At 71.5% G+C, this 56289-nt stretch carries 54 protein-coding genes and 1 tRNA gene; 35 read left to right on the top strand and 20 right to left on the bottom strand.

The window, feature by feature from the left end:
* Nucleotides 1-245: 245 nt before the first annotated feature.
* Both Psi01_RS05920 and Psi01_RS05915 read left to right on the top strand, forming a co-directional pair.
* On the top strand, nucleotides 246-599 hold the full coding sequence (locus Psi01_RS05920) for a YciI family protein (protein ID WP_239127238.1): 354 nt from the start codon (nucleotides 246-248) through the stop codon (nucleotides 597-599).
* Nucleotides 596-1840, top strand: a complete 1245-nt coding sequence (locus tag Psi01_RS05915) for an RNA polymerase sigma factor (RefSeq protein ID WP_204062912.1) — start codon at nucleotides 596-598, stop codon at nucleotides 1838-1840. The genes Psi01_RS05920 and Psi01_RS05915 overlap by 4 nt, the downstream gene beginning before the upstream one ends.
* Nucleotides 1841-1859: 19 nt before the next feature.
* Here the strand turns inward: Psi01_RS05915 and Psi01_RS05910 are convergent, their stop codons facing one another.
* Entirely contained in the window at nucleotides 1860-2987 is a 1128-nt protein-coding gene (locus Psi01_RS05910) for an XdhC family protein (protein WP_204063138.1), read from the bottom strand.
* 196 nt (nucleotides 2988-3183) lie between these two features.
* Between Psi01_RS05910 and Psi01_RS05905 the strand changes: the two genes are divergently transcribed.
* Together Psi01_RS05905 and Psi01_RS05900 are read left to right on the top strand one after the other, a co-directional pair.
* Entirely contained in the window at nucleotides 3184-4833 is a 1650-nt protein-coding gene (locus Psi01_RS05905; RefSeq protein WP_204062911.1) for an alpha/beta hydrolase, read from the top strand.
* Nucleotides 4834-4936: 103 nt separating this feature from the next.
* Entirely contained in the window at nucleotides 4937-5986 is a 1050-nt protein-coding gene (locus tag Psi01_RS05900) for a hypothetical protein (protein ID WP_204062910.1), read from the top strand.
* A 102-nt stretch (nucleotides 5987-6088) separates the two neighbouring features.
* Here Psi01_RS05900 and Psi01_RS05895 read toward each other — a convergent pair whose 3' ends face one another.
* Together Psi01_RS05895 and Psi01_RS05890 are read right to left on the bottom strand one after the other, a co-directional pair.
* On the bottom strand, nucleotides 6089-6451 hold the full coding sequence (locus Psi01_RS05895; protein ID WP_204062909.1) for an MmcQ/YjbR family DNA-binding protein: 363 nt from the start codon (nucleotides 6449-6451) through the stop codon (nucleotides 6089-6091).
* Between the two features lie 3 nt (nucleotides 6452-6454).
* A complete protein-coding gene (locus Psi01_RS05890; RefSeq protein WP_204062908.1) occupies nucleotides 6455-7399 on the bottom strand; it encodes an AraC family transcriptional regulator in 945 nt (314 codons plus the stop codon).
* Nucleotides 7400-7516: 117 nt separating this feature from the next.
* Here Psi01_RS05890 and Psi01_RS44385 point away from each other — a divergent pair, with 117 nt between their 5' ends.
* The 3 genes from Psi01_RS44385 to Psi01_RS05870 all read left to right on the top strand — a co-directional run bounded on the left by Psi01_RS44385 (nucleotide 7517) and on the right by Psi01_RS05870 (nucleotide 13495).
* Entirely contained in the window at nucleotides 7517-9421 is a 1905-nt protein-coding gene (locus Psi01_RS44385) for a zinc-binding dehydrogenase (RefSeq protein WP_307819223.1), read from the top strand.
* Nucleotides 9422-9650: 229 nt separating this feature from the next.
* Nucleotides 9651-11438, top strand: coding sequence for an N-acetylglutaminylglutamine amidotransferase (locus Psi01_RS05875; protein WP_204062907.1), 1788 nt, complete (start codon nucleotides 9651-9653; stop codon nucleotides 11436-11438).
* Complete coding sequence (locus tag Psi01_RS05870) at nucleotides 11438-13495, top strand: S9 family peptidase (RefSeq protein WP_204062906.1); 2058 nt, start codon at nucleotides 11438-11440, stop codon at nucleotides 13493-13495. The genes Psi01_RS05875 and Psi01_RS05870 overlap by 1 nt, the downstream gene beginning before the upstream one ends.
* A 105-nt stretch (nucleotides 13496-13600) precedes the next feature.
* Here the strand turns inward: Psi01_RS05870 and Psi01_RS05865 are convergent, their stop codons facing one another.
* On the bottom strand, nucleotides 13601-13756 hold the full coding sequence (locus tag Psi01_RS05865) for a hypothetical protein (RefSeq protein WP_204062905.1): 156 nt from the start codon (nucleotides 13754-13756) through the stop codon (nucleotides 13601-13603).
* A gap of 255 nt (nucleotides 13757-14011) precedes the next feature.
* On the opposite strand from Psi01_RS05865, the gene Psi01_RS05860 reads away from it, so the two are divergent.
* The 3 genes from Psi01_RS05860 to Psi01_RS05850 all read left to right on the top strand — a co-directional run bounded on the left by Psi01_RS05860 (nucleotide 14012) and on the right by Psi01_RS05850 (nucleotide 17049).
* Nucleotides 14012-15820, top strand: coding sequence for a glycoside hydrolase family 43 protein (locus tag Psi01_RS05860; RefSeq protein ID WP_204062904.1), 1809 nt, complete (start codon nucleotides 14012-14014; stop codon nucleotides 15818-15820).
* A gap of 126 nt (nucleotides 15821-15946) precedes the next feature.
* Complete coding sequence (locus Psi01_RS05855; RefSeq protein WP_204062903.1) at nucleotides 15947-16429, top strand: metallophosphoesterase family protein; 483 nt, start codon at nucleotides 15947-15949, stop codon at nucleotides 16427-16429.
* 128 nt (nucleotides 16430-16557) lie between these two features.
* The gene (locus Psi01_RS05850; protein WP_204062902.1) at nucleotides 16558-17049 is read left to right on the top strand and encodes a GNAT family N-acetyltransferase; all 492 of its coding nucleotides are present in this window, start codon (nucleotides 16558-16560) and stop codon (nucleotides 17047-17049) included.
* 41 nt (nucleotides 17050-17090) lie between these two features.
* Here Psi01_RS05850 and Psi01_RS05845 read toward each other — a convergent pair whose 3' ends face one another.
* The 4 genes from Psi01_RS05845 to Psi01_RS05830 form a co-directional block, all read right to left on the bottom strand.
* Entirely contained in the window at nucleotides 17091-17468 is a 378-nt protein-coding gene (locus Psi01_RS05845) for a hypothetical protein (RefSeq protein ID WP_204062901.1), read from the bottom strand.
* 174 nt (nucleotides 17469-17642) lie between these two features.
* The gene (locus Psi01_RS05840) at nucleotides 17643-18590 is read right to left on the bottom strand and encodes a helix-turn-helix transcriptional regulator (protein ID WP_204062900.1); all 948 of its coding nucleotides are present in this window, start codon (nucleotides 18588-18590) and stop codon (nucleotides 17643-17645) included.
* 147 nt (nucleotides 18591-18737) lie between these two features.
* Nucleotides 18738-19967: an RNA polymerase sigma factor gene (locus tag Psi01_RS05835; protein WP_204062899.1), complete on the bottom strand. Its 1230-nt coding sequence runs from the start codon at nucleotides 19965-19967 to the stop codon at nucleotides 18738-18740.
* Nucleotides 19964-20293 (bottom strand): YciI family protein, encoded by a 330-nt coding sequence (locus Psi01_RS05830; RefSeq protein ID WP_204062898.1) that lies wholly within the window; start codon nucleotides 20291-20293, stop codon nucleotides 19964-19966. The genes Psi01_RS05835 and Psi01_RS05830 overlap by 4 nt, the downstream gene beginning before the upstream one ends.
* A 448-nt stretch (nucleotides 20294-20741) precedes the next feature.
* Between Psi01_RS05830 and Psi01_RS05825 the strand changes: the two genes are divergently transcribed.
* The gene (locus tag Psi01_RS05825; RefSeq protein WP_204062897.1) at nucleotides 20742-21491 is read left to right on the top strand and encodes a hypothetical protein; all 750 of its coding nucleotides are present in this window, start codon (nucleotides 20742-20744) and stop codon (nucleotides 21489-21491) included.
* Between the two features lie 203 nt (nucleotides 21492-21694).
* Nucleotides 21695-22165: a hypothetical protein gene (locus Psi01_RS05820; protein WP_204062896.1), complete on the top strand. Its 471-nt coding sequence runs from the start codon at nucleotides 21695-21697 to the stop codon at nucleotides 22163-22165.
* Between the two features lie 591 nt (nucleotides 22166-22756).
* On the opposite strand, the gene Psi01_RS05815 is transcribed toward Psi01_RS05820, so the two are convergent.
* Nucleotides 22757-23554, bottom strand: a complete 798-nt coding sequence (locus Psi01_RS05815; RefSeq protein ID WP_204062895.1) for an SDR family NAD(P)-dependent oxidoreductase — start codon at nucleotides 23552-23554, stop codon at nucleotides 22757-22759.
* A 55-nt stretch (nucleotides 23555-23609) separates the two neighbouring features.
* Here Psi01_RS05815 and Psi01_RS05810 point away from each other — a divergent pair, with 55 nt between their 5' ends.
* The 5 genes from Psi01_RS05810 (at nucleotide 23610) to Psi01_RS05790 (ending at nucleotide 27962) form a co-directional block, all read left to right on the top strand.
* Entirely contained in the window at nucleotides 23610-24206 is a 597-nt protein-coding gene (locus tag Psi01_RS05810; protein WP_204062894.1) for a TetR/AcrR family transcriptional regulator, read from the top strand.
* A 186-nt stretch (nucleotides 24207-24392) separates the two neighbouring features.
* The gene (locus Psi01_RS05805) at nucleotides 24393-24953 is read left to right on the top strand and encodes an SMI1/KNR4 family protein (protein ID WP_204062893.1); all 561 of its coding nucleotides are present in this window, start codon (nucleotides 24393-24395) and stop codon (nucleotides 24951-24953) included.
* A gap of 13 nt (nucleotides 24954-24966) precedes the next feature.
* Nucleotides 24967-25161, top strand: a complete 195-nt coding sequence (locus tag Psi01_RS05800; protein WP_204062892.1) for a hypothetical protein — start codon at nucleotides 24967-24969, stop codon at nucleotides 25159-25161.
* A 324-nt stretch (nucleotides 25162-25485) separates the two neighbouring features.
* Nucleotides 25486-26100, top strand: a complete 615-nt coding sequence (locus Psi01_RS05795) for a DUF6461 domain-containing protein (protein WP_204062891.1) — start codon at nucleotides 25486-25488, stop codon at nucleotides 26098-26100.
* 602 nt (nucleotides 26101-26702) lie between these two features.
* On the top strand, nucleotides 26703-27962 hold the full coding sequence (locus Psi01_RS05790; RefSeq protein ID WP_204062890.1) for an ATP-binding protein: 1260 nt from the start codon (nucleotides 26703-26705) through the stop codon (nucleotides 27960-27962).
* Nucleotides 27963-28166: 204 nt separating this feature from the next.
* Here Psi01_RS05790 and Psi01_RS05785 read toward each other — a convergent pair.
* The 7 genes from Psi01_RS05785 to Psi01_RS05755 form a co-directional block, all read right to left on the bottom strand.
* A tRNA-Val gene (locus Psi01_RS05785) sits at nucleotides 28167-28241 on the bottom strand.
* A gap of 34 nt (nucleotides 28242-28275) precedes the next feature.
* A complete protein-coding gene (locus Psi01_RS05780; protein ID WP_204062889.1) occupies nucleotides 28276-29241 on the bottom strand; it encodes an ROK family protein in 966 nt (321 codons plus the stop codon).
* 456 nt (nucleotides 29242-29697) lie between these two features.
* On the bottom strand, nucleotides 29698-30015 hold the full coding sequence (locus Psi01_RS05775) for a hypothetical protein (protein ID WP_204062888.1): 318 nt from the start codon (nucleotides 30013-30015) through the stop codon (nucleotides 29698-29700).
* Nucleotides 30016-30075: 60 nt separating this feature from the next.
* Entirely contained in the window at nucleotides 30076-30537 is a 462-nt protein-coding gene (locus Psi01_RS05770; protein WP_204062887.1) for a peroxiredoxin, read from the bottom strand.
* A 97-nt stretch (nucleotides 30538-30634) separates the two neighbouring features.
* Complete coding sequence (locus Psi01_RS05765; RefSeq protein WP_203874949.1) at nucleotides 30635-31063, bottom strand: DUF3052 domain-containing protein; 429 nt, start codon at nucleotides 31061-31063, stop codon at nucleotides 30635-30637.
* A 123-nt stretch (nucleotides 31064-31186) separates the two neighbouring features.
* Nucleotides 31187-31594 carry a secondary thiamine-phosphate synthase enzyme YjbQ gene (locus Psi01_RS05760; RefSeq protein ID WP_204062886.1) on the bottom strand — a complete coding sequence of 136 codons (408 nt, stop codon included), beginning with the start codon at nucleotides 31592-31594 and terminating at the stop codon, nucleotides 31187-31189.
* Nucleotides 31595-31604: 10 nt separating this feature from the next.
* On the bottom strand, nucleotides 31605-31799 hold the full coding sequence (locus Psi01_RS05755; RefSeq protein ID WP_204062885.1) for a DUF1918 domain-containing protein: 195 nt from the start codon (nucleotides 31797-31799) through the stop codon (nucleotides 31605-31607).
* A 227-nt stretch (nucleotides 31800-32026) separates the two neighbouring features.
* Between Psi01_RS05755 and aceE the strand changes: the two genes are divergently transcribed.
* Both aceE and Psi01_RS05745 read left to right on the top strand, forming a co-directional pair.
* Nucleotides 32027-34822, top strand: coding sequence for a pyruvate dehydrogenase (acetyl-transferring), homodimeric type (aceE, locus tag Psi01_RS05750; protein ID WP_507763453.1), 2796 nt, complete (start codon nucleotides 32027-32029; stop codon nucleotides 34820-34822).
* 117 nt (nucleotides 34823-34939) lie between these two features.
* Entirely contained in the window at nucleotides 34940-36475 is a 1536-nt protein-coding gene (locus Psi01_RS05745) for an alpha/beta hydrolase (RefSeq protein ID WP_204062884.1), read from the top strand.
* A gap of 211 nt (nucleotides 36476-36686) precedes the next feature.
* Here Psi01_RS05745 and Psi01_RS05740 read toward each other — a convergent pair whose 3' ends face one another.
* Nucleotides 36687-38492 carry a serine/threonine-protein kinase gene (locus tag Psi01_RS05740; protein WP_204062883.1) on the bottom strand — a complete coding sequence of 602 codons (1806 nt, stop codon included), beginning with the start codon at nucleotides 38490-38492 and terminating at the stop codon, nucleotides 36687-36689.
* Nucleotides 38493-38654: 162 nt separating this feature from the next.
* On the opposite strand from Psi01_RS05740, the gene Psi01_RS05735 reads away from it, so the two are divergent.
* Genes Psi01_RS05735 through Psi01_RS05710 form a run of 6 tightly spaced genes read left to right on the top strand, consistent with a single transcriptional unit; the run spans nucleotide 38655 to nucleotide 44218 of the window.
* Complete coding sequence (locus Psi01_RS05735) at nucleotides 38655-39161, top strand: hypothetical protein (RefSeq protein WP_204062882.1); 507 nt, start codon at nucleotides 38655-38657, stop codon at nucleotides 39159-39161.
* Nucleotides 39158-40207: a peptidoglycan-binding protein gene (locus Psi01_RS05730; protein ID WP_239127144.1), complete on the top strand. Its 1050-nt coding sequence runs from the start codon at nucleotides 39158-39160 to the stop codon at nucleotides 40205-40207. Before Psi01_RS05735 ends, Psi01_RS05730 begins: the two co-directional genes overlap by 4 nt.
* The gene (locus Psi01_RS05725) at nucleotides 40204-40980 is read left to right on the top strand and encodes an ABC transporter ATP-binding protein (RefSeq protein ID WP_204062881.1); all 777 of its coding nucleotides are present in this window, start codon (nucleotides 40204-40206) and stop codon (nucleotides 40978-40980) included. The genes Psi01_RS05730 and Psi01_RS05725 overlap by 4 nt, the downstream gene beginning before the upstream one ends.
* Nucleotides 40977-42269, top strand: coding sequence for an ABC transporter permease (locus tag Psi01_RS05720; protein WP_204062880.1), 1293 nt, complete (start codon nucleotides 40977-40979; stop codon nucleotides 42267-42269). The genes Psi01_RS05725 and Psi01_RS05720 overlap by 4 nt, the downstream gene beginning before the upstream one ends.
* Nucleotides 42270-42317: 48 nt before the next feature.
* Nucleotides 42318-42971 (top strand): response regulator transcription factor, encoded by a 654-nt coding sequence (locus Psi01_RS05715; RefSeq protein WP_204062879.1) that lies wholly within the window; start codon nucleotides 42318-42320, stop codon nucleotides 42969-42971.
* Entirely contained in the window at nucleotides 42968-44218 is a 1251-nt protein-coding gene (locus tag Psi01_RS05710; RefSeq protein WP_204062878.1) for an ATP-binding protein, read from the top strand. The genes Psi01_RS05715 and Psi01_RS05710 overlap by 4 nt, the downstream gene beginning before the upstream one ends.
* A 74-nt stretch (nucleotides 44219-44292) precedes the next feature.
* Here Psi01_RS05710 and Psi01_RS05705 read toward each other — a convergent pair whose 3' ends face one another.
* The gene (locus tag Psi01_RS05705; protein ID WP_204062877.1) at nucleotides 44293-45612 is read right to left on the bottom strand and encodes an amidohydrolase family protein; all 1320 of its coding nucleotides are present in this window, start codon (nucleotides 45610-45612) and stop codon (nucleotides 44293-44295) included.
* Nucleotides 45613-45686: 74 nt separating this feature from the next.
* Between Psi01_RS05705 and Psi01_RS05700 the strand changes: the two genes are divergently transcribed.
* Entirely contained in the window at nucleotides 45687-46211 is a 525-nt protein-coding gene (locus Psi01_RS05700; protein WP_204062876.1) for a MarR family winged helix-turn-helix transcriptional regulator, read from the top strand.
* 105 nt (nucleotides 46212-46316) lie between these two features.
* Here Psi01_RS05700 and Psi01_RS05695 read toward each other — a convergent pair whose 3' ends face one another.
* Together Psi01_RS05695 and Psi01_RS05690 are read right to left on the bottom strand one after the other, a co-directional pair.
* The gene (locus Psi01_RS05695) at nucleotides 46317-46703 is read right to left on the bottom strand and encodes a VOC family protein (RefSeq protein ID WP_204062875.1); all 387 of its coding nucleotides are present in this window, start codon (nucleotides 46701-46703) and stop codon (nucleotides 46317-46319) included.
* 76 nt (nucleotides 46704-46779) lie between these two features.
* Nucleotides 46780-47481 (bottom strand): helix-turn-helix transcriptional regulator, encoded by a 702-nt coding sequence (locus Psi01_RS05690; protein ID WP_204062874.1) that lies wholly within the window; start codon nucleotides 47479-47481, stop codon nucleotides 46780-46782.
* A 144-nt stretch (nucleotides 47482-47625) separates the two neighbouring features.
* Between Psi01_RS05690 and Psi01_RS05685 the strand changes: the two genes are divergently transcribed.
* From Psi01_RS05685 to Psi01_RS05645, 9 genes are all read left to right on the top strand, one after another.
* Nucleotides 47626-48057 carry a hypothetical protein gene (locus Psi01_RS05685; RefSeq protein ID WP_204062873.1) on the top strand — a complete coding sequence of 144 codons (432 nt, stop codon included), beginning with the start codon at nucleotides 47626-47628 and terminating at the stop codon, nucleotides 48055-48057.
* A gap of 10 nt (nucleotides 48058-48067) precedes the next feature.
* Nucleotides 48068-49228, top strand: coding sequence for a glutathionylspermidine synthase family protein (locus Psi01_RS05680; RefSeq protein WP_204062872.1), 1161 nt, complete (start codon nucleotides 48068-48070; stop codon nucleotides 49226-49228).
* 79 nt (nucleotides 49229-49307) lie between these two features.
* The gene (locus Psi01_RS05675; protein ID WP_204062871.1) at nucleotides 49308-49787 is read left to right on the top strand and encodes a DUF350 domain-containing protein; all 480 of its coding nucleotides are present in this window, start codon (nucleotides 49308-49310) and stop codon (nucleotides 49785-49787) included.
* Nucleotides 49788-49895: 108 nt separating this feature from the next.
* Nucleotides 49896-51005, top strand: coding sequence for a PucR family transcriptional regulator (locus tag Psi01_RS05670; protein WP_204063134.1), 1110 nt, complete (start codon nucleotides 49896-49898; stop codon nucleotides 51003-51005).
* Between the two features lie 117 nt (nucleotides 51006-51122).
* Complete coding sequence (locus Psi01_RS05665; RefSeq protein WP_204062870.1) at nucleotides 51123-52049, top strand: ACP S-malonyltransferase; 927 nt, start codon at nucleotides 51123-51125, stop codon at nucleotides 52047-52049.
* Nucleotides 52050-52103: 54 nt separating this feature from the next.
* Complete coding sequence (locus Psi01_RS05660; RefSeq protein WP_204062869.1) at nucleotides 52104-53060, top strand: beta-ketoacyl-ACP synthase III; 957 nt, start codon at nucleotides 52104-52106, stop codon at nucleotides 53058-53060.
* A 61-nt stretch (nucleotides 53061-53121) separates the two neighbouring features.
* The gene (locus Psi01_RS05655; protein ID WP_203874932.1) at nucleotides 53122-53361 is read left to right on the top strand and encodes an acyl carrier protein; all 240 of its coding nucleotides are present in this window, start codon (nucleotides 53122-53124) and stop codon (nucleotides 53359-53361) included.
* A 96-nt stretch (nucleotides 53362-53457) separates the two neighbouring features.
* On the top strand, nucleotides 53458-54690 hold the full coding sequence (gene fabF, locus Psi01_RS05650) for a beta-ketoacyl-ACP synthase II (RefSeq protein ID WP_204062868.1): 1233 nt from the start codon (nucleotides 53458-53460) through the stop codon (nucleotides 54688-54690).
* Between the two features lie 13 nt (nucleotides 54691-54703).
* Nucleotides 54704-56125: an acyl-CoA carboxylase subunit beta gene (locus tag Psi01_RS05645; RefSeq protein WP_204062867.1), complete on the top strand. Its 1422-nt coding sequence runs from the start codon at nucleotides 54704-54706 to the stop codon at nucleotides 56123-56125.
* The last annotated feature ends 164 nt before the right edge of the window (nucleotides 56126-56289 follow it).

Raw genomic sequence — 56289 nt, 5'->3', positions numbered from 1 at the left:
GGCGCGGTGTTGCCGCACCCGCCGGGACCGCTTTTCCGGCCGGCGCGCCCGCCCGTCGGCGATGACGCACCGGAATATCCGATTTCGAGTATTCACCAAGACGCGATACATCTCAATGCCTCAGAGCGCATCACTCCGGAACGCGGGATGTGGTTTCCTCTCACCGGATGTCGAGACCGGGGCGCCCGCTCCGACCCATGCGTGACAGACGCCCGCAGCTCCGAGGAGTGAGAGCCGTGAAGTACATGCTGCTGATCTACAACAACCCCGCGACCCTGGCGGCCCTGTCCGAGCAGGAGCGCGAGGAGGTCATGACCTCGGTCGACTCGATCCTCGAGGAGCTCACCGCCTCCGGCGAGCTGGTCGGCGGGGACGCGCTGGCCGGGCCGGAGCTGACCCGGACGGTCCGGGTGCGCGACGGCGTCCCGGTGACCACGGACGGGCCGTTCGCCGAGGCCAAGGAGCAGCTGGCCGGTTACGTCATGGTCGACTGCGCCACCCCCGAGCGGGCGGCCGAGATCGCCGCGCGGTGGCCGGACGCCCGTTACGGGGCGATGGAGGTGCGGGCGGTCGTCGGCTCGGTCGAAGGGGACAGGTGACGGCCTCCACCGGAGTCGAGGACCTGCTGCGCGAGCTCGCACCGCGGGTCCTCGGCGCGCTTGTGCGTCGCTACGGGAACTTCGACGCCTGCGAGGACGCGGTGCAGGAGGCGCTGCTGGCCGCCGCCGTCCAGTGGCCCGGGGAGGGGCTGCCGGACAGCCCGCAGGGCTGGCTGGTCACGGTCGCCTCGCGGCGGATGGTCGACCACGTGCGCAGCGAGGAGGCGCGGCGGCGCAGGGAGGTCGCCGTGGCGGCGCAGGCCCCGGCCGACGAGCTGCTGGCGCCCGCCGCCGACGCCGAGGTCCCGCCCGGGCAGGACGACACGTTGACCCTGCTGTTCCTGTGCTGCCACCCCGCGCTGACGCCGGCCTCCCAGGTCACGCTCACCCTGCGCGCCGTCGGCGGCCTGACCACCGCGCAGATCGCCCGCGCCTTCCTGGTCCCCGAGGCGACGATGGCCCAGCGCGTCAGCCGGGCCAAGCAGCGCGTCAAGGCCGCCGGGGCGCGCTTCCGCATGCCGCCCGAGGAGGAACGCGCCGACCGGCTGGGCGCGGTGCTGCACGTGCTGTACCTGATCTTCAACGAGGGCCACACCACCACCTCGGGCCCCGACCTGCACCGCGCCGAGCTCACCGGCGAGGCGATCCGGCTGACCCGCGCCGTCCACCGGCTGCTGCCCGGCGACGGCGAGGTGACCGGGCTGCTGGCCCTCATGCTGCTCACCGACGCGCGCCGGGCGGCGCGCACCCGTCCCGACAGCGCGCTGGTCCCGCTCGCCGAGCAGGACCGGAGCCGGTGGGACCGCGAGCAGATCCGGGAGGGCGTCGAGCTCATCACCGGCGCGCTGGCCGGCGCGCCGCTGGGGCCCTACCAGCTCCAGGCGGCCATCGCCGCCGTCCACGCCGAGGCCGGGGACACCGACTGGCCGCAGATCCTCGCGCTGTACCGGCTGCTCGAACGCCTCTCGCCCAACCCCGTGGTCACGCTCAACCACGCCGTCGCGCTCGCCATGGTGCGGGGACCGCAGGCCGGGCTGGAGCTGCTCGCGACGCTGGACGGCGACGACCGGCTGACCGGGCACCACCGCCTCGACGCGGTCCGCGCCCACCTGCTGGAGATGGCCGGCGACCATGAGGCGGCCCGGGACGCCTACCGGACCGCGGCCCGCCGTACGACCAGCCTGCCCGAACAGCGCTATCTGGAGACCCGGGCCGTCCGCCTGCGCCCGGCCGCCCCCTGAGGGGCTTCCGCGAAACTCCCTACGGGGTGCCGTGGATGCGGCCCTCGGTCCGCCGCAGCGGCATGCCCGTGCCGCCCCAGCGGTGCTGGGTGAGCTCGGCCGCGATCGACACGGCCGTCTCCTCCGGGGTGCGGGCGCCGATGTCGAGGCCGATCGGGGAGTGCAGACGGCCCAGCTCCTCCTCCGTCAGGCCCGCCTCGCGCAGCCGCTTCATCCGGTCGTCGTGGGTACGGCGGCTGCCCATGGCGCCGATGTAGCCCGCGGGGGTGCGCAGGGCCACCTCCAGCAGGGGGACGTCGAACTTGGGGTCGTGGGTGAGCACGCAGATCGCCGTGCGCCCGTCGACCTCCGTCCGGCCCAGATACCGGTGCGGCCACTCCACCACGACCTCGTCGGCGTCGGGGAAGCGCTTGCGGGTGGCGAACACGGCGCGGGCGTCGCAGACGGTGACGTGATAGCCGAGGAAGGTCCCGATGCGCGCCACCGCCGCGGCGAAGTCGATCGCCCCGAAGACGAGCATCCGGGGCGGCGGCGCGAAGGAGCGCACGAACACCGCGACCTCGTCCATGCGCCGCTCGCCGCGCCGCCCGTAGTGCCGCTCGCCGGTCAGCCCCTGGGCGAGCATGCCGCGCGCGTCGTCGTCCACAGCCACGTCCAGCCCCTCGGACCCGAGGGACCCCGAGACGCGGTCCGGCCAGATCACCCGCCGCGCCCCGAGCACGGCGCCCGCCCCGGACCCCACGCCCGCCCCGGGAGCGGCGACGGTCGTGGCGACGGCGACCGGGCGGCGGCCGGCCATCGCCGCGGCCACCTCGGCCAGGTCGGGGAAGGTCTCCCGGTTCACCGGCTCGACGAAGACGTGCAGGACGCCCCCGCAGGTGAGCCCGACGGCGAAGGCGTCGTCGTCGCTGACGCCGTACCGCTCCAGCACCGGCCGCCCCGTCTCCATTACCTGCCGGGCCACCTCGTACACCGCGCCCTCGACGCAGCCGCCGGAGACGCTGCCGGCGACCTCGCCGTCGGCGGAGACCGCCATCACCGCGCCCGGCTCGCGGGGCGCGCTCTTGAAGGTGCTCACCACCGTGGCCAGGGCGAACGTCTGCCCCGCCGAGTACCACCCCAGGATCGTGTCCAGGACGTCCCGCATCGCCGATCCCTCCGCACTTCGCACACCACTCCTTCCTGGACACTTCCCCCGAGCGGTGCGCGTCGTCAAGACGGACTACCGGCCCCGGTTATCCTCCGCCCCGCCCGGACGCGTTAACGTGAGCGCATCTCGCGCGCCTCCGGCGGGAGCCGGGGACGCCGGCGGCCGGGGACATCTCATGAGAGGGGGACATCTCATGGGAGACGGTATCCGCGGGCGGTTGTCCCCCCGGCTGGACACCACCGGGAGCGTGCTCGCCACACTCTTCTTCTGCCTGTCCCTCACCCCGTCGCTGCTGCCCAGGTCCTGGCTGCTGCAGGGGGTCATCGCGGGCGTCCTGGCCGCGACGGGTTACCTGGTGGGAGTGGTCGCCGCCGCTCTGGTCCGCAGGCTCTTCCACCGGAGCCGGAGCCCGGTGCGGCGGCGCCTGCTGCGGCGGGTGGCCGTCGCCCTCGGCGTCGTCCTGTGCCTGGTCTCCGTCCACTTCGGCGCCCAGGCGCAGCGCGAGATCTACGCGCTGATGGGGATGACGCCGCCGGAACGGCTGGGCTACCTCAACGTCCCGCTGGTGGCCGCCGCGGTGTTCGCGGTGCTGCTGGTCCTGGCCCGCCTGCTCAGGCGGGTCTCGCTGGCCCTGGCCCGTCTGCTCAGCCTGTGGATCTCCCCGGCGATCGCCCGGCTCGCCGCGGCGGCCGGGGTCGCGGTGCTGTCGGTCTCCCTGCTGAACGGGATCCTCACCGAGACCCTGCTGGAGGGGGCCGACGCCAGCTTCAAGACGCTCAACGGCGAGACCAGCCCGGGGACCTCGTCCCCGCGGGCGGCGACGCTGTCGGGCAGCCCCTCCTCCCTGGTCTCCTGGGCGTCGCTGGGCCTGGAGGGCCGTGACTTCGTCGCGGGCGGGCCCACCGAGGCGGAACTGCTCGGCTTCAGCGGGCTGCCTCCCGAACGGCCGATCCGGGTCTACGTGGGCCTGGACGCCGCCTCCTCGGTGCGCGAGCGGGCGGCGCTGGCCGTACGGGAGCTCGAACGCACCGGGGCCTTCGACCGCCGGGTGCTCTGCGTCATCACCACCACCGGGACGGGCTGGGTGGACCCGCGCCCGGCCGACGCCCTGGAGTTCATGTACAACGGCGACACGGCGCTGGTCTCCATCCAGTACTCCTATCTGCCCAGCTGGCTGTCGTTCCTGGTGGACCGCGAGCGGGCGCGGGTCGCCGGGCGGGAGCTGTTCAACCAGGTCCACGACCACTGGTCCCGGCTCCCGGCGGGCGCGCGGCCCGCGCTGCTGGTCTTCGGCGAGAGCCTCGGGGTCTTCGGCGGCGAGGCGGCCTTCAGCGGGGACGACGACCTGCGCAACCGCACCGACGGCGCGCTGTTCGTGGGGCCGCCCAACTCCAGCGCGCTGTGGGGGGAGTTCGTCCGCGGCCGCGACCCCGGGACCCCGGAGGTGCTGCCCGTCTACCGCAGGGGCGAGACCGTGCGCTTCGCCAACCGCACCGAGGACATGGCCGCCCCCTCGTGGCCGTGGCCCTTCCCCCGGGTGGTCTATCTCCAGCACCCCTCCGACCCGATCGTGTGGTGGTCGCCGGATCTGGTGCTCGGCCGGCCGGACTGGCTGAGGGAGCCGCGCGGCGAGGACGTGCTGCCCGACATCGACTGGTATCCGTTCGTGACCTTCTGGCAGCTCACCGCCGACATGGTCTTCTCCCTGGACGCCCCGGCCGGCCACGGCCACGACTACGGCGGCGAGGTCGCCGCCGCCTGGGCCCGCATCGCCCCGCCCAGCGGCTGGGACGACTCCCGGACCCGGGCCCTGGTCCCCATCGTCGAAAGCCGCACCGGCTGAGGTCTCCTTCCCGGTGACACCGCCCTGCCCGTCCGGCATAGGGGGAACTTCGCGCTTTCTCCGCCCGTCATCTGAAACGACGGGGTTTCGCCGTACGGAGGCGGTGAGAGCGCTGAACCATGGGCCGGATCATTCTCCCGGGCACCGGCACCGCGAGCGCGCGGCGCACGATCCTCCGGGGCCCGATCCGGCGCCCGCCCACCTGCGCCCGACGGGCGGCGCGGCCGGGGGCACGCCCTGCCCGGCGACCGTGCTCTCCTGGGACGGGGACACGCTGGTGGCGGCCGACCCCCTGTCCGGGAGATCGGTACGGCTCACGCCCGCGGCCCTCTATCACTATCGATGCGCGCAGAAGGCCGTCGGTCGGAAAAAGCAGGAGCCGCACACCGTCGAAGGGCTCGCGGCGCTCGACGCCGACGGCCTGGTCCTGCTCGACCTGCCCGGCCGGTGGGAGCCCCGGGAGGTGAGCGCCTTCGCGGCCGGACGGGGAACGCCGGTCGTGGACGCCCTGGCCGCTCCGTCGGAGCGCGTGCGCGCGGTCGTGGCCGGGCGCGCCCCCGGCTGGGGGCGGCTGAGCGGGCTGCCCGCCTCCCGCCTGTCCAGGGGGTGGAAGCTGGCGATCGTCGGGACGGGGGTCGCGGGCCTGCTGGCCATGGCCTACGTCACCACGATGGCGGGCTGGCTGGCGTGGCGGGGGCTGGCCTGGCTGGGAGCGACCATGCTGGATCTCCTGGACGGCAGACTCGCGGTGATCTTCTTCAGCCCCCCGCTGCTCCTCCTGAGCCCGGTCCGCCAGGCGGTGCACACCGTACGGCTCAGGCGCGGGACGGGCATCGGGACGCCGGGCGGGGCCCGGGTCTTCATGCGGGGCGAGAAACTGCGCATCACGGCGGGCCCGCGGGCCGTCCCCGACACCCTGTCCGTGTGGGGGCCGGAGGCCGTGATGAGCCTGATGGTCTATCGGCACGAGGACCTGCGCGGGCTCTTCATGATCGGCAGGACCGGCCGGGCCCTGCGCCACCTGCCGGGGCTCTGGCATCCCGAGCACGTGAACCGCTTCGCCGTACGGCACGGCCTGCGCTGCGAGGTGCGCACACTGGACCGGCGGGAGTATCTCGACCTCGTCACCCACGCGGGCGACGCCGTCCCCTGACCCGCGCGCCGGCCGCGTGCGCAGAGGGTCGCGTGCTCAGAGGGTCGCGGGTTCAGAGGGTCGCGGGTTCGAGGGGTCCGCGGGTTCCGAAGGGATCCCGGCTCAGGAGGGCGTCGTCAGGCCGATCGCGGCCTCGTGCGCCTCGACCAGATGCCTGGGCGCCGTCAGGCACCAGGCCTCGGTGACCAGCTCCAGCAGCTCATCGGCGTCGATCTTGTCGAGGTGCACCACGACCCAGCCGAACCGGCCCGCGGTGAACTGGATCTCGAAGACCTCCGGGCGCTCGGCCACCAGCGCCATCTGCTCCTCGATGGTCGCTTTGAGCCCGACGGTCTCGGTCCTCTCCCACAGATAGCCGAAACCCTTGTCGTGCACCTTCAGCGAGATCCAGTCGCCGCCCTGACCCTGCCGGGTCTCGGGCAGCGTGTCCACCATCGCCAGGAATTCGTCAACGGTCACACCCATGATTCACCTCATACCAGAGGACGCCGACATTTCCCCGCGACGGTATCGCCCCGGCGCGACGCCGTACCGGCGCTTGAAGGCGTTGGCGAAGGCGAACTCGGAGGTGTAACCGGCCCTGGCGGCCACCTCGCCGAGCACGGCGTCGGACTCGCGCAGCAGGCGGGCCGCGACGGTCATGCGCCACCAGGTCAGGTAGGTCAGGGGCGGCCGGCCGACCAGGGCGGTGAAGCGGCGCGAGAAGGCCGCCCGGGACAGCCCGGCCCGGTCGGCGAGCGTCTGGACGGTCCAGGCCCGGGCGGGGTCGCGGTGCACGGCGTCCAGCGCGGCCCCGACAGCGGGGTCGGCCAGCGCCGCGGCCCAGCCGGTGACCGGCGCCCCGACGGGCCGCTCCTCGAACCAGGCGCGCAGGATGTACAGCAGCAGCACGTCGAGCAGGGCGGGCACGACCGTGTCGGCGCCGGGGCGGGGATCGCCGACCTCGCTGCCGAGCAGGTCGAGGGCCGCGCGCAGCTCCGGATGCCGGCCGAGCCTGGCGGGCAGGTGGATCATCTCGGGCAGGGTGCCCAGCAGCGGGTGGGCGTGGCGGGGGTCGAGCCGGTAGCCCCCGCACAGGGTCACGGTGACGGGCCCGCCGTGCCCCACGGAGTCGGAGACGAACGGCTCGGCCTCCTCCAGCGGATCGCAGGCGGGCCCGGCCAGGGGGGTCGACGGATCGTCGGCCAGGCCGTACCCGTGGCCGTGGGGGAAGAAGACCACGTCGCCGACGTTCAGCGCCACGGGATCCCCGGAGGGCGGGACGAGCCAGCACGCCCCCTGCAGGATCACCTGGAAACCCGCCGAGCCGGGCACCGAGGGGAAGCGCTGCCCCCAGGGGGCGTGCCAGGCGACGCGCGCCGAACGGGGCCGCCCGGTGCGCATGACGGCGACCACGTCGCTGAGCATGTCCACAGCAGGAGGCTAGCGCGAGACGACCGCGTATGAATCATAGATTTCCACGCATTGGACGTGCTCGCGCCTCCTTCTAGGGTCGACGACCAGTGGACCCGAGAAAGAGGGGGCGGCGTGATGCCACGAAGGATCCTGGTCACCGGGGCGGCCGGCACGGTGGGCCGGCAGGTGACGGCGCAGTTGCTGGAGGCCGGAGCGGAGGTCCGCGCGCTGGTCCGCCGGCCGGCCGATCTCCCGGCCGGCGCGCAGGGCGTGCACGGTGACCTGGCGGTGCCCGGCTCCCTGCGGGCCGCCGCCGAGGGCGTCGACGGTGTGTTCCTGGTCTGGCCGTTCGCCTCGGCCGACGGACTGGGGGAGGTGCTGGAGACGCTGTCGGAGGCGGGGGCCGGGCGGGTGGTCTACCTGTCGTCGGCTGCCGTGCGCGAGCACGAGCGGCGGGCCGAGCGGCTCATCGAAGGTTCGGCGCCGGAGTGGACGATCCTGCGCCCGCACGCCTTCGCGGCCAACGCCCTGCGCTGGGCCGAGCAGATCCGCACCGCGGGGGCGGTGCATGAGCCGTACGGCGGGGCCGCCATGTCCCCGGTGCACGAACGCGACATCGCCGCCGTCGCGGTGCGGGCGCTGACCGGGGACGGGCACTCCGGCGCCGTCTACGAGCTGACCGGGCCGCACTCGCTGACCCAGGCCGAGCAGGTGCGGATCATCGGCGAGGCGACCGGCCGCCCGGTGCGCTGGGAGGAGTCCTCCCCGCACGAGGCCCGGCGGCGGATGCTGGCCCGCGGCTGGCCCGCCGAGGTCGTGGAGGACGTCCTTCGCGCCCAGGCCGGGATGACGGCCGGCCCGTCACCGGTCACCACCGCGGTGCGGGAGGTCACCGGGGTCCCGGCCCGGACGTTCCGTTCCTGGGCGGCCGAACACGCGCAAGCCTTCTCCCCGGCCACGCAGAGCGAACATACGCAAGCCTTCTCCCCGGCCACGCAGGCCGAGCACGCGCACGCCGCCCCCGCCGAGCACCCGCACGCCCTTCCCCCGGTCATGCGGGCCGCGCGCATCCACGCCTACGGCGGGCCCGAGGTCATCCGCCACGAGGAGGCGCCGATCCCGGAACCCGGTCCCGGCGAGGTGCTCGTCCGCGTCGTCGCGACCTCGTTCAACCCCTCGGAGGCGGCGCTGCGGTCGGGACTGCTGCGGCAGGTGCTGCCGGTGGCGTTGCCGTACACCCTGGGCTGGGACGTCTCCGGCACGGTCGCTGCCGTCGGGCCCGGGGTGACCCGGTGGGCTCCGGGCGACCGGGTGATCGGCCGGCTGGACCGGGGCGGGGCCGCCGCCCAGTACGTCGCCGCCCCGGCCGATGTCCTGGTCGCCGCGCCGGTGTCGGTCCCGGCGGCCGACGCCGCGGCGATCCCGGTCGCCGCCCTGACCGCCTGGCAGGCCGTCTTCGAGCACGCGAAGGCGCGGACGGGCCACCGCGTGCTGGTCAACGGCGCCGGAGGCGGGGTCGGGGGCTTCACCGTCCAGCTGGCCAGGCACGCCGGCGCGACCGTGATCGCCACGGCGAGCGCCCGCAGCGCCGCCGCGGTCCGCTCCCTCGGCGCCGACCAGGTCGTCGACTACACGGCCGAGCCCCTGCCGGACGACGTCGACGCGGTGATCAACCTCGCCGCCGTCGGGCCGGAGGACGCCGCCCGGCTGGTCGCGCTCGTCCGGCCGGGCGGCGTCGCGGTGTCGGCCGCCACCCCCCTGCCCGCCACTCCCCCAGCCGCCGCTTCCCCGCCTTCTGGTCCCCCGCCTTCTGGTCCCCCGCCTTCTGGTCCCCCGTCCTCCGGTCCCCCGCCCTCCGTGACCGTCCTGCACTTCGTGGCCCGCAACGATCCCGGGCAGCTGGCGCGGATCGTCTCCCTTCTCGACGCCGGTGAGCTGACCGTCGACGTCTCCGAGTCCCGCCCGCTGGCGGAGCTGGCCGACGTCCACCGCCGGAGCGAGGCCCGACGGACCCGCGGGAAGATCGTCCTCATTCCTTAAGGAAACGTCCCGAACACCTTTTTTCGGTCATCCACCGGCATTTCGGCGTTCCCACGCCAGGTTTCGACCGGTCCCCGTGAAGTGAAAAAGTCCGTTTTCTGGGAAGAGGGGAGAAATCCATCTGACCGAGACACCGCTGACCGGGGCTGACGGCGATCGCGACCAGGACGGTACGGCTTTCCTCTCGGAACGGAGGGTGCAAGGGACACGTACGGCGTGAGGACGAGCGATGTGCGGACTGAGCGGTGAGTTCCGATTCGACGGGGAGGCGGCGGACATCGGCGCGGTGGGCCGGATGACCGACGCGATGCACGAGCGCGGCCCCGACGGCTCGGGGTTGTGGTCGCTGGGGCCGGTCGCCCTCGGACACCGTCGCCTGAAGATCATCGACTTGTCGGAGAAGGCCGCCCAGCCCATGGTGGACAGCGCGCTCGGCCTGGCCGGGGTGTTCAACGGCTGCCTGTACAACTACCGGGAGCTGCGACGGGAACTGCAGGACGAGGGCTATCACTTCTTCTCCACCTCCGACACCGAGGTGCTGATGAAGTCCTTCCACCGCTGGGGGCCGTCCTGCGTCGACCGCTTCAAGGGGATGTTCGCCTTCGCCGTGTTCGACTGGGAGTCCGGCCGGCTGACGCTCGCCCGCGACCGGCTGGGCATCAAGCCGATGTACCTGTCACACGACTCCGGGCGGCTGCGCTTCGCCTCCTCCCTGCCCGCGCTGCTGGCCGGTCGAGGGATCAGCGGTGACATCGACCGGGTGGCCCTGCACCACTACATGACCTTCCACTCGCTGGTGCCGGGCGAGCGCACGATCCTGGCCGGTGTGCGCAAGCTGCCCGCGGCCACCGTACGCACCGTCGAGAGAGACGGCGCGATCACCGACCACCGCTACTGGCAGCCGCCCTACACCCGTTCCGCCCTGTCCGGACACGCCGGGATGGACGCCGACGACTGGCGCGAGGCCGTCCTGGAGGGGCTGCGCACGGCCGTACGCCGCCGGATGGTGGCGGACGTGCCGGTGGGCGTGCTGCTCTCGGGCGGCCTGGACTCCAGCCTGATCGTCGCGCTGCTGGCCGAGGAGGGGCAGGCGGGCCTGTCGACCTTCAGCATCGGCTTCCACCCGGCCGGCGGCGTCAAGGGGGACGAGTTCACCTACTCCGACCTGGTCGCGGAGGAGTTCGGCACCGGCCACCACCGCATCCTCATCGACGACTCGCGGCTGCTGCCGGGCCTGGAGCGGGCGGTGCGGGCGATGAGCGAGCCGATGGTCAGCCATGACTGCGTCGCCTTCTATCTCCTGTCGGAGGAGGTCTCCAAGCACGTCACGGTCGTGCAGTCCGGTCAGGGCGCCGACGAGGTCTTCGCCGGTTACGACTGGTTCCCGCCGCTGGCCGGGGTGCCGCGCGAGCAGGCGGCCGAGGTCTACGCCCGGGAGTTCTTCGACCGACCGCACAGGGAGCTGGCCCGGGTCGTCTCGCCCGAGTATCTCCTGGACGAGGACGCCAGCGGCGAGCTCGTCCGGCGCCACCTCGCCGCGCCGGGCGCCGACACCGCGCTCGACGCGGTCCTGCGCCTGGAGACCGGCGTCATGCTCGTCGACGACCCGGTCAAGCGGGTGGACAACATGACGATGGCCTTCGGGCTGGAGGCCCGGACCCCCTTCCTGGACCACGACCTGGTCGAGCTGGCCGCCGCCTGTCCTCCCGAGCTCAAGCTCGCCTCCGGCGGCAAGGGCGTCCTGAAGGACATCGCCCGCAAGCTGCTGCCCGACCAGATCATCGACCGGCCCAAGGGCTACTTCCCGGTCCCCGCCGTCCGACACCTGGAGGGGCCGTTCCTGGAGCTCGTCCGTGACGCGCTGACCGCACCGGCCGCGCGCTCACGCGGACTGTTCGACCGCGACTATGTCAACACGTTGCTCGCCACGCCCAACGAGCACAGGACTCCGGTGGGCGTCAACGTGTTGTGGCAGCTTGGACTCCTGGAGATGTGGCTGCAAGCCCAAGGAGTCTGATGGCGGAAATCCTCGGCGTCCGCCCGCGCCTCTCCGCGGACGCGAGTCTCACCACCTGGCACTGCCGGACGCCCGCCCTGGCGCCCGACGCGGACGCCGTCGCCTTCGTCAGCGACAGGGACGGCTCGCCGCGTGTGTGGATCCAGGACCTTCAGGACAGAACGCGGGAGGGCCGGCCGGTCGACACCGGACCGGAGCCCGTGGCCGACGTGCGCTGGTCCCCCGACGGCGGGCGGCTGGCGGTCCTCGTCGTCCCGGGCGGCGGGGAGCACACGCAGGTCTGGACGGTCCGGCCGGACGGCTCGGACCTGCGTCCGCTGGCCGCCCCCGCGGGCGGGTCGGCCTCGTTCGTGCGCTGGACCGGACGGGGCGAGATCCTCCTCGTGGCCGAGACCTCCGCCGCGGGCGTCACCGAGGTGGTGCTGGCCGACGCCGCCTCGGGCGGCCGGGAGGTCGTCGCGGCCGGGCCGCTGCTCCATCCCGCGGCGATCAGCCGCGACCACGGGCGGATGCTGCTGCGGCACGGCCCGCGCGGTGTCCGGCGGATGTACCTGACGGATCTTCCGGCCGGGTTCGCGCCCGGCGGCCTGAGAGAGTTCGCGCCCGGTCACGCGGCGGGGCCCACCGGTGGCTCGGGAAGGCTCATCACGGGCCGTACGGCAGGCTTCGCGGGCGGCCCGGAGGGATCCGGTTCGGGGGGATTCGGTTCGGGGGGATCGGGCCCGAGAGGATTCGCAACCAACGGCCACGGAAGAGCTGCGGCCGGCCGTACGGCGGGCCCGAACGGTTCAGCGCCCGATCACCCGGCGGGACCGGCGGGCGGCGGGGAGCGGGCGCTGCTGGAGGGGCTGCCCGGCTCCACCGACTACGGCATCCTCTCCCCCGACGGCACGACCGCCTATCTGCTGTCGGACGCGGGACGCGACCGGGCCGCGCTGCTCCGGGTGCGGGGGGACGGCGAGACGGAGGTGCTGGCCGAGCGCCCCGACGCCGAGCTGGACCAGTTCGCGCTGAGCGCCGACGGCTGCCGCGCCGTACTGGTGTGGAACGTCTCCGGCAGGTCGGAGCTGGCCCTGATGGAGACCGACACCTGCGCGGTGCGCCCGCTGCCGCCGCCGCCCGCCGAGGTGGTGTCCTCGATCAGGGTGTCGCTGGACGGGAGTGCGGCCGTGCTCGCGGCCGAGGGGCCCGGCCACCCCTCCCACGTGGTGCTGTGCGACCTGGAGTCGGGCGCCTACCGCGAGGTGGCGGGGGCCGGCCCGATCGCCGGGGCGGTCGGGGCCGAGCCGGTGCGCCTGCGGGCGCGCGACGGCATGGAACTGACCGGCTGGCTCTACCGGCCCCCGGGCGCCTACGGTCCGGCGCCCTTCCTCATCTATCTGCACGGCGGCCCGGAGGATCAGGAACGGCCGTGCTTCAACCCCCTGTACCAGAACCTGCTGGCCGCCGGGATCGGGGTGTTCGCGCCGAACGTCCGAGGTTCGTCAGGCTTCGGGCGGGCCTTCCGCGACGCCGACAACCACTCCCTGCGCTTCCGCGCGATCGACGACGTCGCCGACTGCGCCCTCGAACTGGCCCGGCTCGGCCTCGCCGATCCGACGCGGATCGCCTGCATGGGGTGGTCCTACGGCGGCTATCTGACGCTGGCCGCCCTCGTGACCCATCCCGGCCTGTTCCGGGCCGGGGTGGACTTCTGCGGGATGGCCGACTTCGAGACCTTCTACGCGCGGACCGAGCCGTGGATCGCCGCGGCCGCGGTCAGCGAGTACGGCCATCCCGTCACCGACCGCGACCTGCTGCGCGCCCTGTCGCCGTTGCACTCGTTCGGCCGGCTGACCGCCCCGCTGCTGGTGGTGCACGGCGCCCAGGACACCAACGTCCCGTTGTACGAGGCCGAGCAGGTGATCCGGGCGACCCGGGGGCTCGGGCTGCCCTGCGACCATCTGATCTTCGAGGACGAGGGCCACACGATCAGGAAGCCGGCCAACCGGGCGATCTTCGTACGGAACGTCACCGGATGGCTCGACCGGCAGCTGACCGGACCGGCCCGCGGGTGAGGACGCGATCGGCCGCCCTCGGCGCGGGCCGGGGCGGGCCGATCGCCGCCGTGGAGAGAAGCTGTCGTCGAGGCCCGGGATCAGTCGTCTCGCCGGGGCCCGGGGTCAGTCGTCCTGGTCGTTCTCGGTGTCCGTCGTCTCGACCACGTCCGGGCTGTCGTCGTCGCCCTCGCCGCCGCCTCCGCATCCACCGGCCAGTACGGCGAGCATCGCCGTCCCCGCGGCGGCCAGGGCCGCCCTTCGCCTGGTCCGAGCCAGCATCCACGACCTCCAGTGATGTCCGGCCGGGCGTGCGGACGCCCGGTCAGTTTCGGATCTTCCTGTCAGCCGACGTGCCCCCGCTCCCTCACCTCTAACGTCCGGGCGCGGTGAAGTCCGTGCCGGGATGATGGCGGCCGACTATGTACAACGTTGAATACAACGTTGTAGAAAGATCTGGACACGGGGGCGTTCGGTCGGGGACACGTGTGGGACGCAGCGGAAGAGGTCTTCATGGGTGCCAGAGTCGTTCAACGCATGATCGCCACATTGGCGGGTCTGACCTGCCTGTTAGCGGCGGCGCCGGCCGCGGAGGCGGCTGATCCGAGACCGGGACCGGCCTCGGACGCCGTTCCGGCCGGATCGTCCGCGTCCCCGTCGTCCCCGTCGGCCGCGTCCCCCGGCGGGCCCCGTACCTACACCAACCCGGTCAGCCGCTCCTTCTCCGACACCTTCGCCGACCCGGCGATCGTCCGGGGCGAGGACGGCTGGTGGTACGCCTTCGGGACCAGCGACCCCCTGCGCGAGGGCGAGGGGACCCGTCACTACCTGCCCGTCTCCCGCTCGCGGAATCTGGTCGACTGGACCTACGTCGGTGACGCCTTCACCGAGCGGAACCTGCCGGCCTGGGCCGACACCGCGGCGGGCGCGAGCCTGTGGGCGCCGGACATCCGGCGCGTGGACGGCGAGTACCGCCTGTACTACGTGGTCACCCAGACCACCGTCACGCCGGAGCCGAACGACAACGCGATCGGGATGGCCACCGCTCCGACGCCGGCCGGCCCGTGGACCGACTCGGGCGCCCCGGTCGTGGAGCCGCGCAGGGGCGCCGGCGCCTCCGGCGACTTCAAGTGGACCTTCGACCCCAGCCACGCCGTCGACACCGACGGGACCGAGTATCTCGTCTACGGCTCCTACTACGGCGGGATCTTCATCACGCGCCTCGACCCCACCGGCAGGAAGGCCGTGGGCGAGCCCACGATGATCGCCATCGACAACAAGTTCGAGGGCGGCTACCTGGTGCGCCGCGGCGGCTACTGGTACCTGTTCGCCTCCTCGGCCGACTGCTGCGCCGGGCCGACCACGGGCTACAGCGTCTACGCCGGGCGCTCGCGCTCCATCACCGGCCCCTACACCGACCGGGAGGGAGTGTCGCTGACCACCTCGCGGGCCGGCGGCACGATCGTCATCGCGCCGAACGGCAACCGCTGGGTGGGCACCGGGCACAACGCCGTCGTGACCGACCCCGCCGGGCAGGACTGGCTGGTCTACCACGCCATCGACCGTGACGACCCCTACCTCGACGAGCCGTTCGGGGTCAACGAGCGGCCCATGCTGATCGACCGGCTCGACTGGATCGGCGGCTGGCCGACCGTCCGGGGCGGCGCGTGGGCCTCGGAGGACCCGCAGCCGGCGCCGGGCCGTACCGGTCCCGTGAAGGTCGCGCCGACCCCCCGCCCCGGCCCGGTCGACCGCCGCCGCAGCGACGAGTTCGACGGCACGCAGCTGGGCTCCGGCTGGAGCTGGGTGCGCGCGCCGCAGGGAGAGGTCACCGGCGGGGCGCTGCGCTGGCCGACCCAGGACGCCGAGCTCAACAGGGAGAACAACACCGCCTCCGTCCTGCTGCGCGAGGCCCCGAAGGGCGACTGGACCGCCGAGACCAGGCTCCGCATCGACCTGGGAACCGACACCGTCCGCAACTACCAGCAGGCGGGCCTCGTCGCCTACGCCGGTGACGACCTCTACACCAAGCTCGTCCACGTGGCGATCTGGAACACCCGCCAGACCGAGTTCGGCAAGGAGATGCCGTACGAGGGCCGGATCGCCTACGGCGGCACGATCGTCGGGCCGCCCGCCGAGGAGACCTGGCTGCGCCTGGTCCACCGGGTCGACCGGCGCAACGGCGAGCACGAACTGCGCGCGGCCACCAGCCGCGACGGCCGCAACTGGATCTACGGCGGCGTGTGGACCCTGCCGGCCGACGCCGACCTGCGCGTGGGGCTGATCTCGCTGGGCGGCGCGGGCGCCACGGCCGAGTTCGACTACTTCCGCCTGCACCACCGCTGACACGCGGCGCGGGGGCCGGGCGGTGCCGTACGACGGTGTCGTACGGCGGCGCGGAAGGTGAGGTCGGCGGTGCCGTACGGCGGCGCGGACGGGTGAGCCCGGCGCCGGGGCGGGCAGGACGGCATCGTGAACGTCGTCGTCCTGTCCGACACCCACGCGCCGCGGCGGTGGAAGTCCTGTCCCGACCGCGTCGCCGAGCACCTGACCGGCGCCGACCTCATCCTGCACGCCGGGGACGTCTGCACCCCGGACGTGCTGGACGAGCTGGCCGCCTACGCGCCCGTCCACGTGGTCAAGGGCAACAACGACGGGCCCGACGTGGTCGCGCCCGAGACCCTCGAACTCGAACTGGACGGACTCCGGGTGGCCATGATCCACGACAGCGGCGCGGCACGGGGACGGCTGCCCCGGCTGCGCCGCCGGTTCCCCCGGGCCGACCTGGTCGTCTTCGGGCACTCGCACATCCCGCTCGACGAGAGCGAGGACGGCTTCCGCATCTTCAACCCCGGCTCCCCCACCGACCGCCGCCGCCAGCCGCACGGCACTGTGGGCCTGCTGCGCATCGAGGACGGCGTCCTGGCCGAGGCGAGGATCGTGCCGGTCACCTGACCGGAGGCCGGTCGCCGGCTCGCCGGTCCGCGGCCGGCAGGCGACGGCTGGAGGGCGGGGATCGGCTGGCGGGCGAGCGGCCGGAAAACGGATGGAGCCGGCGGCGGGGCATGACCCACCATTCCCTCATGGCCCCATCCTCCTCCCCCATCGAGATCCGCCCCGCCTCCCGCGAGGACGCCGGCCTCCTGGCCCGGCTGAACGGCTTCGTGCACACCGTTCACGCCCGGAACCGGCCGGACGTCTTCCACCCCGGCCCCGCCCCCGAGGACCTGGTCCCGGTCTTCGAGGCCCATCTGGCCCGCGAGGACGCCCTCATCTTCATCGCCTGCTCGCAGGGGCGGCCGGTCGGATACGCCTTCGCGGTCATCATCGACCGCCCCAGTGATGCCCTCATGCAGGCGAGGAACTTCATCGTCCTGGAGCACCTGGCCGTGGACCCCGACGCCGCCCGCACCGGCGTCGGCACCGCCCTGCTCGACGCGGTACGCGCCGCGGGCCGGCAGAGGGGGTGCTCCCGCCTTCTCACCGACGTGTGGGACTTCAACACCGAGGCGCAGGCCTTCTACGAGAAGGCGGGATTCACTCCGATGCGGCACATCCTCGAGCAGCCCCTGTGACGGGCCCGCCGGAGACCGCCCGGAACCCGCTCTCCGCCGCCTCATGACCGGGTGATCCAGGAGGGCCACCAGGGCGGGACGCACTCGCCCGGCGTCGTGTCGGCGGTGACGTCGTGAACGAGCATCGCCGCCGGACCGGCCGCGGCGATGAGGACGGCGCAAGCCATCAGGGCCGCCTTCAGCAAACCGTGCTTCGCGAACCAGGGGAGGCAGGCGACCAAATTGATCGGCAGGGAGACGAGAGCCGATCCGCCCGCGACGATCGGAAATACGACCAGACGGCTCGCCGCCCAGACGAAACCCGCCATCGCCTCCCCGGTGCCCAGGTCACCGAGGCAGTGCTGTTGTCTCCGGGCCACCAGGACGATGTCCAGGAACGTCCCGAGCGTCGCACAGGTCAATGCGACGGCGAACAGCATTCCGCAACCCATGACCCAGAAGACATCATCTGTTTCTGGAGTGCTCCCGCCGGTCACCCGCCAATCAAAACAAACTCCCATGACGGCCGGGCGCAGAGAATGTGAGAGTACGGTGCAGGATCGCCCTCGGCTTCCGTGACGTCGGCGGTTTCCGCACCGTTGGAGCTGGCAGGCCTACATGCGCAGGGTGTCACTCGGCTGATAGCCGTAGGCGTCCCTGTAGGCGGCGGCGAAACGGCCGAGGTGGAAGAAGCCCCAGCGCGCGGCGACGGCCGCGACGGTGGTGTGCCCGGGATCGGCCGCCAGGAGGTCGGCATGGGCGGCGGCCAGCCGGACGCGGCGCAGATATCCCATCGGGGTGGTGCCCAGGTGCTCACGGAACGCGTACTGCAGGGTGCGGCCGGAGACGCGTGCGGCGGCGGCGATGTCGGTGAGCGTGATGTCGGCGTCGGCGTGGTCGTCGATGAAGGCGACCGCCCGGCGGACCGTCTCGAACCGGGCGCTGCGCAGCTCCGGGCCGGTGGGCTCGTGGGTCCGGTTGGGGAAGGCGGCCAGGACACTGGCCGCCAGGAGTTGCGCGGAGGCGGAGACCACCAGGGGCGAGCCGGTGAGCTCGGGATAGGGCAGGACCTCGTCGCGCAGATAGGCGATGGTGTGCGCGAGATGCCGGGCCGCGTCTTCGCTGACGGCACGGTATCCCCCCAGCCGGATCGGTCCGGAGGAGTGGCCGGGGTCGACGGCCGCGGCCTTGGCCAGCAGCACGGGGTCGAACATGACGATGTTGTAGCGGGACCGGCGGATCTCACCGGTGTAGGGCTTCTCCGGCGGCGCGAACAGCACCGTGTCCCCCGGCCCGAAGACGTCCTCGTCCTGACCCGCGACGTGGTTGAGGATCGTCCCCGACTCGACCGCGCACAGGCACACCTTGCCCAGCGGGTTCACGTCGTAGCCCATGGCGTAGGCCAGATCCAGCCGGTCGATGCTGACCGGCCCCACCATGTCCCGCCTGATCCGCGTACTGGGGTTCTCGACGTCACCCCGGATCCGCATCTTGGCGTACGCCTCACTCAAGAACGCTTCGGTCTCGTCAAGATCTCTGCTCTTGAAAACCAGCGGTTCCATCGCTCACCAGCTCTCCGGCCCGGGGAAGACCACGCCACCACGTGCAAGGAGGGCTGCGGCGGCGCCTACCGAGGCAACCGCCATCATGCCCGCGCCGACACGGACGAACCGCCACGCCCTGCCGGGTCCTCATCGGTGGCCGGGGCGCTATCCCAGTTGGTCGCGGCGGCGTGTCAGGTAGGCGGTCTCGGCGGTGTTGCCCGCAAGCTCGATGGCTTCGTCGTACGCCGCGCGTGACTCGTGACTGCGACCCAGCCGGCGCAGCAGGTCGGCGCGGGTCGCGTGGTAGGCGTGATAGCCGGCCAGCTTGCCCCCAAGACGGTCGACGACCGCCAGCGCCACCTCCGGACCGTCGAGTTCGGCGACCGCAATGGCCCGGTTGAGGGCGACGATCGGCGAGGGGTCGAGGCGGAGGAGCTGGTCGTAGAGGGCGACGACCTGCGACCAGTCGGTGCAGCGCACGTCGCGGGCGGAGGTGTGCACGGCGTTGATCGCAGCGAGGATCTGATAGCGGCCCGGGGCCTGCCCGCTGGCCAGGCGCTCGCGTACCAGCCGGTGGCCCTCGGCGATCAGCGCCGCGTCCCAGGCCCCACGGTCCTGCTCGCCGAGGGGGACCAGCTCGCCGCCCGACACCCGGGCGGTACGGCGGGCCTCGGTCAGGAGCATCAGCGCCAGCAGCCCGGCCACCTCACCGTCTTCCGGCATGAGGGCGCGGATCAGGCGAGTGAGCCGGATCGCCTCGGCGGTCAGATCGTGACGTACGGGATCGGTGCCGGGGCCGGTCGCCAGGTAGCCCTCGTTGAAGACGAGGAAGAGGACGGCCAGGACGCCGGAGACGCGGCCCGGGAGCTCCTCCGCGGGCGGCACCCGATAGGGGATGCGAGCCGTCTTGATCTTGTCCTTCGCACGGGTGATCCGCCGCCCCATCGCGCTCTCCTGGACCAGGAAGGCACGGGCGATCTCGGGCACGGTCAGCCCGGCGACCATGCGCAGCGTCAGCGCCACGCGGGTCTCCATCGCCAGCGCCGGATGACAGCAGGTGAAGATCAGCCGGAGCCGCTCGTCGTCGATGGCGTCGGCAGGCCCGGGCGGGTCGTCGTCGTACGACAACTGAGCCTCCTTGTGCTTGTCCCCGCGTTTGCTCTCGCGCCGGAGCCGGTCGATCGCCTTGCGGTTGGCGGTGGTGGTCAGCCAGGCGCCGGGGTTGGGCGGGACGCCGTCGACCGGCCACCGCTCGACGGCGGTCGCGAACGCCTCGGCCGCCGCCTCCTCGGCGATGTCGAGATCACCCAGACGCCTGGTCAGGAAGGCGACCAGCCGCGCCCACTCCTCACGGTGCGCCCGGGTGATCGCCTCCCTGACGTCGGCGCTGTTCACAGGAACGGCCGCACCTCGACCCTGCGGTTGCAGGCCTTCGACCCCTCGGCGGCCAGCTTGAGCGCCACGTCGAGGTCCACGGCTTCGATGATCCAGAAGCCGGCGATGAACTCCTTCGACTCCAGGAAGGGCCCGTCGGTGAACATCGCCTCCCCACCCCGGTTGTCGATCACCGTGGCCGAGCCGGGCATCCCGAGGCCGCCGGCGAAGACCCAGTGGCCCTCGGCCATGAGCCGGTCGTTGAACACGTCGATCGCGGCCGCTTCCTCCGGAGTGGCCAAGCCGTCCTTGTCCTTGTCGAAGATCACGGAAACCAGGTACTGCATCTCGGATCATCTCCTGTGTCCCGGGGCGCCCCTCGCGGGCGGCCTCTCACCCCTACTACGAACGCCTCCGTCCCGATCGGACACCGCCTCCCGGACTTCTTCCGGGAACTTTCGATCGCAGTGGAATGACGAGGAGGTTCTGCGTGCCGGACTGGAACGCACCTTTCCACAGTGCCACTGCGGCAGACTGCAACCACCCCCCGTCGCGACCCGTTCGACTGTCGGATTGCGAGTCGTCAGGCCCTCGAGAATGTGGTGATGATCGGGAACACCGACCTCCTCCAGTCCTCCGACACGCCCGATGCGGCAGGGGACCACTACGTCGTGGTCAAGTCCGCGCCCGGCACCGCCTCGGTGCTCACCGGGCGGCTGAACGGCGGCAGGCCGGTGCGGCTGTCGGACAACGACGGCTGGAACTCCGGTCCCCGCCACCGAGGGCGGGCGCGGTGTGTGGGCGGCGTTCGACCCGGAGAGCGGCCCGCAGATCCGCGCGCGTCCGCCCGACGGGGGTACGCCGTCCACGCTCGTCCGCCAGGCGGCCGGGCGCGCGTCGGGGACGTCGATCGCGGGAGACGACGTCGCCTGGTCGGAGGAGACGCCCGAGGGGGAACTCGGTCTCCGGCTCAAGCGCGGCGACGCCGCGCCCGTCAATCTCACTGCGGACGCCGGCAGTCACGGCTATCAGGCGTCGATCAAGGACGGCGGGCTCGCCTTCACGCGCGGACGGTTCGAGGACGAGTCCTTCCACAGCGCCCCGGTGATCTACGGTCTGGCGACCGGTACGCGGGTGGAGCTGCCCGAGGTGCCGTCGACCGGCCCCTTCCCTTCGGATTCGCGGTGGCCTCGCCTGGCGGGCCCGTACATGCTGTGGCTGTACGACGCCGACGGCGAGGGCCGCAGCGGAGTCATGCGCGCCGCGCTCGACGGCAGCGGCATGACCCCGATCGTGAGGGACGGCCCGGAGGCGCCGAGTGCGTCCCGGCTGGACGCCAGCGACCAGGTGGCCACGATCATCGTCGAGCCGCCCCGCGACGGGACGGACGGCAACGAGGACCTGCCGAAGCTCTTCCAGGTCCCGGTCACGGGCGGCGAGCTGCAGCGCTACTCCTGCAACAGGGACACCAGTCCCTGTCCGCCGCGGGCGAGGGCACTCGCCTGGTCTGGCTCGACGGCACCGCCGCCGACATCGACCCGGTGACGCGCGAGCGGCCCGCCCGCCACCGCCCCGGCACGTCCTCGGTCACCCCTTAACGGGCAAATACCTTCTAACCCCACAAAGGCCTCGAAAAGTCGTTAGATATGACTTCACACGCAAATACTCAAAGTAAGCAGGTGCAAAAACCGAAAAATAGATAAAGTCGGCGCTGGAAAGATCATTCTGACCACCCGATTGGGAGAGCCATGCGCCCGCACCGCCTGCTGCTCGTCCTCGTGATGTCCTCGCTGGCCGCCGCGGGTTGCGGCAGCGGCGAACCCGAAGGGGCGGACACACCGCAGGAGACGTTGACGAGACTCACCGCGTTCATCGCCGACGACGAGGGCGAGGACGCCTGCAACCTGATGTCGGTGTCCGCGCAGGAGTTGTTCGCCCGCGGCAACGAGATGAGCACCTGCGAGCAGGCCGTCAACATGTTCCACGGCAAGATCGCCGACCGGGACGCCTACCGACAGATGGTTCCCACCGGGCTCAAAACGGAGGGCGACGAGGCCGAGGTCAGCGGCTACTGCGGGAAGGGATGGACCCACCCCGGTGGCACGGACCTGCGGGAAGACCCCAACGATCTGGGGACTCTGACCCTGCGCAGAACCGAGAACGGCTGGCTGGTCCAGGACTACGTCAGCAGCAGGGAATACTCCACCTGCGGCGGATGAGCCGCCGCAACCGGCCGTCGTCGGTTCACGGTCGTGTCGCCCAGCCGACGGACAGGAAGCAACCCTGCCGCCCTGATCGCCGGATTCGCGCAGGAGCGCCTCCGTTGCGGGGCGGATCCGACCGAGCCTGCGCGCCGTCTGACGGTGGAGACCGGCCTGGAGGCCCAGCCCTGGAAGCGAGCCGTCACGCGCCATAGACCGGCCTGGCGGTGTGGACCTGGAGGGACGGCGCCGCCACGCTTCTACGCGCACCGCCCCACTCCGTTCCGGATGCCTCCCTGACGGACCACGTCATTCGACGGCAACCCGACCTTGAGCGAAAGCCTGCCGGGGCTGAACGCCGGGAACAGGACGACAGCACGGCCTTCCGCCTTCCAGGCGGAGCGATCACCCCGGCCGGTGGACCGAGAGCGCGGTCGGGGACGCGTGGACGGCGGCGCGGATGCGCCGCTGCGTGGGGACGTCGCTGCGTGGGGACGTCGCTGCGTGGGGACGTAGCTGCGTGGGGACGTAGCTGTCAGCGCTGCCGTCACCTCAGCCCACGGTCATCCGGTGCCGGCGGTTCCAGGAGCGGCATCTCGCCCGGAGCCCCTATACGAGCACCGACCGGACGAGGGTGCGGACGGTTTCCTCGAAACGCCGCGCCTCGTCCGGGTCCACGGCAAGATCGATGGGCTTGCCCTTCTTCCAGATCGTGAGCGGCTCGGTCGGCGGCCGGTCGATGAGCGCGGCGATCGGCGGCACGGCCTTGGCCACAGGTTGAGCGAACAGTGCCGATGCCACCCGTACGAGGCCGCGCAGCGGCTGCTTGAAGGGCTCATGGAGCCCGGTCGCCACGAACACCGGGTTGTACAGCACATACTTCGTCCGCTCGGAAGCGTAGGCAGTCCCCAGCAGCTCGCTGGCCCTGGCTCCCTGCACGGTTGCGGCGAGCGCCCGGTACCGGTCCTTCAACTGGAGGTCGTCCCAGCGGATCCGGCCGCTCTGCCCGGCACCGCACAGGTTGATGATCACTGGAGTCGGTGCGTTCTCCAGAGGACCGCGCAATCCATGGGCCATGAGCCAGCGGTTGATCACATAGAGAGCGAAGGTGTGCTCGAACCCCTCCTCGGTCACCACTCGCGCCGGGTTGAACCGGAACGCGGAGAGCACCAGCGCATCGATGGCCGGATACTCGGCGCTGAGCCGTTCCACCAGGTCACGGGTCTGGCGCAGGGAGCTGAGGTCAGCCCTGACGAAGCGGGCCTCCGGCACCTCCTCGCGCAGGCGTCCCCCGCCTTCTTCGCTGCTGCCCACGGCCACGACCTGGTCCCCGAGGTTGGCACAGTGGCGGGCGAGGGCTCTGCCGATGCCTCTGGTCCCTCCGGTGATCACGATGGTTCGACCCATAAGTTGAGATCCCCCTCAAGTTGAGATTTACCTCAACTTAGCTAGGCTTGCCGGTATGCGCAAGGACGCCGTGCATAACCGCGAGCGCCTCCTGCGGGCGGCCCGGGAACTGTTCGCGGACCGCGGACTCGACGTGCCGCTCGAAGAGATCGCGCGCTCGGCCGGAGTCAGCATCGGGACGCTGTACAACCGCTTCCCCACACGGGACGCCCTGGTGGAGGCGGTATTCGCCGACCGGGTGGCGGCCGTGGCCGAGTTGGCCGAGCAGGCGCTGGCCGCCGACAACGCCTGGGAAGGGTTCGTCGCGTTCCTGACCGGGGTGTGTGAGCTGCAGGCGACCGACCTCGGCTACAACGACCTCGCCGCACGAACGGCCGGCTTGGACGCGGATCGCGGATACAGCCTGATGCAGGAGATCTTCGGACGCGCCCAGCGAGCCGGAGATCTGCGGGCCGACGTCACACTCGCCGACATGGCCTTCGTGGTCTGGGGCGTTGCGGCGACCATCAGGGCCACGTGCAAGACGGCGCCGGGAGCCTGGCGGCGGCACCTCGCCCTGTCCCTGGACGGCCTGCGCGCCATCGCCGCCGGCCCTCTGCCGGCCCCGCCCATGTCCACCGCGCAGACCCGCGCCGCGATGCAGAAGTGCTGACGTACGGCTGATCGCTGAACCCTTCATCACGAGTCAGCGGCAAGGTCGCGGTCGAGGGCTCGCGTGTCCGGTCAGAACGGAGAATTCCGACACCTGCATCAGGAGAACGACCCTCCTTCGGGAGGGGTCGCCCTGGCTTTGTGCTGTACGTGCAGCAGCCATTTGAAACGGGATACCTTCTGCACGATGAGTGCCCGGTACGCATGGTCTGAACGCTTCCCCGCAAGGGATCCGGCGACCGAGGGTTCTGATCGCCCGGCTGTCAGTCCACTCGGCGATCTGCATCCTCCGGCTACCGGAGCAGAGGTCTGCGAGCTTGAAGAGCGGTTGGGCCTGGAGCTGCCGCCGAGTTACCGGCAGTTCCTCCTGTTCGCCAACGGGTGGGGCAACAACGATGACTGCTGTCTGCTGCGTGCCGAGGAAGTCGGCTGGCTCCGTGATGCCGATCCCTCGATCGCCGAGAGCTGGCCAGAACCCAAGCCCGAGAACTCGTGGAGCGTGCCCGACGAGCTCTACTTCGTCTACGGGCCGGAGCAGGACTCCATCCGTTACAGAGGGGAGTATGTGCCCGACACCCTTATGATCGGATACTGGGACGACGGAGTGGCTCTCCTCAATCCCCACGTCAGGACCTCTGAAGGTGAGTGGGAAGCCTGGTATCTCGCCCCATGGAAACCCGGCGCCAACCGTTACAGGTCCTTCTGGGACCTCGCAATGGACGAGCTGCGGATGCGCTACGCACGTTGATGTCCCTTCCTCGTTGAGCTTCACCGGCTCGGGCGCGAGCCTGAAGGACCTCACGGAGCGGATGGGGCACGACTCGATGGCGCTGATCTATCAGCACCGTACGGCGGAAGCCGACCGGAAGATCGCCGACGCGATGAACAGCAAGATCGAAGAAGCCCGTCCGGACGATGACGATGGATCTTCGGGAGTGCCCGCCCGGGTCGGCTGATGACACGACGCCCCGTTCCCTCGATCGGGAACGGGGCGTTTTCGCTGGTGGGCGGTACCGCGTTCGAACCGGCGACATCTCACTTGCAAGGCGATCCGAGCGGCTCCCCGACCAGAACCGATGCCAGGCCTGAGCTGCGGCTACGGTCTCCGGTCGTCCACCGGCCGTCCAGCCGTGCCCCCGGTCGTTGCCACCCAGTCGGTCGCCCAGAAGCCATCCCTAAACCCAGAGTTATCGCCGAGTTTCCCTCACCGATCGGACCTTCGATCCCTTTCTGTCGGCGACAACTGTGATCATGCCGTCCACATGTTCAAAGGAGTGACGATGACAGAGTGCCCCGAGGAGTTCCGCTGGCTCTCCGACCGTGAGGAACTGGGTGAGATCTACTGCGTGTCCTTCGTCCGAGGGCTCTCCCCGGACGAGGTCCTCCGCCGGTTCGGAATAGACGAGAACACCATGGAGGAAGGAGTGACAGCCGAGGGGCTGAACGAACGCTCGGTGGAGAGCATGAGGGCCGACTCGGCCGGTTACATCGGCGCCGCGGAGATCGGCGACTGGACCCTGGTCATCGAACCGGGAGGATGGAAGATCGCCGTCGACTCCGACGTATACGGCCCGGTCTCGCGGGGAACCGAGGTCGTGTCGGTCTGCCGTCATGACTACGCCTCGGACAGCTTCGCCTACATCGTTGATGGTGAGTCGGTCCTCCACTTCGATCCGATGTGCCCAGACGATCGGTCGGGCAGCGATCCAGACCGTTTCATCAAGGAGATGCGTGAAGTCGGCCTGGATCCCGAATACGACATCTTCGATGACGACTCGCACATCGAGTTCCCGATAGAGCGTTCGTTCGCCCTCGCGGGAAGGATCACGGGTCTTCCCTTCTCCCCGGAGATGCTGGCGCTGCGATTCCTCGGCGCAGAACCCCTTGAGGACTGATCGGCAGATTCAGGGGAGAGCTTCTGTCAACGGGCTCAGGCACTCATGGGGTAACGGGTTAGGAGTTCCCGCACTTGAGGGACATCGGCGTACGGCTTGAGCAGGGTCAGAACCACGCGGGCACGTCGGCACCAGCGCCTTCGCTCACGGGGCGAATGATCTCACGGCATTGCGACCCGCAAGGTGCAGCGAAGCGGTCCGTACGGAAGAAGGGAACACCAAGACCGTCAAGTCACGTTGCTCCCTCAAGCTCCCCCGTCGGCGTGTGGACGCCCTCCAAGCACTCGGAAAAGAGCACGGGAAGTCCTGCGGCAGACGGGCCGGCACGGGCTCGGTCTCCTATGCTTCCGCTCATCTGGGGTCTCGCGCCGTAGGAGATCCTCCGCCGGTTCCGCGTGGGCGGGAGCACCGTAGGGGTGCGACGCAGCCGACCATGTCAGCGCTGAGAAGGTCGATAGCTGGACTCTGGGCGACGAACCGTGAGGATGGCTGTGGGTCACCGACCACCCCACCACTAAATGAGCGTCCATCACACCATCATGCTAGCGACCATCTCACCGTGATCACAGCGACTATTTCACCATCTCTGACATGATGAGCGCATGGTCACCACACCCCTGGGGCACCTGGTCCGACGTCACGCGGAGCAGGCCGTCACAGACGCTTTAACCGATACCCGCGTCGTCCTGGTCAACGGCGCCCGGCAGTCGGGCAAAAGCACTCTGGTCCGGCAGCTCGCCAAGGCTGGAGACACCGAGTGGCGTGATCTCGATGACCCGTTGACCCGGCAGGCGGCGCTGAGCGACCCCAGCGGATTCGTCGACTTTCCGGAGCGGATGGTCATCGACGAGATTCAGCGGGCCCCCGAACTGTTGCTCGCCATCAAATCCCGGGTGGATGCCGACCCGAGGCCCGGCAGGTATCTACTCACCGGCTCCTCTCGCCTCCTCGCACTGCGTGGGCTACCCGACACCCTGCCAGGGCGGATGGAGACCATCGAACTCTGGCCGTTCGCACAGGGGGAGATCGACGGGCAGCCCGACGGGTTCATCGACGCAGTCTTCGCTCAGGGGCCCGAGCTACGGCACACCTCCCAGCTGACCCGAGCGGACTACGCCGAGCGCCTGGTACGCGGCGGTTACCCCGAGGCGGTCGCCCGCAGCAATGCCCGTCGCAGGCAACGATTCTTCGACTCCTACGTCGGCGACCTGATCAACCGCGATGTCATGCAGTTGTCGGAGATCGAGCGCACCGCGGAACTGCGCGCGTTGATCAAGCTGCTGGCGGCCAGGTCCGGCCAGTTGCTCGTCGTCCAGGCACTGAGCCGCGACCTCGGGTTGCCCGGCACCACGACGGCGAGGTTCCTGGCGCTTCTGGAAGAGGTCTTCCTGGTGAAGCGTGTTCCCGCCTGGTCGAAGAACATCAGCAACCGGGCCGTCCACACCCCCAAGATCACCTTCGTCGACTCGGGTGTGGCTGCGAACCTGCTCGGCGCCGACGCCCGGGGCCTGCTCCGGCCGGGTTCCGCGTTCGGCCCTCTGCTGGAAGGGTTCGTCCTCATGGAACTGGCCAGGCAGACGACCTGGTCAGACACCCTGGTCGAGCTCTACCACTACCGGACCAAGGACAAGGTGGAGGTCGACGCCATCCTGGAGACCCGCCAGGGCCAGGTGGTAGGCATCGAGGTCAAGGCCGCGTCCACCGTGCGGCCGGAGGACTTCAAAGGACTTCGTCACCTCGCCGAGCGCGTCGGCCCCGACTTCGTCGCCGGACTGGTCCTGCACACCGGCGCCCACACCTTCTCCTTCGGAGACCGCATGCTAGCCGCCCCCGTAAGCGCGCTCTGGGAGACACACCCGTAGCCGGAACTCGCCGAGACAGGTCTGCTGGAGCCCCGCTGAGAAAGCATGGCCGGTAGTCGCAGGCGGCGAGTCGGCTGTCATCCGACAAGAGATCATCCGTACCCGCTCCAAACGCGACGGCTCCCACCCCTCCACCAAGGTCGGCTGATGTCATGTTGATGACACGACGCCCCGTTTCCTCGATCGGAAACGGGGCGTTTTCGCTGGTGGGCGCTACCGGGTTCGAACCAGTGACATCTCGCTTGTAAGGCGAGCGCTCTACCGCTGAGCTAAGCGCCCGGGAGGTTCCTTACGGAACAGGCGGGACACAACCTTACGACACCATGGGGGTTGTCGGCACATCGAGCGTCCACGACGCGCCCGCGTCCCGGACTCCGGCGGCTCGCCAGCCGAGCAGGGAGGCGCCGAGCATGCCGGCGTCGACGCCCAGGACGGCGCGGCGCAGCGGGGGTGCGGAGCGGAAGGACAGGCGTTTGGCGAGGCGTTCGGCCAGGGGGGCGGACAGCAGGGGGCCCGCCTCGGCCAGGCCGCCGCCCAGGACGATCGCGGAGGGGTCGAGCAGGAGGGTGTAGGTGGCCAGGGCCAGGGACAGGGCCTCGACCGCCTCGTCCCACACCGCCGTGGCGACCGGGTCGCCGGCGGCGGTCAGGGCGGCGACCTCCTTCGCCGTGGCGGGGCGGTCCGCGCGGGCGGAGTAGCGGCGGCCGACGGCCGAGGCGGAGGCGTAGGTCTCCAGACAGCCCGTCTGCCCGCAGGCGCACGTCTCCCCGTCGGGGAAGACCGGGATGTGGCCGATCTCGCCGCTCCAGCCGGAGGTCCCGGCGTACGGCTCGCCCGTGATGATCATCGCGCCGGCGATGCCGGTGCCGATCGGCAGGAACAGGAAGTCGGACAGCTCCCGGCCTGCGCCGAGCACGCTCTCGCCCAGGCCGCCGGTGCGCACGTCGTGGCCGAGCAGGGCGGGCACGTCCAGAGGCACGAAGTCCGTCGCGGGCACGTCGCGCCAGCCGAGGTTGGCCGCGTAGAGGGCGGTGGCGGTGGCGTCGTCGACGAGCCCGGGGACGGCGATGCCGACGGCCGCGGGTCCGGTGCCGAAGATCGAGGAGCCCCGGTCGGCCAGGTCGCCGACGAAGGAGCGGATGGTGGCGACCACGGCGTCCGGGCCGCCCTCGCGGCCGGTGGGGCGGCGGTCGGTCGCGGCGACCTCACCCGAGCGCGTGACGACGCCGCCCTTCATCGAGGTGCCCCCGACGTCGACGGCCACCACATAGTCGCTCACGAGGTCCCCCTGACGTCGACGGCCACCGCATGACCGCTCACGAAGCATCTCCTGCGCCGGCAGCCATCACGTGGCCGTTCAAAAGCACCTCCGGCGCCGGCAACCCTCACACGGCCGTTCAAAAGCACCTCCGGCGCCGACAACCACCACACGGCCGCTCACGAAGCGCTGCCGGCACCGGCGACAGCGCCGTCCACCGCTCCACCGCGGCATCGACGGCCACCACGAATGCTCATCCAGCCCTCTTCACGATCAACGGCGCGCACCCCGGGCGAAGAGCAGCGCGGCATCGGCCGCATGCCCTGTTTGTGCCGACTTACCCTAACCCAGCCGGGCCGTCCGCAACATCGACCGTCCGGATCACGGACAAGACGGCCCACGGACAAGACGGCCCACGGACAAGACGGCCCACGGACAAGACGGCCCACGGACAGGACGCCTCAAGGACAGGACGGCTCAGGCGTGGGAGGTCAGCCGGCCGAGCACCCGGTCGAGGGCCGCGGCGACCTCGTCGGCCAGGCCGTCGGGTCGTGCGGGGCTCTCCGGGCGGCTGCCCGCGAGCCGTACCGCGCCGCACGAGCGGCATTCGACCTCGCCGAGCCGGCAGATGAGCGCGATGGAACCGCACGTGGTGCAGGTGTCGAGGTCGAGGTCGTGGGTGCGCTGGCAGTCCGGGCAGATGAGCACCTGGGTCTCCTGGCGCACCCCGCGCTTCCAGGGGCTGGCGCCGCGGACCGGGTCGGTCTGCCGGGCCCCGCACGAGAAGCAGGGCATGATCGCCTCCGATGGGTCGAGACCGGCGGTCCGCGGGTCGCGCGTCCGCCGGATCACGGCTTAGGAAAGTTCGGCGAGCACCTTGCGGTACTCGGCCATGTCGCGTGCCTCCGGGATCGGGCTCACGACACGCCAGCGGACCACGCCCTCGCCATCGATGACGAAGGTGCCCCGCATCGCGATGCCCCTGTCATCGTCGAACACACCGTACGCCCGCGCCACCTGTCCGTGCGGCCAGAAATCGGAGAGCATGGCGAAACCGTAGCCCTCCCGGTCGGCCCAGGCGCGCTGGACGAAGACGGAGTCGACGGAGACGGTGAGAACGCGGACGTCCTGCGGCAGGCCGCCGCCGGCGAGCTCGTCACGGATCGCGGACAGCTCGCCGTGACACACGTTGCTGAAGGCGAAGGGGTAGAAGACCAGCAGGACCTTCCGCCCCCGGAGGTCCGAGAGCCTGACCGGAGCGCCGTGCTGATCTCTCAGCTCGAAGTCCGGTGCCGGGGAGCCCACCTCGACCGCCATGTCGCTGGTCCTTTCACGCGGGTGACGGGCGGACACCGTCATCCTGCCGTACGGCTCGCGCGAGCCGTACGGCAGGGCGGACCGGACCTCGCCGGTCCTACCGGCGCGCCTTGGGCGTGGCCAGGCGCGTGCCCGACCAGTCGGGAGCGGCGCTGATGCTGCTGGTCTGCGACAGACCCGCAGTCGTGGCGTCCTCACCGATGTCGCTGGGCTCCACGTGGCCTTCGCGGCCCGCCTTGGGAGTGAGCAGCCAGATCTGGCCACCGTCGGTCAGGTTGGTCACCACGCTGCTCAGCGCGTCGAACAGATCGCCGTCCCCGTCACGCCACCACAGCAGCACGACGTCCACGACGTCGTCGTAGTCCTCGTCGACCAGTTCGTTACCGGTCAGCTCCTCGATGGAGTCGCGCAGATCGTCGTCGGCGTCCTCGTCCCATCCGACCTCCTGCACCACCTGACCCGGCTTGAGGCCGAGTCGTTCGGCCAGGCTGCGTTCGCCCTGCGCCTGACCCGCGGTCGCGCTCACGTTTATCCCTCCTGCTTCGACGGCCCCGCCTTTACACGGTGCTCACAGTGCTTCGGCACAGTCCACACGCTGTGACCCTCAGTCGTCAACGGTCGCCACGGCAACGACTGGGCTACGCATGAATTAGTCCGACAAAAATGACAGTCGCACCTGGCGTTCGCGATTGTCGACATTGAGATCCACCACGGCGATGGACTGCCAGGTGCCCAGCGCGAGACGCCCGGCGAGAACCGGGACGGTGGCGTACGGAGGAATGAGGGCGGGCATGACGTGCGACCGGCCGTGCCCCCGGGATCCGTGTGCGTGCTTCCATCGGTCGTCGGCCGGGAGCAGGTCCTTCAGCGCCGCGAGCAGGTCGTCGTCGCTGCCCGAGCCGAGCTCGATCAGCGCGATCCCCGCCGTCGCGTGCGGTACGAAGACGTGCAGCAGGCCGTCGCCTCCGCACGACCGGACGAAACTCTCGCACTCGAAGGTGATGTCGTGCACCCGCTCGTGGGAACCGGTCACCACCTCGATCGTCTGAGATCTCACATGTCAAATCCTACGATCCGTGCGACGCCGGGATGACGACGGCGTCCGGCCCGGGGAACACCAGGCCGGTGTGCCCGTCGTCGAACCGGACCAGATAGGGGGGTTCTCCCCCGCTTCCGCGCACCTCGACGATCTCGCCCCGCCGGTCTCCGTGGCCGGTCGTGTGACCGTGCACCACGATCTGGTCGCCCACTGCCGCGTGCATCCCTGGTGCCTCCCTCTGAACATGACGAGCTATGAACATGACGAGTTCGGGCATCTCCAGGTTCGTACGGCTGCGCCCTCCAGAAAAGAGGTGCCCCGATGTAACCTTTGATGTTGATTCGTCCTACCATCGGTGGTCTAGGCCACTGTTCTCCCCCTGCCAGCAGGGACATCCTGGTTACCGGTCAGTAGAGATGCACTTTCCGGAGTAAGCGACCAGGATGGAAGGTGACCTACACCAGACAAAAGTCCATTCTCGGAAGGCGAGACCCAGTGGCTTCCGGACGCCAGCGTTTCTCGATCATCAGCGACGGCCTACCCAGTCAGCTCCCTGATGTCGACCCCAGCGAGACCCAGGAGTGGCTTGAGTCGCTCGACAACGTCGTGAAGACGGAGGGTCGAACCCGGGCGCGGTACCTCATGCTCCGCCTGTTGGAGCGGGCCCGCGAGCACCAGGTCGGCGTGCCCGGCCTGCGCAGCACCGACTACATCAACACCATCCCCCCGGAGCGCGAGCCCTGGTTCCCCGGCGACGAGCACGTCGAGCGGCGGATCCGCGCCTACATCCGGTGGAACGCAGCGGTCATGGTGACCCGGGCCAACGCCCGCACCAACGTCGGCGGCCACATCGCCACCTACGCCTCCGCCGCGTCGCTCTACGAAGTGGGCTTCAACCACTTCTTCCGCGGCAAGGATCACGGCGAGTCGGGCGACCAGGTCTTCTTCCAGGGACACGCGGCGCCCGGCATCTACGCCCGCGCCTTCCTGGAGGGCCGGCTCAACGAGGCCCAGCTCGACGCCTTCCGCCAGGAGCTGTCGCACGGCTTCAAGGGCCTGCCGTCCTACCCGCACCCGCGCCTCATGCCGGACTTCTGGGAGTTCCCCACGGTCTCCATGGGCCTGGGCCCGATCGGCGCGATCTACCAGGCGCGGTTCAACCGCTACCTGCTCAACCGCCAGATCAAGGACACCAGCCGCAGCCACGTCTGGTGCTTCCTGGGCGACGGCGAGATGGACGAGCCGGAGTCGCTCGGCGCGATCGGCATCGCCGCCCGCGAGGAGCTCGACAACCTCACCTTCGTCATCAACTGCAACCTGCAGCGTCTCGACGGCCCCGTACGCGGCAACGGAAAGATCATCCAGGAGCTGGAGTCGTACTTCCGCGGCGCCGGCTGGAACGTCATCAAGGTGGTCTGGGGCCGCGACTGGGACCCGCTGCTGGCCGCCGACGTCGACGGCGTGCTCGTCAACCAGATGAACACCACCCCCGACGGCCAGTTCCAGACCTACTCCGTCGAGAGCGGCGAGTACATCCGCGAGCACTTCTTCGGCGGCGACCCGCGCCTGCGCAAGATGGTCGAGCACCTGACCGACGACGACATCCGCAAGCTGTCGCGCGGCGGCCACGACTACCGCAAGGTCTACGCGGCCTTCAAGGCGGCCCGCGAGCACGTCGGCCAGCCGACGGTCATCCTCGCCCAGACCATCAAGGGCTGGACGCTCGGCAAGGACTTCGAGGCGCGCAACGCCACACACCAGATGAAGAAGATGTCCAAGGCCGAGCTGAAGGAGTTCCGCGACCGGCTCTACCTGCCGATCCCGGACTCGGCGCTGGACGCCGACCTGCCGCCCTACTTCCACCCGGGCGAGAACGACCCCGAGATCGCCTACATGAAGGAGCGGCGCGCGGCCCTGGGCGGCGTCCTGCCCAAGCGGGTGAACCGGGCCAAGCCGATCGCGCTTCCGGGCGACTCCGCCTACGCGCAGCTGAAGAAGGGCTCCGGCAAGCAGAACGTCGCCACGACCATGGCGTTCGTCCGCCTGCTCAAGGACCTCATGCGCGACAAGGAGATCGGCCACCGCTTCGTGCCGATCATCCCGGACGAGGCGCGCACCTTCGGTCTCGACGCGATCTTCCCGACCGCGAAGATCTACTCGCCGCACGGCCAGACCTACGAGGCCGTGGACCGGGAGCTGCTGCTGTCCTACAAGGAGTCGACCGAGGGTCAGATCCTGCACGAGGGCATCAGCGAGGCGGGCTCGATGGCCTCGCTCGTCGCCGCCGGCACGTCGTACGCCACGCACGGCGAGCACATGATCCCGATCTACATCTTCTACTCGATGTTCGGCTGGCAGCGCACCGGCGACCAGATGTGGCAGCTGGGCGACCAGATGGGCCGCGGCTTCCTGCTCGGCGCCACCGCGGGCCGCACGACCCTGAACGGCGAGGGTCTGCAGCACGAGGACGGCCACACCCCGCTGATCGCCTCGACGAACCCGGCGGCGGTGTCCTACGACCCGTCGTGGGCCTTCGAGATCGGCCACATCGTCCGCGACGGCCTGCGCAGGATGTACGGCGAGCAGCCGGAGGACGTCTTCTACTACCTGACCGTCTACAACGAGCCCTACCTCCAGCCGGCCGAGCCCGCCGACCTGGACGTGGACGGTCTGCTGAAGGGCCTGTACCGCTTCGCCCCGGCGCCCGAGGGGGTCTCCGGGCCGAAGGCCAACATCCTGGTCTCCGGCGTGGCCGGCCCGTGGGCCGTGGAGGCCCAGCGGATGCTCGCCGAGGACTGGGGCGTGGCGGCCGAGGTCTGGTCGGCCACCTCCTGGACGGAGCTGCGCCGCGAGGCGCTGGCGGCCGAGGAGCACAACCTGCTCAACCCCGACGCCGAGCAGCGCGTGCCGTACGTGACCCGGGTGCTGTCGCAGGCCCAGGGCCCGTTCGTGGGCGTCAGCGACTACATGCGCGCGGTGCAGGACCAGATCGCCCAGTGGGTGCCGGGTGACTGGTCCTCGCTGGGCACCGACGGCTTCGGCCTGTCGGACACCCGCTCGGCGCTGCGCCGCCACTTCCACGTGGACGCGGCCTCGATCACCCTGGCCGTGCTCACCCAGCTCGTCCGCCGCGGCGAGCTGGACTCGGAGGTGCTGCGCGAGGCCATCTCCCGCTACCACCTCAAGAACGGCGTGACCGAGGCCGGTGGCGCCGAGAGCAACGACACCCAGTCGATGGGCTTCTGAATGTCGATGGGTCTGTGAGATTGAGCCGGGCGGGGCCTTCGATTCGAAGACCCCGCCCGGTTAGGGTTGAATCTCTTCCCCTGCGAGCGATGCGAGCGATTTCGAGGGGAGCACATCGTGCGAAGGATTCTGGCGGCCGTCACGGCGGCGGCCCTGTCGGCCGGACTGGCGGCCTGCAGCGGAGGCGGCGAGAGCGGTGACGCGGCCTCGGGCAGCCCCGCGCCGCAGACGCCCGAGGTGCAGGGCGCCGTCACCTGGGGGACGTGCACCGACATCAAATACCCCGACGGCCAGAGCCCGCCCGCGCAGGACAAGAACCTGCAGTGCGGCACGCTCGCCGTCCCGCTCGACTACACCGAGCCCGAGGGCAAGAAGATCGACATCGCTCTCGTGCGCGTCAAGGCCACCGGGCCGGGTGAGCGGATCGGTTCCCTGCTGTTCAACTTCGGCGGCCCCGGCGCCTCCGGCGTCGACACCCTGGCCCAGGCGGCCAAGGCGTTCGGCACCCTCAACACCCGCTACGACCTGGTCAGCTTCGACCCGCGCGGGGTGGAGCGCAGCTCCGGCGTCCGCTGCGGCGGCACCGACATGATGGACCGTTTCACCGCCATGGAGGGCCCGCCCTACGACGCCGCCGAGCGTGAGGAGTCCGAGAAGACGATCAAGGACTTCGCCCAGGCCTGCGAGACCACCTCCGGCGAGGTCCTGCCGTACATCGGCACCGTGAACGCCGCCCAGGACATGGACCGGATCCGCGCGGCGCTGGGCGACGAGAAGCTGTCCTACCTGGGCTTCTCGTACGGCACGCAGCTCGGCGCGGTCTACGCCACGAAGTTCCCGCAGAAGGTGGGGCGCATGGTGCTGGACGCCCCGCTGGACCCGAGCGCGTCCCTGCGGGAGACCGCGCTGATCCAGACGGCCGGCTTCCAGCAGGCCTACGAGTCCTTCCTGAAGGACTGCGTCAAGGACGCCGGCCAGTGCGAGACCGGGTCCGACCTGGCCACGGCGAACAAGAACGTCGAGAAGCTCCTCGACGACCTGGACGCCCAGCCCCTGCCGGTCGAGGGCCGGCAGCTCACCCAGGGGCTGGCCTCCACCGGCATCGCCGAGGCGCTCTACTCGGAGCAGACCTGGCCCTTCCTGGACCAGGCCCTGGGCATGGCGCTCCAGGGAGACGGACGAGGGCTTCTGCTGCTGGCCGACAGCTACACCCAGCGCTCCCCCGACGGCTCCTACTCGACCATCATGAGCAGCTTCCCCGCGATCAGCTGCGTGGACACCGCCGAGCGGCCCGACAAGGCGGAGCTGGCCCGCACCGAGTCGGAGGCGCTGAAGATCTCCCCGCTGTTCGGCAACGGCGGCATGGGGACCATCTGCTCGGCCTGGCCGGTCCCCGGCAGCGACGAGGCCAAGAAGATCGACGCCTCCGGCGCCGAGACCCCGATCGTGGTGGTCGGCTCCACCGGCGACCCCGCCACCCCCTACGAGTGGGCCCCCGAGCTGACCAAGCAGCTCAAGCAGGCCGTCCTGGTGACCCGCAAGGGCGAGGGCCACGGCTCCTACACCTCGGGCGACGCCTGCACCAAGAAGGCCGTGGACGCCTACCTCCTGGAAGGCCGGGTCCCCGAGAACGGAACCACCTGCCCCTCCTGACCTCACCTCGCGCGGTCCGAGGACCACGTGGCCTTCCTGGCCGTGTCCCGCACGGCTGAAGACACGCACCCCTCCTGACCTCACCCCGCGCGGCCTGAGGACCGCATGTCCTCCCGCGACCCCTCCCGGCGCCGGCACGGTGAGCCGCGGAGGGGAGCGGATCGGCGCCGATGGGCGGCGATCGGCCCGTTGAGGGCTTCCGATCGCCGTCTCAGCGGCAGCTCTCCGGCCGGGGCCGTTCGGTCTCGTAGCGGAAGTCCACGGTGGCGAAGTGGCGCGCGAGCCACTGCTTGACCACCCCGTCGCGGTACGCGTCGGCGACGATCTCATTGATCTTCTCGCAGGCGACCGGGTCGCCCAGCCGGAGTCCGATGCCGTACCGGTCGTCGGTGAGCTTCACCCCGGCGATCTTCAGGCCCTCGCGGCGGGCCCCGAACCCGGCGATCACCAGGTCGTCGCCGACCAGGGCGTCGGCGCTGCCGTCGGACACCTTCTCCGCGCATCGCGACATGTCGTCCTCTTCGACGGTCTCGAAGGCGATCCCCTTGTCCTTGAGCGCCACCGCGGCCGTCGAGCCCGCCGGCACGCAGACGACCTTGCCCCGCAGGTGCTCCGCCCTGGTGATCCCGGCGCCGGCGCGGACCAGGATGTCCCGGTGGGCCAGGTAGTACGGCCCCGCGAAGGCGACCTGGGTGGACCGCTGCCCGGTGATGGAGAAGGTGCTGATGACGAGGTCGACCCGCCGTCGCTCCAGCGCCGACGCACGCTCGGCCTGGCCGACGGGGACGAACGTCAGACCGTCCTCGGGCACGCCGAGTTCCTCGGCGATGCGCCTGGCCACATCGATCTCGAACCCTTCGAGCGGATCACCCTCGCGCGGGCTGTGCGCGACCCCCGGCAGGCCTTTTCGGTAGCCGACTCTCAGCTGCCCGGTCTTCCTGATCCTGTCGAGCAGGGCCGAGCCGGTGGAGGGCGTGGGGGTGGCGGTCGGGGAAGGGCTCGGCGCGGGGGTCGGCTTGACGTCGTCGCCGAACGTGGGGGCGAGCTGGACGAGCGCGACGGCCGCGGCCACGCCGGCGGCCGCGAGGCCGGTCAGCACCAGGGGGCGGCGCCGGGCGGACCGGGCGGGCATGTCCGTCCGGGTCAGGTCGACGGTGGCCGCCTGGACGCCCTCGGCCAGCACCTCGTCGGAGACCTCGGCGTCCTCGGCGGGGTGGCCCAGCAGCCGCCTGAGCACCTCGTCGGCGCTGGGCCTGCGCTTCTGGTCCTTGGCCAGGCAGGCGGCGACGATCGGGCGCAGGTCCTCGGGCAGGCCGCTCACGTCGGCCTCGTGGTTGACGACGCGGTTGAGCGTGGCCACGATCGTCTCCCTGCCGAAGGGGGACCGGCCGGTGGCGGTGAAGATCATCGTCGATCCCCAGGCGAACACGTCGGCGGCGAAGCCGACCCGCTCCCCGGCGATCTGCTCGGGCGCCATGTAGGCGGGGGTGCCGACCGCGCGGGTGGTGATGGTCCCGCTCTCGTCGATGATCTTCGAGATGCCGAAGTCGACGACCCGGGGGCCGTCTGCGGCCAGCAGCACGTTGTCCGGCTTGAAGTCGCGGTGCGCGATCCCGGCGTGGTGGATCGCGGCGAGCGCGGTGACCGTGCCGATGGCGAGCTTGGTCAGCGCCTCCCCCTCCAGCGGCCCGTCACGCTCGACGACCTGGCGCAGCGACGGCCCGTCGATCAGCTCACTGGCGATGTACGGCGTCTCGCCGTCGAGGTCGGCGTCGAGCACCCGGGCCGTGCAGAAGGCCTCCACCCGCCGGGCCGCGGCCAGCTCGCGCGCGAAGCGGGAGCGGGCGTGGGCCTCCCCGGTGAAGCGTACGTGCAGCAGCTTGACGGCGGCGCGCTCGCCCTCGTCGGACTCCCCCAGGTAGACGACTCCCTGACCACCCTCACCCAGCCTTCCCTTGAGTTCGAAGTTCCCCAGCCGCGGCGGATCCCCCGGCCGCAGCGGTGCGATATCCGGCATCGCCGCCCCCTCGTGCTACGGCGTTTTGCCAGAACATTACACATCTCCGGGCGCCGTCGCCTCCCCCGCCCGGGACCGGAATAAGCACCGTTTAAAGAAATCCGCTTAACGGGTGTTTAACCGCCTTCCCGTTTCATCTGTTGCGACAGGGAGGAAACGGAAATGAGAAGAGCAAGAACGGCGGTCGCACTCGTCTCGCTCGCCGCGCTGGCCGCCTGCGGGCAGGCTCCGAAGACCGGGGTGGCCTCGGCGGGCGGCCCGGCCGCCTCGGCGAGCCCTTCCGCGTCGTCGCAGGCGGACGGCGTGAAGTTCGCCCAGTGCATGCGTGAACACGGCGTCGACATGCCCGATCCCGAACCGGGCGGCGGCCCGGTGAGGATACAGGCGAAGGGTGACAGGAATACGCTCGAGAAAGCACACAAGGCCTGTCAGAAGTACGCGCCGACAAAGGCCGGGAAAAACATCAAGGACGACCCCGAGGCGCAGAAGGCGATGCTGGCGTTCGTCCGCTGCATGCGGGAGAACGGCATCGACATGCCCGACCCCGACTTCTCCGGCGGCGGCATCAGGATCGGCGGCCCCGGGCTGAACCCCGACTCCCCGCAGTTCAAGAAGGCGCAGGCGGCGTGCGAGAAGCACCTGCCCGGCATGACGGGCGGGCGGCCGTGAGGCGCGGCAGGGTGATCACCGGCGCCGCCGCGGCCGTCCTGCTCACCGGCGGCGGGGCGGCGGCGCTCACCCTGACCGGCCAGGACGGGGGCACCGCGGCGGCCTCCGCCACCGCCTCCACGGCGACCGCCGAGATCACCCGCTCGGACCTGGTCGACACCGAGGCCGTGGACGGCACGCTCGGATACTCCGACCGCCGCGCGCTGCCCAACCACGCCAGGGGCACGGTCACCCGGACGCGGGAGGAGGGCGGCGTCGTACGGCGGGGCGGCTGGCTCTACCGGGTGGACGGCCGGCCGGTGGTCCTGATGTACGGCGACATCCCGGTCTACCGCACGCTGTCGACCTCCACCGACGGCAAGGACGTGCGCCAGCTGGAGCGCAACCTCAAGGCCCTCGGCTACGACCCGGGCACGGTGGACGAGGACTTCTCCTGGCTGACCGAGCAGGCCGTACGGGAGTGGCAGGACGACGCGGGCCTGGAGGAGACCGGGACGGTCGACGCGGCCCAGATCGCCGTCGCCGCCGGTCCGGTCAGGATCGCCGAGATCACCGCCGAGACGGGGACGGCCGCCGGGCAGTCCGTGGTGGCCGTCACGAGCACCCGCCGGACCGTCCACGTCGACCTCGCCGCCGATGGCCAGCAGTTCGCCAAGGTCGGCGCCCGTGTGACGGTGGACCTGCCCGGCGGCGGTTCCGTCAAGGGCCGCATCAGCGAGGTCGGCGCGGTCGCCGAGCCGGTCGAGGAGAACGGCAGGCCCACCGGCGAGTCCACGATCGATCTGGAGATCACCCTGGACGGCGCCAAGAAGCTCGGCCGCCTCGATCAGGCCCCGGTCACGGTCAACCTCCGCACCGACGAGCACGAGAACGTGCTGTCCGTCCCGGTCGAGGCCCTGCTCGCGCTGAGCGAGGGCGGGTACGGCGTGCGCCTGGCCGACGGCCGGGTCGTCGCGGTGGAGACGGGCCTGTTCGCGGCCGGCCGGGTCGAGGTGTCCGGCGACGGGCTGGCCGAGGGCATGAAGGTCGAGGTCCCGCAGCTATGACGGGGGCACCTGTGAGCGGCACGGCCAACGGCCCGGCCGGCGGCCCGACCGGCGGCCCGACCGGTGACACGGTCGTGGCGCGGACCCCCGTGGTCGAGCTGCGGGCCGCGGAGAAGAGCTATCCCGGCGGGGTCCGGGCCCTGCGCGGAGTGGACCTGCGGGTGGAGGCCGGGGAGCTCGTCGCGATCGTGGGCCCGTCGGGGTCGGGGAAGTCCACCATGCTGCACCTGATCGGGACCCTGGACCGCCCCTCGGCCGGGACGGTCGCCATCACCGGCTACGACGTCGGCAGCCTGACGGACCGGGAGCTGTCGGCGCTGCGGGCCCGGCACATCGGGTTCGTCTTCCAGCACTTCCACCTCGCCGACGGCGTCAGCGCGCTCGACAACGTCGCCGACGGCATGCTGTACGCCGGCATCCCCAGGCGGGAGCGGCGCCGGCGGGCCGAGGCGGCGCTGGAGCGGGTCGGGCTCGGGCACCGGCTGGACCACCGGCCCAACCAGCTGTCGGGCGGGGAGCGCCAGCGGGTGGCGGTGGCCAGGGCCGTGGCCGGGGAGCCGGCCCTGCTGCTGGCCGACGAGCCCACCGGCAACCTCGACACCGCCTCCGGCGGCGAGGTGCTGGCCGTGCTGCGCGAGCTCAACGCCGCCGGCACGACCGTCGCGATCATCACTCACGACGACGAGGTGGCGACGGCGGCGCCGCGCAGGATCCGGCTCCGCGACGGCCGGATCGTCGCCGACGACAGGACGCCTCCGGGAGGCACGGGATGAGCCTGCTACGACCGGACCGCACCGGGCCGGGCACCGTACGAGACCCTCAGGAGCCCCGGCGGGCCGCACCGGACCGCGACCGGCCCCGGCGCGGTCGGGCCGGGCGGGACCTGGTCCCCGGGCGGCTGGGCTGGGCGGACCTGCTGCGGGCCGGGGCCTCGGGCCTGCGGACCCGGCCGGGACGGGTGATCCTGTCCGCGCTGGGCATCGCGATCGGCATCGCCACCATGGTCGCGGTCGTCGGGATCTCCTCCTCCAGCAAGGCGCGGCTGCTGGGCGAGCTCGACCGGCTGGGCACCAACCTGCTCACCGTCACACCCGGCGACACCATGTTCGGCGAGGAGGCGCAGCTGCCGTACGAGTCGATCGCCATGACCTCCAGGATCGGCCCGGTCACCGCGGTCGGGGCGACCGGCGCCACCGGCGAGAGCGTGTGGCGGACCGACAAGATCCCCCGGGTGCAGACCAGCGGGCTGGGCGTCCAGGCGGCCTCGCTCGACCTGCCGGCCACGCTCCGGACGCGGGTCGCGCGGGGCGTGTGGCTCAACAAGGCCACGGCGGCCCAGCGCGCGGCGGTGCTCGGCGCGACCGCGGCGCGGCGGCTGGGCGTGCGGGAGGGCGACCAGATCCTGATCGCCGGGAAATGGTGGACGGTCGTCGGGGTCCTGGAGCCGTCCGCCCTCGCCCCGGAGATCGACCCCTCGGTGCTCGTCGGCTTCGAGGCCGCGGCGGAGCACCTGGGCTTCGACGGGCATCCGACCACGCTCTACACCCGGTCCGACGACGAGTCGGTCGGCGCTGTGCGCGATGTGCTGCCCAGGACCGTCAGCCCGGAGAATCCCGAGGAGGTCGAGGTCAGCAGGCCCTCCGACGCGCTGGAGGCCAAGGCCGCGGCCGACGGGGCGTTCACGACGCTGCTGCTCGGCGTCGGCGCGGTGGCCCTGCTGGTCGGCGGGGTCGGGGTGGCCAACACCATGGTCATATCCGTGCTGGAGCGCCGCCGCGAGATCGGCCTGCGCCGTTCCCTCGGTGCGACCCGGGGGCAGATCCGCGGGCAGTTCCTGACCGAGTCCCTGCTGATGTCCGGGCTGGGCGGTACGGCGGGCGCGGCGCTCGGGGCGGCGATCACCGTGGGCTACGCGGCCGTGCGGGACCTGCCCGCGGTGGTCCCGGCCTGGGCGCTGGCCGGGGGGCTGGCGGCGACGCTGCTGGTCGGCACCGTGGCCGGGATCTACCCGGCGGCGCGCGCGGCGCGGATGTCCCCCACCCTGGCGCTGAACACCACCTGATCCGCGTCCTTACCCGATGTTTAACCCGGCGAGATCAGGATGACCTCCATGCGAGTGCTCATTGCCGAGGACGAGCGGGTGCTCGCCGACATCGTGGCGACCGGCCTGCGCAGGGAGACCATGGCCGTGGACGTCGTCTACGACGGCGACGCGGCGCTGGAGCGGGCGGCCGTCAACGACTACGACGTGATCGTGCTGGACCGGGACCTGCCGGTGGTCCACGGCGACGAGGTCTGCCGCCGCCTGGTCTCGGACCGGATCCCGGCCAGGATCATCATGCTGACCGCCGCCGCGGACCTGAAGGCGAAGGTCGAGGGACTGTCGATCGGGGCGGACGACTATCTGTGCAAGCCGTTCGACTTCCCCGAGCTGGTGGCCCGGGTGCGGGCGCTGGCCCGCCGTACCTCCCAGGCGGTCCCGCCGGTGCTCAGCCGGGCCGGCATCACCCTGGACCCGAACCGCCGGGAGGTCTTCCGCGACGGCCGCTACGTCGGGCTGAGTCCCAAGGAGTTCGCCGTCCTGGAGATCCTGATGCGGGCCGAGGGCGCGGTGGTCAGCGCCGAGGAGCTGCTGGAGAAGGCATGGGACGAGAACATCAGCTACTTCACCAACTCGGTGCGGGTCACGGTGATGACCCTGCGAAAGAAGCTGGGCTCCCCGCCGGTCGTGGAGACCGTGACCGGCGCGGGGTACCGACTGTGACCCGGCCGGACCCCGCCGGCGTGCCCGGCGCGCGGCAGGCGGCGGGGCCGGGCGGGCGGCGGATCTCGGTACGGCTGCGCCTGACCCTGGTCTACGGCAGCCTGTTCTTCGCGGTCGGCGTCGTGCTCGTACTGGTCAACTATCTGTTCGTCCAGCGCACGATCGAGCAGCCCGTCATGGCGAGCAAGCCGACGGCCTTCGCCGTCCGGATCCCCGCCGAGGAGGCCCTCCAGCAGGTTCCCCCGCCCGGCACCATGCGGATCGTCGGGGAGCTCAGGGACGTCTACCGCACGAACGTGATGACCTCGATGCTCCAGTGGTCGCTGCTGGCCATCGCGGTCGTCGGGGGCGCCGGGCTGGCCATCGGGTGGATCGTGGCCCGCCGCGTGCTGGCCCCGCTGCACAAGATGACCGAGACGGCCCGGCGCCTGTCGGAGAGCACGCTGCACGAGCGCATCGCCCTGGACGGCCCGCACGACGAGCTGCGGGAGCTGGCCGACACCTTCGACTCCATGCTGGAGCGCCTGAACCGGGCCTTCGACAGCCAGCGCCGGTTCGTGGCCAACGCCTCGCACGAGCTGCGCACCCCGCTGGCGATCGACCGGGCGCTGCTGCAGGTGTCCATGACCGATCCCCAGCTGCCGCGGCAGGTCAGGAAGGTCGGGGCCGAGCTGCTGGAGTCCAACGGCCGCCAGGAACGGCTGATCGAGGGCCTGCTGCTGCTGGCGCAGAGCGAGCGCGAGCTGACCACCCGCCGCCCGGTGGACCTGGCCGAGCTCGCCGGCAGCGCGCTGACCTCGGTCCCCGAGGCGACCGCCGAGCTGCGCGCGGCCCCGGCGGCGGGCGACCCGGTGCTGCTGGAGCGGATGATCGGCAACCTGCTCGACAACGCGGTCAAGTACAACGACGAGCGCGGCCTGGTCATCCTGCGCACCGGGCAGGACCGGTGGGGGAACGTCGTCACCGTGGAGAACACCGGCCGCCCCGTCCCCGCCGGCCGGGTGGACGACCTGTTCGAGCCGTTCCGCCGCCTCGACCGCGACCGCACCGGCTCGGCCGGCGGCGCGGGCCTGGGCCTGTCCATCGTCCGCGCCGTCGCCCAGGCCCACCGCGGCTCCGTCGAGGCCCGCCCCCGCCCCGACGGCGGCCTGGTGGTCACCGTACGGCTCCCGCCGGCTCCCCCGCCCCCGCAGCACCTCCCCGACCTGTCCGCCGCCGCCCCGCTGGCCCTCCCCTCCGGCCGCTGACTCCCCGCGAGGTCGCTCCTTCGGGCGGCGCCGTGCTCGCCCTTCGCCCGGCCCCGCCGCGGGCCCGTACCCGCTCAGCGTGCGGCCGCCGTCCGGCCCTCAGCCGCCGCCACGACGTGGGCCGCCGAGCCGGAGGCGAGGGTGAGCGCCCCGGACGGGTCGGTGTGGACCAGGCGGCCTCCTCGTTTCACGATCCGTCCGGCGACGAGCACGGTGTCCACGTCGGCCGGGCCGGCGGAGGCGACCACCGTGGCGATCGGGTCGTGGACCGGGGCCAGGCCGGGCCGGTCGGTCCGCAGCAGCACGAGGTCGGCCTGCTTGCCGGGGCGCAGCGATCCGATCCGGTCCTGCATGCCGAGGACGGCCGCGCCCTCGATCGTGGCGATGCCCAGCAGGTCGGCGGCGGTCAGCGTGCCGCCCCGCAGCCCGTCCGCCGCCAGGGCGGCGCGCATCGCGGCGAACATGTCGCCCGGAGTGTTCGTCACCGTGTCGATCCCCAGACCGGTGGGGATGCCCGCGGCCCGGAACCTGCCGGTCTCCGGGTCGCCGAACCCCATCCGCATCTCCACCGCCGGGGTCACGGACGCGACCCCGCCGCTGCCGGCCAGCAGCTTCACGGCCTCGTCGGTGAACCCGTTGCCGTGCACGACCATGACGTCCGGCCCGAGCAGCCCGGCCGCGTGCAGCCGCTCGACCGCGCCGGTCCCCGTGGCGTGCAGGCTGATCTGCAGGCCCAGTTCGCGGGCGAGCCGCCAGTCGGCCTCGGCCCCCTCGGCCGAGCCGTAGACCGGGCCCGACGCGGCCAGCCCGGCGGTCACCAGGCCCGGGCCGCCGAGCAGCGCGGCGGCCCGCCGTACTTCGTCCTCCCGCCGCGCGGCGCCGTCACCGGGGTGGGCGTAGGCGAAGACCGCCCTGATCCCCGACTCGCGCAGGGCCTCGATCGCGGCGTCGGTGTGCTCGGGCGTGAGCTGGATGTGGGACCAGTCGTGCACCGCGGTGATCCCGGCGTCGAGCGCCTCCAGGGCGCCCCACAGGTTCGCCGCGTACACGTCCTCGGGACGGTAGGCGGGGCCCAGACGGCCGAGGACGACGCCGAGATAGTCGCCCAGCGTCATGTCGGCCGCGAGCGAGCGCAGGACGCTCTGCCACAGGTGGCGGTGGGTGTCGACGAAACCGGGCAGCACGATCATGCCCGTGGCGTCGACGACCTCGACGTCCGCGGCCCCGGACCCCGCAGCCCCGGCCCTCCCTGGCTCCCCGGCCTTCCCCCGCCCCGCCGCGTCCGGCCCGACCGCGGCGATGAGCCCGTCCTCGACGAGCACGTCGGCCCCGGGCAGGACGCGGACCGCGGGCTCGGTGTCGATCACGGTCCCGCCGGTGATGAGAGTGCGCATGGGGATTCCTTTCCCAACAGCAATCGAAAAAGCTTTTTCGAAAGCTATCAGCCAAGAGAGATACCCTCAACCCCATGGCACGGGAAGAGATGGACCACGTCGACGAGATGATCGCGGCGTGGCGGGCGGAGCTGCCCGAGACCGCCACCACGGAGCTGGAGATCGTCAAGCGCCTGGGGCGGCTGAAGGGGCGGGTGGAGGAGGTCACCCAGGCGGTGCTCGGGGAGTACGGCCTGACCTACGCCGACTTCGACGTCCTGGCGACCCTGCGCAGGGCCGGGGCCCCCTACCGTCTCAAGCCGAGCCTGCTGGCCTCGCGCACCTCGCTCACCACCGGCGGGACGAGCAACATCCTGCAGCGCCTCACCGGCGCCGGGCTCGTCGAGCGCGAGCCCGACCCGGACGACGGGCGCAGCTCGTGGGTCAGGCTGACCCCGCTGGGCGTACGGCGCGCGGAGGAACTGGCCGTGGCGACCACCCGGGCGCACGAGGACCTGTTCTCCGCCGTCCCGGAGGCCGCCGTACGGGACCTGGCCGACCTGCTGCGGGTGGCGCTGCTCGCCCTCGGGGACCACGCCGGCCCCTCACGCCGGAACTGACCGGCAGGCGGGCTCGCCGGGACCGGACACGGGCCGGCGGCACGGCGCGGGAAGCGTCCCGCGGCGCCGTGCCGTCACGCCGTACCGCCGGAAAAGGGCCCGCCGTCACGCCCCCGCGGGGAGGTTCGGCGGGGTGAAGACGCCGAACAGGTTGCCGGAGACGTCGCGGATGTAGGCGAAGTCGGGGCCGTTGGCGTTGCCGAGCATCTTGAACACCACCTCGCCGCCCAGCTTCTCCGCGTGCTCGCAGGTGGCCGCGGTGTCGGCGACGACCACGGAGAAGACCCCGTGGTTGGGGAACCGCCCGCCGTTGCCGTACACGCCGCCCTTGGGACCCTCGGCGTCCGCATAGCTGATCAGCCGGTAGTCCATCCCGCCCTTGGCCGCGTCCTCGTCGGTGGAGAACGTCCAGCCGAACAGGCCGCCGTAGAACTCCTCCGCGCCCTTCGGGTCGTCGGTGGCGATCTCGAACCAGGCGACGGTGTTGATCATCAGGTGTCCCTTCGGATTGCTTTCCTCGAACACCTCTACGATGAACCGTCTCCGCGACACCCCTATGTCGGTGTTTTCATTCGAGTTTCGGATTTCCGAACACCAGGCCCGGCACCTCGGGGGAGAAACTCTCCGGCGGGCGCTCGGGGGAGGGCTCGTCGGTCTCCTCGGCCCTGGAGATCCGGTCGAGCCGGAAGACCCGGACGTCGCGCCGGGAGCGGCACCACCCCACGAGATACCAGTGGCCGCCGCGGCCGCCGACGAAGACGCCGGGCTCCACCTCGCGCTCGGTGGCCTGGCCCTTGGAGTCGGTGTAGGAGATCCGCAGGACGCGGCGGTGCAGCAGCGCCTGCTCTATCACCCGCGAGACCCGGGGGTAGGGCTCCGGCTCGACGAGCAGGCGCACCCGGCCGGCCAGCTCCCTGGCCCGGTCGCCGTCGAGGTCGGGCATGGCGGCCATCAGCTTGCGCAGGGCGCTGCGGGCCTGGGTGGAGAAGGGGCTGTCGCCCGCGCGGTCCAGCGCCACGGCGATCGCGACGGCCTCCTCGGGGGTGAAGTTCAGCGGCGGCAGGGACCTGCTCTTGTCCAGGACGTAGCCGCCGCGTCTGCCGGTCTCGGCGTAGATGGGCACGCCGGACTGCTGAAGCGCGGAGATGTCGCGCTCGACCGTGCGGGCGCTCACCTCGAACCGCTCCGCGAGCTCGCGTGCGGAGCGGGCCCTGGGCGAGATCGCGCGCAGCTCCTCGACGAGGGCGTAAAGCCGGTCGGTACGGTTCACGCCCCCGACGTTACGTCCCGCCACCGACAACCCGGTGCCCCGGCGCTCCCCCCACCGGCGGACGGGAACCTTACGACATGGTCACGTAGTTGAACAGGCAAAACGGGATGGATACCCTGTCCTGACACATCTCATTGGAGCTCGATGGCGCGCAAACACCCGATGGCTCAGAACCCGCCCGGCAAGCCTGGCTCGGAGTCCTCCTCGAAGTCCTCCAAGGGGACCGGTTCCAAGGCGTCCAAGGCCATCACGATCACCACCATCGGCATCGTCTCGCTGGGCATCATCGCCGCGTGCGCGGCCGACGACGACTACGAGGAAGTCGGCGCCGACTGCGTGGACCTCAGCAGCCGCCAGCCGGACGGGTCCTACACGATCGTGGACGACGACTACTGCGACGAGACCCGCTACCGCGGATCCCACGGCGCCTACGGGTGGTACTACGGGGGCACGCGCGCCGGAGTGCGGGTGGCCAAGGGCACCACCGTCAAACCCTCCGACGTCACCATCGTCACCCGCAAGGGCACCGTCATCCAGCGCGGCGGTTTCGGCGGCCGCGGCTCCAGCAGCAGCTGAGCGCCCGCCGATGAGACGCGAGACCTCGCTCCCCCGGGACGGCTGGGAGCGCATCATCGAGGGTCACGGCCTGGCCTACCACCGTTCCGCCCACCCCGTCGGACTGGACCGCCCCTACTGGGACGAGAGCGTCCAGTACGTCTTCTCCATGGACGAGGTCCTGGCCCTGGAGGAGCAGGTCGAGGAGCTGCACCGGATGTGCCTGCACGCGGTGGAGCACGTCGTCGAGAAGGGCCGCTACGCCGAGTTCGCCATCCCGGAACGGGTCGCCCCGGAGATCGCCCGCTCCTGGGAGCGGCGCGACCCGCACGTGTTCGGCCGTTTCGACCTGCGCTACGACGGGACCGGCCCGGCCAAACTGCTGGAGTACAACGCCGACACCCCCACCAGCCTGCTGGAGAGCTCGGTCGTCCAGTGGTTCTGGCTCAAGGACGTCTATCCGGACGACGACCAGTGGAACTCCATCCACGAGCGGCTGGTCGACCGCTGGCGGGAGATCGCCCCCACCCTGCCCACCGGTCCCGCCCACTTCGCCTGGACCCACATGGACGAGAGCGGCGAGGAGGCGATGACCCTCGCCTACCTGCAGGAGACCGCCGGCCTGGCCGGCCTGGAGACGATCGCGGTGACCATGGAGGACATCGGCTGGGACAGCCTCAACCTCCGGTTCGTGGACATGGAGCGCCGGGTGATCCGCACCCTGTGCAAGCTGTACCCCTGGGAGTGGGTCGTCGCCGACCCGTTCGGGGACCGGGCCGTGCGCCAGCAGATCTCGATGACCTGGATCGAGCCGCTGTGGAAGATGCTGCTGTCGAACAAGGCGCTGCTGGCCGTGCTGTGGGAGCTGTACCCGGGCCATCCGAACCTGCTGCCGGCCTATCTCGACGGCCCCCGCGACCTGCCCGCCCACATCGCCAAGCCGCTGCTGGGCCGGGAGGGCGCGGGCATGCGGATCGTCAGCCCCGGCGGGAACATGCGGACCGGCGACGCCTACGGCGCCGAGGGATACGTCTACCAGGCGTTCGAGGCGCTGCCCGTCTTCGACGACTACCGGCCGGTGCTCGGCGCCTGGGTGGTCCACGACGAGGCCGCCGGACTCGGCATCCGTGAGACCCCGGGCTGGATAACCGACGACACGTCGTCCTTCGTGCCCCACCGCATCGAGTTGTGAGGGCAGGATTGGTGCCGCCCAGCACCCCGGCCCCTTCAGCCTCGCAAACATCAACCTTCACCGCCCGGAGAGAACCCATATGACTCCCAGCCCGCAGCCGGCCCCGCTTCCCGAGACGACCGGCACCATCTCCCTCGCCGAGACCCTCCTGCGGGACGCTCTCGCCATCGCCTCCTACGCGGCGCTCGGCGTGATCCTGCTGATCATCGGCTTCTACGTGATCGACCTGGCCATCCCCGGCAAGCTCAGCCAGCTGATCAAGACCGACCGCAACCCCAACGCCACCCTGCTCACCTCCTCCGGGCTGATCGCCGTCGGCCTGATCGTCGCGGCCTCCATCTGGTCCTCCGGCGGGGCGCTGCACGAGGGGCTGCTGGCGACGCTGGTCTACGGGCTGGTCGGCATCGCCGTACAGACCGTGGCGATGATCGTGTTCGACCTGGCCGCCGGGATCTCCGTCCGCACGCTGGTCTCCGAGCGGGAGCTCCAGCCCGGCACGCGCCTGCTCGCCGTCACCCACCTGGCCATCGGCCTGATCACCGCCGTCGCCGTCATCTAGGCGCCCTCCGGGCGCGGGGGCGCGGCTGGCGCATCGGCGTGGAGCTGGCACTCTTATGTCGTGAACGATCGGATCCGCGAGGACACCACGCGCAGGCTCGAACGGGCCATGGGCTCCCTCGGCACGGCGGCCATGGCCCGGATGGACGAGCGGCTGCCGTGGTTCCGCGCGCTGTCCGCCGAGGACAGGTCCTGGGTCGGGCTGGTCGCCCAGGCGGGGATCGCCGCCTTCGTGGAGTGGTTCCAGCACGCCGGACGCGAACGGCCCACGCCCAGCATCGAGTTCTTCGGCACCGCGCCCCGGGAGCTCAAGCGCTCCATCTCCCTGCAGCAGACCGTGGACATCGTCCGGATCGTGGTCGAGGTGGTCGAGGCGCAGACGAAGGAGCTGGCCGCGCCGGGCGGGGAGGACCAGCTCCAGCAGGCGATGCTCCGCTACACGCGGGACGTCGCCTTCGCCGCCGCGCACGTCTACGCCCGCGAGGCGGAGGCCCGCGGGGCGTGGGACGCGCGCCTGGAGGCGCTGATCGTGGACGCGCTGGTCCGCGGCGAGGTGGACGACGGCCTGCACTCGTGGGCCGCCGCGCTGGGCTGGACCTCCTCGCCGGTGGTCGTGCTGGCCGGCCTCGCGCCCGACGACGACCCGCAGGCGGTGATAGACGGGCTGCGCGACCGGGGCCGCAGGGTCGGGATGGACATGCTGGCCGGCGTCCAGGGCGACCAGCTCATCGTGATCGTGGGCGGGGCCGACAGCGTCAGCGCCGCGGCCAAGCACGTGGTGCCGCGCTTCGGGCCGGGCCCGATCGTGATCGGGCCCGAGGTGAGCGACCTGCACACGGCCGCCAGCTCGGCGCGCGCCGCGATCGCCGGGCTGCGGGCCGCCTCCGGTTGGCCGGACGCCCCCCGGCCCGTCCACGCCGAGGACCTGCTGGCCGAGCGGGCCATCGACGGTGACGAGGACGCCAGGGCGCAGCTGATCGAGCACGTCTATCTCCCGCTGATGGGCACGCCGCTGCTCGACACGCTGGCCACCTATCTGGAGCAGGGCACCTCCCTGGAGGCGACGGCCCGGTTGCTCTTCGTCCATCCCAACACGGTGCGCTACCGTCTGCGTAAGATCACGGAGCTGACCGGCTACCAGCCCACGGAGGGCCGCTCGGCCTTCACCCTCCAGGTGGGCCTCATTCTCGGTCGGCTGGCCGAGACGAGCACGACATGATCGCCCTTACTTAACGTCTGCGAAACCTTCGCTGTAGGTTCCCTACAAAAGATTACGGACAATGTTCATTCGGATCTCTATCCGTGTGGTGGACCTCTACAGGGCAGGCTGGATTTCGTGCTCGTCATCGTCGCTCCGGGCCAAGGCGCCCAGACCCCAGGCTTCCTGACCCCCTGGCTCGAAATACCGGGCCTGGCGGACCGCATGTCCGCATGGTCGGAGGTCGCAGGCCTCGACCTGATCGCCTACGGGACCACCGCCGACGCGGACGAGATCCGTGACACCGCGGTCGCCCAGCCGCTCCTCGTGGCCGCCGGACTGGCCGCCGCCGAGGCCCTGGGCGTCCTTCCCGGCGCGGACCGTCCCGCCGGGACCGTCCCCGGCCTGGTCGCCGGCCACAGCGTCGGCGAGCTGACCGCCGCCGTCCTGGCGGGCGTCCTCACCGCCGAGCAGGCCATCGCCCTGGTCCGCGAGCGCGGCCGCGCCATGGCCGAGGCCGCCGCGGTCACCGAGACCGGCATGATCGCGGTGCTCGGCGGCGTCGAGGACGACGTGCTCGCCGCGATCGACAAGCACGGCCTGACCCCGGCCAACGTCAACGGCGCCGGCCAGGTCGTGGCCGGCGGCACGGCGGAGAGGCTGGCGGCATTCACCGCCGAGCCTCCGGCCAGGGCCCGGCTGATCCCCCTGTCGGTCGCCGGCGCCTTCCACACCGCGCACATGGCCCCGGCCGTCGACGCGCTGCGCAAGGCCGCCGCCTCCATCACCCCGCAGGACCCGGCCGTCACGCTGCTGTCCAACGCCGACGGCGCGGCGGTCACCGGCGGTACCGACTTCATGGAGCGGCTGATCAACCAGGTCGCCAACCCCGTCCGCTGGGACGCCTGCATGGCCACGATGGCCGAGCGGGGCGTCACCGCCATGATCGAGCTTCTGCCCGGCGGCACCCTCACCGGCCTGGCCAAGCGTGCCCTGCGCGGCACCACCACCGTCGCGCTGAAGACGCCCGACGACCTGGACGCCGCCCGGGAGGTTCTCGGGTGACCCGGCAGCGACCGGACACGGACCACACAGCGAACGAGGAGCGGTGAGCGACGCATGAAGATCTCACAGGGTGCCCCGGGCGCGAAGATCCTGGCCTTCGGCCACTACCAGCCGTCCAACGTGGTGACCAACGACGACCTGGCCAAGACCATCGACACCAACGACGAGTGGATCCAGAGCCGGGTCGGCATCAAGGAGCGCCGCATCGCCCCGCCCTCCGAGACGGAGATCGACCTGGCCGTGCAGGCGGGCGGCAAGGCCCTGGCCGCCAGCGGCCTGTCCGCCGCCGACATCGACCTGGTGATCGTCGCCACCTGCACGCTGGAGACGCAGATCCCCAACGCCGCCGGCCGGGTGGCCGCCCGGCTGGGCATCGACGCCCCCGGTGCGTTCGACGTCAACACCGCCTGCTCCGGCTTCTGCTACGCGCTGGCGGTGGCCAACGACACCATCCGCGCGGGCTCGGCCACCAACGTCCTGGTCGTCGGCACCGAGAAGTTCTCTCCCTGGATCGACTGGAACGACCGGGCCACCTCGGTGATCTTCGCCGACGGCGCAGGCGCGGCGGTGGTCGGCCCCTCCGACACCCCCGGCATCGGCCCGGTGGTGTGGGGCAGCGACGGCGACAGGTCCGACGCGATCATCATCAAGGACCGCAACTCCTTCCTGCATCAGGAAGGCCAGACCGTGTTCCGCTGGGCCACCACGGCGCTTCACCCGGTGGCCAGGCAGGCGTGCGAGCGTGCCGGGGTGGATCCCGCCGACCTCGCCGCCTTCGTGCCCCACCAGGCCAACCTGCGCATCATCGAAGCCATCGCCCGCAAGATCGGCGCCGACAACGCCGTCATCGCCAGGGACATCGTGCTGGCGGGCAACACCTCCGCCGCCTCGATCCCGATGGCGCTGTCGCGGATGATCGAGCGCGGCGAGGTCCGCTCCGGCGGGCTCGCGCTGCTGTTCGGCTTCGGCGCCGGCCTGACCTACGCCGGTCAGGTCATCGAGATCCCCTGAAATGCTTGCGCGGCCCCGCCGCGCAGAACCGGAAAAACCCTACTCAAGGAGAACAAGCGACATGGCCATGACCGAGCAGGAGATCCTCGCTGGCATCGGCAAGATCATCAACGAGATCACCGGCATCCCGGCGGCCGAGGTCACCCCGGAGAAGAGCTTCGTGGACGACCTCGACATCGACTCGCTGTCCATGGTCGAGATCGCCGTCGCCGCCCAGGACGAGTTCGGCGTCGAGATCCCCGATGACCAGCTCAAGAACCTCAAGACCGTCAAGGACGTCATCGCCTTCATCCAGGGCTGACCGGAGCCGGGAGGTGCCGGCACCGCACCTCCTGGCCCGGCCGCTCCGGCGTCCGGCACCCCTCCAACGATCCGCGAACACAAGGAGCGCAAAACCGTGAGTACAGACCAGGTACGTGTCGTCGTCACCGGGCTCGGCGCGACGACGCCCCTCGGTGGGGACGTCGCATCGACCTGGTCGGCACTCCTCGCCGGTCGGTCGGGAGTCCGAACCCTCACCGAGGACTGGGTCGACTCCGTCCCGGTGAAGTTCGCCGCCGTGGCCGCCGTGGATCCGACCGAGGTCCTGCCCCGCCCCGAGGCCCGCCGGCTGGACCGGGCCGAACAGCTCGCGCTCGTCGCGGCCCGTGAGGCCTGGGCGCACGCCGGCATCGAGAAGGTCGACCCCGAACGGCTCGGCGTGGTCGTGGGCAGCGGGATCGGCGGCATCACCACGATCCTGTCCGCCTACGACACCTTCAAGGAGAAGGGCTGGCAGCGGCTGTCGCCGTTCACCGTCCCGATGCTCATGCCGAACGGCCCCGCGGGCTGGATCGGCATCGAGATCGGTGCGCGGGCGGGCGTGCACGCCACCGTCAGCGCCTGCGCCACCGGCGCGGAGTCGATCGGCTACGCCATCGAGATGATCCGCTCCGGCCGGGCCGACGTGGTCGTGGCCGGCGGCACCGAGGCGGCCATCCACCCGCTGAACATCGGCTCGTTCGCCGCGATGCGGGCCATGTCCACCCGCAACGACGACCCGCAGGGCGCCTCCCGGCCCTGGGACAAGGGCCGCGACGGGTTCGTGCTCGGCGAGGGCGCCGGCATCGTGGTCCTGGAGTCGGAGGAGCACGCCCGCGCACGCGGCGCCACGATCTACGCGGTCGCCGCCGGTGTCGGCTACTCCGCCGACGCCCACCACATCGCCCAGCCGGAGCCGACCGGCGCCGGGGTCATGCTCGCCATGCGGCGCGCCCTGGCGAACGCCGGCCTGACCGGTGAGGACGTCAAGCACGTCAACGCGCACGCCACGTCCACCCCCGCGGGTGACGTGGTGGAGACCGTCGCGATCAAGGAGGTCATCGGCGGGCACCCCCTGGTGACCGCCACCAAGTCGATGACCGGCCACCTGCTGGGCGGAGCCGGGGGCATCGAGTCGGTCTTCACGGTCCTGGCGCTGCACGAGCGGACCGCCCCCGGAACGATCAACGTCGACGACCTCGACGACGGCATCGAGGTGGACCTCGTTCTCGGCGCTCCGCGCGAGCTGCCGGGCGGCCGGATCGCGGCGATCAACAACTCCTTCGGGTTCGGCGGACACGACGTCGCCGTCGCCTTCACCACTGTCTGACAGGGAGCCTGTGATGACCGTGCTCGACAACAGGGTGGCGCCAGAGGCCTCCGACAAGGAGGCCGCCGATCCCAGGGATCCCCAGGTCCGCCTGGCGGCGATCCTCGACGAAGGGTCGATCCGGCTGATCACGCCGGTGGACCGCAGCGGCGTGCTCGCGGCGATGGGCCGCATGGAGGGCGTGCCGGTCGTGGTGTTCTGCAGCGACGCCCGCGTCCAGGGCGGCGCGATGGGCAGCGAGGGCTGCGAGCACATCGTGCACGCCTACGACGTCGCGGTCCGCGAGCGGGTCCCGATCGTCGGCGTGTGGCACTCCGGCGGCGCCCGCCTGGCCGAGGGCGTCGAGTCGCTGCACGCGGTCGGCCGCGTGTTCGCCGCGATGACCCGCGCCTCCGGCGTGGTCCCGCAGCTGTCGGTGGTGGTCGGCCCCGCGGCCGGCGGCGCCGCCTACGGTCCCGCGCTGACCGACATCGTGATCCTGGCCGACGAGGGCCGCATCTTCGTCACCGGTCCCGACGTGGTCCGCAGCGTCACCGGCGAGCAGATCGACATGGCGGCGCTCGGCGGGCCGGAGCCGCACAGCAAGCGCAGCGGTGTCGTGCACGTGGTCGCCAAGAGCGAGACCGACGCCTACGTCCAGGCCCGGCGCCTGGCGGTGCTCCTGGGCCACCAGGGCCGCATCCGCACCGAGGTCGACGAGGTCGACTTCTCCGACCTGCTCCCTGACAACGTCCGCCGCGCCTACGACGTCAAGCCCCTGGTCAAGGGCCTGCTCGACGAGCCGGGCGTGGAGCTGCACCCCAAGTGGGCGCCGAACATCGTCACCACGCTGGGCCGCCTCGGGGGCCGGACCATCGGAGTGATCGCCAACAACCCGATGCGCCTGGGCGGTTGCCTGGACTCGGCCTCGGCCGAGAAGGCCGCCAGGTTCGTGCGGATGTGCGATGCCTTCGGCGTTCCGCTGGTCGTCCTGGTGGACGTCCCCGGTTACCTGCCCGGCGTCGGCCAGGAGCACGACGGCGTGGTCCGCCGCGGCGCCAAGCTGCTGCACGCCTTCGCCGAGGCCTCGGTGCCGCGCGTCACGCTGGTGACCCGCAAGGCGTACGGCGGCGCCTACATCGCGATGAACTCCCGCTCGCTGGGCGCCACCAGGGTCCTGTCCTGGCCGACCGCCCAGATCGCCGTCATGGGCGCGGTCGCCGCGGTGCGCATCCTCAAGCGCCGCGAGCTGGCCGCGGCTCCGGAGGAGGAGCGCGCGGCCCTGGAGACCAGGCTCGCCGAGGAGCACGAGATCACGGCCGGCGGCCTCGACCGGGCCATCGAGCTCGGCGTGGTGGACGAGGTGATCAAGCCCGAGGAGACCCGCGGCGCCATCGCCAAGGTCCTCGCCCAGGCCACCCCCGCCAGGGGCGCGCACGGCAACATCCCGCTCTGACTCGGAGCGGCGGACCCGGATCGACGAAACCGCCCCGCACGGAACACTCCGTGCGGGGCGGTTCTCGCATGTCCGCCCGCTTCCGTGCGTCCGCCCGCTTCCGTGCGTCCGCCCGCTTCTGTGCGTCCGCCCGCTTCTGTGCGTCCGCCCGCTTCTGTGCGTCC

Origin of the sequence: Paraplanobispora siamensis (genome assembly GCF_016863175.1) — a bacterium.
GTDB classification, from domain to species: domain Bacteria; phylum Actinomycetota; class Actinomycetes; order Streptosporangiales; family Streptosporangiaceae; genus Planobispora; species Planobispora siamensis.
Note: the sequence above shows the minus strand (reverse complement) of the source record. Positions and strands in the feature narration are given on the sequence as shown.

Excerpts from the sequence above, each read along its gene's own strand:
- Psi01_RS05905 (WP_204062911.1), top strand. The coding sequence starts at position 3,184 with ATGGGAGACGGTATCCGCGGGCGGTTGTCCCCCCGGCTGGACACCACC.
- Psi01_RS05840 (WP_204062900.1), bottom strand. The coding sequence starts at position 18,590 with ATGGAACCGCTGGTTTTCAAGAGCAGAGATCTTGACGAGACCGAAGCG.
- Psi01_RS05805 (WP_204062893.1), top strand. The coding sequence starts at position 24,393 with ATGAGTGCCCGGTACGCATGGTCTGAACGCTTCCCCGCAAGGGATCCG.
- Psi01_RS05845 (WP_204062901.1), bottom strand. The coding sequence starts at position 17,468 with ATGCTGTTCGCCGTCGCATTGACCTGTGCGACGCTCGGGACGTTCCTG.
- Psi01_RS05660 (WP_204062869.1), top strand. The coding sequence starts at position 52,104 with ATGAAGATCTCACAGGGTGCCCCGGGCGCGAAGATCCTGGCCTTCGGC.
- Psi01_RS05770 (WP_204062887.1), bottom strand. The coding sequence starts at position 30,537 with ATGGCGGTCGAGGTGGGCTCCCCGGCACCGGACTTCGAGCTGAGAGAT.
- Psi01_RS05910 (WP_204063138.1), bottom strand. The coding sequence starts at position 2,987 with ATGCGGGACGTCCTGGACACGATCCTGGGGTGGTACTCGGCGGGGCAG.
- Psi01_RS05685 (WP_204062873.1), top strand. The coding sequence starts at position 47,626 with ATGGCGCGCAAACACCCGATGGCTCAGAACCCGCCCGGCAAGCCTGGC.
- Psi01_RS05875 (WP_204062907.1), top strand. The coding sequence starts at position 9,651 with ATGTGCGGACTGAGCGGTGAGTTCCGATTCGACGGGGAGGCGGCGGAC.
- Psi01_RS05715 (WP_204062879.1), top strand. The coding sequence starts at position 42,318 with ATGCGAGTGCTCATTGCCGAGGACGAGCGGGTGCTCGCCGACATCGTG.
- Psi01_RS05725 (WP_204062881.1), top strand. The coding sequence starts at position 40,204 with ATGACGGGGGCACCTGTGAGCGGCACGGCCAACGGCCCGGCCGGCGGC.
- Psi01_RS05810 (WP_204062894.1), top strand. The coding sequence starts at position 23,610 with ATGCGCAAGGACGCCGTGCATAACCGCGAGCGCCTCCTGCGGGCGGCC.
- Psi01_RS05790 (WP_204062890.1), top strand. The coding sequence starts at position 26,703 with ATGGTCACCACACCCCTGGGGCACCTGGTCCGACGTCACGCGGAGCAG.
- Psi01_RS05645 (WP_204062867.1), top strand. The coding sequence starts at position 54,704 with ATGACCGTGCTCGACAACAGGGTGGCGCCAGAGGCCTCCGACAAGGAG.
- Psi01_RS05830 (WP_204062898.1), bottom strand. The coding sequence starts at position 20,293 with ATGCAGTACCTGGTTTCCGTGATCTTCGACAAGGACAAGGACGGCTTG.
- Psi01_RS05655 (WP_203874932.1), top strand. The coding sequence starts at position 53,122 with ATGGCCATGACCGAGCAGGAGATCCTCGCTGGCATCGGCAAGATCATC.
- Psi01_RS05700 (WP_204062876.1), top strand. The coding sequence starts at position 45,687 with ATGGCACGGGAAGAGATGGACCACGTCGACGAGATGATCGCGGCGTGG.
- Psi01_RS05860 (WP_204062904.1), top strand. The coding sequence starts at position 14,012 with ATGATCGCCACATTGGCGGGTCTGACCTGCCTGTTAGCGGCGGCGCCG.
- Psi01_RS05740 (WP_204062883.1), bottom strand. The coding sequence starts at position 38,492 with ATGCCGGATATCGCACCGCTGCGGCCGGGGGATCCGCCGCGGCTGGGG.
- Psi01_RS05895 (WP_204062909.1), bottom strand. The coding sequence starts at position 6,451 with ATGGGTGTGACCGTTGACGAATTCCTGGCGATGGTGGACACGCTGCCC.
- Psi01_RS05795 (WP_204062891.1), top strand. The coding sequence starts at position 25,486 with ATGACAGAGTGCCCCGAGGAGTTCCGCTGGCTCTCCGACCGTGAGGAA.
- Psi01_RS05680 (WP_204062872.1), top strand. The coding sequence starts at position 48,068 with ATGAGACGCGAGACCTCGCTCCCCCGGGACGGCTGGGAGCGCATCATC.
- Psi01_RS05820 (WP_204062896.1), top strand. The coding sequence starts at position 21,695 with ATGCGCCCGCACCGCCTGCTGCTCGTCCTCGTGATGTCCTCGCTGGCC.
- Psi01_RS05865 (WP_204062905.1), bottom strand. The coding sequence starts at position 13,756 with ATGCTGGCTCGGACCAGGCGAAGGGCGGCCCTGGCCGCCGCGGGGACG.
- Psi01_RS05695 (WP_204062875.1), bottom strand. The coding sequence starts at position 46,703 with ATGATCAACACCGTCGCCTGGTTCGAGATCGCCACCGACGACCCGAAG.
- Psi01_RS05775 (WP_204062888.1), bottom strand. The coding sequence starts at position 30,015 with ATGCCCTGCTTCTCGTGCGGGGCCCGGCAGACCGACCCGGTCCGCGGC.
- Psi01_RS05815 (WP_204062895.1), bottom strand. The coding sequence starts at position 23,554 with ATGGGTCGAACCATCGTGATCACCGGAGGGACCAGAGGCATCGGCAGA.
- Psi01_RS05675 (WP_204062871.1), top strand. The coding sequence starts at position 49,308 with ATGACTCCCAGCCCGCAGCCGGCCCCGCTTCCCGAGACGACCGGCACC.
- Psi01_RS05735 (WP_204062882.1), top strand. The coding sequence starts at position 38,655 with ATGAGAAGAGCAAGAACGGCGGTCGCACTCGTCTCGCTCGCCGCGCTG.
- Psi01_RS05850 (WP_204062902.1), top strand. The coding sequence starts at position 16,558 with ATGGCCCCATCCTCCTCCCCCATCGAGATCCGCCCCGCCTCCCGCGAG.
- Psi01_RS05755 (WP_204062885.1), bottom strand. The coding sequence starts at position 31,799 with ATGCACGCGGCAGTGGGCGACCAGATCGTGGTGCACGGTCACACGACC.
- Psi01_RS05720 (WP_204062880.1), top strand. The coding sequence starts at position 40,977 with ATGAGCCTGCTACGACCGGACCGCACCGGGCCGGGCACCGTACGAGAC.
- Psi01_RS44385 (WP_307819223.1), top strand. The coding sequence starts at position 7,517 with ATGCCACGAAGGATCCTGGTCACCGGGGCGGCCGGCACGGTGGGCCGG.
- Psi01_RS05920 (WP_239127238.1), top strand. The coding sequence starts at position 246 with ATGCTGCTGATCTACAACAACCCCGCGACCCTGGCGGCCCTGTCCGAG.
- Psi01_RS05705 (WP_204062877.1), bottom strand. The coding sequence starts at position 45,612 with ATGCGCACTCTCATCACCGGCGGGACCGTGATCGACACCGAGCCCGCG.
- Psi01_RS05670 (WP_204063134.1), top strand. The coding sequence starts at position 49,896 with ATGGGCTCCCTCGGCACGGCGGCCATGGCCCGGATGGACGAGCGGCTG.
- Psi01_RS05870 (WP_204062906.1), top strand. The coding sequence starts at position 11,438 with ATGGCGGAAATCCTCGGCGTCCGCCCGCGCCTCTCCGCGGACGCGAGT.